Annotated in this window: 50 protein-coding genes, 1 tRNA gene and 1 pseudogene; 7 read left to right on the top strand and 45 right to left on the bottom strand. The window is 71.0% G+C overall.

Features of this window, described 5'->3' with window-relative positions; genetic code table 11:
• Positions 1–30 precede the first annotated feature (30 nt).
• From ACFHWE_RS17090 to polA, 9 genes are all read right to left on the bottom strand, one after another.
• A complete protein-coding gene (locus ACFHWE_RS17090; RefSeq protein ID WP_416602647.1) occupies positions 31–933 on the bottom strand; it encodes a hydroxymethylglutaryl-CoA lyase in 903 nt (300 codons plus the stop codon).
• 24 nt (positions 934–957) lie between these two features.
• Positions 958–1,953: a GNAT family N-acetyltransferase gene (locus tag ACFHWE_RS17085; protein WP_416602646.1), complete on the bottom strand. Its 996-nt coding sequence runs from the start codon at positions 1,951–1,953 to the stop codon at positions 958–960.
• A gap of 288 nt (positions 1,954–2,241) precedes the next feature.
• Entirely contained in the window at positions 2,242–2,676 is a 435-nt protein-coding gene (locus tag ACFHWE_RS17080) for a DUF3060 domain-containing protein (protein WP_416602645.1), read from the bottom strand.
• Positions 2,677–2,839: 163 nt separating this feature from the next.
• On the bottom strand, positions 2,840–4,933 hold the full coding sequence (gene uvrB, locus ACFHWE_RS17075; RefSeq protein WP_416602644.1) for an excinuclease ABC subunit UvrB: 2,094 nt from the start codon (positions 4,931–4,933) through the stop codon (positions 2,840–2,842).
• A gap of 80 nt (positions 4,934–5,013) precedes the next feature.
• A complete protein-coding gene (gene coaE / locus ACFHWE_RS17070; protein ID WP_416602643.1) occupies positions 5,014–5,613 on the bottom strand; it encodes a dephospho-CoA kinase in 600 nt (199 codons plus the stop codon).
• A 49-nt stretch (positions 5,614–5,662) separates the two neighbouring features.
• Positions 5,663–6,160, bottom strand: a complete 498-nt coding sequence (locus ACFHWE_RS17065; protein ID WP_416602642.1) for a GNAT family N-acetyltransferase — start codon at positions 6,158–6,160, stop codon at positions 5,663–5,665.
• 141 nt (positions 6,161–6,301) lie between these two features.
• Positions 6,302–7,789, bottom strand: coding sequence for a 30S ribosomal protein S1 (rpsA, locus tag ACFHWE_RS17060; protein WP_416602641.1), 1,488 nt, complete (start codon positions 7,787–7,789; stop codon positions 6,302–6,304).
• Positions 7,790–8,187: 398 nt separating this feature from the next.
• Positions 8,188–8,622: an alternative ribosome rescue aminoacyl-tRNA hydrolase ArfB gene (gene arfB / locus ACFHWE_RS17055; RefSeq protein ID WP_416602640.1), complete on the bottom strand. Its 435-nt coding sequence runs from the start codon at positions 8,620–8,622 to the stop codon at positions 8,188–8,190.
• Positions 8,623–8,683: 61 nt separating this feature from the next.
• Positions 8,684–11,407, bottom strand: coding sequence for a DNA polymerase I (gene polA, locus ACFHWE_RS17050; protein WP_416602639.1), 2,724 nt, complete (start codon positions 11,405–11,407; stop codon positions 8,684–8,686).
• Between the two features lie 70 nt (positions 11,408–11,477).
• Here polA and ACFHWE_RS17045 point away from each other — a divergent pair, with 70 nt between their 5' ends.
• Entirely contained in the window at positions 11,478–11,906 is a 429-nt protein-coding gene (locus ACFHWE_RS17045; protein ID WP_416602638.1) for a PaaI family thioesterase, read from the top strand.
• 274 nt (positions 11,907–12,180) lie between these two features.
• Positions 12,181–13,434: an ABC transporter substrate-binding protein gene (locus ACFHWE_RS17040; protein ID WP_416602637.1), complete on the top strand. Its 1,254-nt coding sequence runs from the start codon at positions 12,181–12,183 to the stop codon at positions 13,432–13,434.
• Between the two features lie 166 nt (positions 13,435–13,600).
• Here the strand turns inward: ACFHWE_RS17040 and ACFHWE_RS17035 are convergent, their stop codons facing one another.
• The 5 genes from ACFHWE_RS17035 to ACFHWE_RS17015 form a co-directional block, all read right to left on the bottom strand.
• Entirely contained in the window at positions 13,601–14,413 is an 813-nt protein-coding gene (locus ACFHWE_RS17035) for an ABC transporter ATP-binding protein (RefSeq protein WP_416602636.1), read from the bottom strand.
• A gap of 2 nt (positions 14,414–14,415) precedes the next feature.
• On the bottom strand, positions 14,416–15,249 hold the full coding sequence (locus ACFHWE_RS17030; protein WP_416602635.1) for an ABC transporter ATP-binding protein: 834 nt from the start codon (positions 15,247–15,249) through the stop codon (positions 14,416–14,418).
• A complete protein-coding gene (locus ACFHWE_RS17025; protein WP_416602634.1) occupies positions 15,239–16,228 on the bottom strand; it encodes a branched-chain amino acid ABC transporter permease in 990 nt (329 codons plus the stop codon). Before ACFHWE_RS17025 ends, ACFHWE_RS17030 begins: the two co-directional genes overlap by 11 nt.
• Before the next feature lie 12 nt (positions 16,229–16,240).
• Positions 16,241–17,809 carry a branched-chain amino acid ABC transporter permease gene (locus tag ACFHWE_RS17020; protein WP_416602633.1) on the bottom strand — a complete coding sequence of 523 codons (1,569 nt, stop codon included), beginning with the start codon at positions 17,807–17,809 and terminating at the stop codon, positions 16,241–16,243.
• A gap of 317 nt (positions 17,810–18,126) precedes the next feature.
• Entirely contained in the window at positions 18,127–18,696 is a 570-nt protein-coding gene (locus tag ACFHWE_RS17015; RefSeq protein WP_416602659.1) for an ANTAR domain-containing response regulator, read from the bottom strand.
• A gap of 162 nt (positions 18,697–18,858) precedes the next feature.
• On the opposite strand from ACFHWE_RS17015, the gene ACFHWE_RS17010 reads away from it, so the two are divergent.
• A tRNA-Leu gene (locus ACFHWE_RS17010) sits at positions 18,859–18,941 on the top strand.
• A 680-nt stretch (positions 18,942–19,621) separates the two neighbouring features.
• The gene (locus tag ACFHWE_RS17005) at positions 19,622–20,623 is read left to right on the top strand and encodes a DUF1266 domain-containing protein (RefSeq protein ID WP_416602632.1); all 1,002 of its coding nucleotides are present in this window, start codon (positions 19,622–19,624) and stop codon (positions 20,621–20,623) included.
• A 152-nt stretch (positions 20,624–20,775) separates the two neighbouring features.
• Here ACFHWE_RS17005 and pyk read toward each other — a convergent pair whose 3' ends face one another.
• From pyk to gltB, 6 genes are all read right to left on the bottom strand, one after another.
• Positions 20,776–22,209 (bottom strand): pyruvate kinase, encoded by a 1,434-nt coding sequence (gene pyk, locus ACFHWE_RS17000; protein ID WP_416602631.1) that lies wholly within the window; start codon positions 22,207–22,209, stop codon positions 20,776–20,778.
• 103 nt (positions 22,210–22,312) lie between these two features.
• Entirely contained in the window at positions 22,313–23,206 is an 894-nt protein-coding gene (locus tag ACFHWE_RS16995; protein WP_416602658.1) for a prenyltransferase, read from the bottom strand.
• A 73-nt stretch (positions 23,207–23,279) separates the two neighbouring features.
• Positions 23,280–23,657: a DUF2784 domain-containing protein gene (locus ACFHWE_RS16990; RefSeq protein ID WP_416602630.1), complete on the bottom strand. Its 378-nt coding sequence runs from the start codon at positions 23,655–23,657 to the stop codon at positions 23,280–23,282.
• 65 nt (positions 23,658–23,722) lie between these two features.
• Positions 23,723–24,124, bottom strand: coding sequence for a DUF2784 domain-containing protein (locus ACFHWE_RS16985; protein ID WP_416602629.1), 402 nt, complete (start codon positions 24,122–24,124; stop codon positions 23,723–23,725).
• 215 nt (positions 24,125–24,339) lie between these two features.
• Entirely contained in the window at positions 24,340–25,794 is a 1,455-nt protein-coding gene (locus ACFHWE_RS16980) for a glutamate synthase subunit beta (RefSeq protein WP_416602628.1), read from the bottom strand.
• A 33-nt stretch (positions 25,795–25,827) separates the two neighbouring features.
• Positions 25,828–30,384: a glutamate synthase large subunit gene (gene gltB, locus ACFHWE_RS16975; protein WP_416602627.1), complete on the bottom strand. Its 4,557-nt coding sequence runs from the start codon at positions 30,382–30,384 to the stop codon at positions 25,828–25,830.
• 580 nt (positions 30,385–30,964) lie between these two features.
• Between gltB and ACFHWE_RS16970 the strand changes: the two genes are divergently transcribed.
• A complete protein-coding gene (locus tag ACFHWE_RS16970) occupies positions 30,965–32,722 on the top strand; it encodes a bis-aminopropyl spermidine synthase family protein (RefSeq protein ID WP_416602626.1) in 1,758 nt (585 codons plus the stop codon).
• Between the two features lie 37 nt (positions 32,723–32,759).
• Here the strand turns inward: ACFHWE_RS16970 and ACFHWE_RS16965 are convergent, their stop codons facing one another.
• The 15 genes from ACFHWE_RS16965 to hisI form a co-directional block, all read right to left on the bottom strand.
• Positions 32,760–33,521, bottom strand: coding sequence for a hypothetical protein (locus ACFHWE_RS16965; protein WP_416602625.1), 762 nt, complete (start codon positions 33,519–33,521; stop codon positions 32,760–32,762).
• Between the two features lie 414 nt (positions 33,522–33,935).
• Positions 33,936–35,006 carry a hypothetical protein gene (locus tag ACFHWE_RS16960; RefSeq protein ID WP_416602624.1) on the bottom strand — a complete coding sequence of 357 codons (1,071 nt, stop codon included), beginning with the start codon at positions 35,004–35,006 and terminating at the stop codon, positions 33,936–33,938.
• Between the two features lie 127 nt (positions 35,007–35,133).
• Positions 35,134–36,273: a prolipoprotein diacylglyceryl transferase gene (gene lgt / locus ACFHWE_RS16955; RefSeq protein WP_416602623.1), complete on the bottom strand. Its 1,140-nt coding sequence runs from the start codon at positions 36,271–36,273 to the stop codon at positions 35,134–35,136.
• 49 nt (positions 36,274–36,322) lie between these two features.
• Entirely contained in the window at positions 36,323–37,303 is a 981-nt protein-coding gene (locus ACFHWE_RS16950; protein WP_416602622.1) for a DsbA family protein, read from the bottom strand.
• 32 nt (positions 37,304–37,335) lie between these two features.
• The gene (locus ACFHWE_RS16945) at positions 37,336–37,857 is read right to left on the bottom strand and encodes a MauE/DoxX family redox-associated membrane protein (protein WP_416602657.1); all 522 of its coding nucleotides are present in this window, start codon (positions 37,855–37,857) and stop codon (positions 37,336–37,338) included.
• Positions 37,858–38,072: 215 nt separating this feature from the next.
• A complete protein-coding gene (gene trpA / locus ACFHWE_RS16940) occupies positions 38,073–38,882 on the bottom strand; it encodes a tryptophan synthase subunit alpha (RefSeq protein WP_416602621.1) in 810 nt (269 codons plus the stop codon).
• Positions 38,879–40,090 (bottom strand): tryptophan synthase subunit beta, encoded by a 1,212-nt coding sequence (gene trpB, locus ACFHWE_RS16935; protein ID WP_416602620.1) that lies wholly within the window; start codon positions 40,088–40,090, stop codon positions 38,879–38,881. The genes trpA and trpB overlap by 4 nt, the downstream gene beginning before the upstream one ends.
• Positions 40,091–40,499: 409 nt before the next feature.
• Entirely contained in the window at positions 40,500–41,306 is an 807-nt protein-coding gene (gene trpC / locus ACFHWE_RS16930; protein ID WP_416602619.1) for an indole-3-glycerol phosphate synthase TrpC, read from the bottom strand.
• A 176-nt stretch (positions 41,307–41,482) separates the two neighbouring features.
• Complete coding sequence (locus tag ACFHWE_RS16925; RefSeq protein ID WP_416602618.1) at positions 41,483–41,830, bottom strand: CD225/dispanin family protein; 348 nt, start codon at positions 41,828–41,830, stop codon at positions 41,483–41,485.
• Positions 41,831–41,969: 139 nt separating this feature from the next.
• Positions 41,970–42,362, bottom strand: coding sequence for a CD225/dispanin family protein (locus ACFHWE_RS16920; protein WP_416602617.1), 393 nt, complete (start codon positions 42,360–42,362; stop codon positions 41,970–41,972).
• Between the two features lie 47 nt (positions 42,363–42,409).
• The gene (locus ACFHWE_RS16915; protein ID WP_416602616.1) at positions 42,410–42,919 is read right to left on the bottom strand and encodes a DUF2752 domain-containing protein; all 510 of its coding nucleotides are present in this window, start codon (positions 42,917–42,919) and stop codon (positions 42,410–42,412) included.
• An 80-nt stretch (positions 42,920–42,999) separates the two neighbouring features.
• Complete coding sequence (locus ACFHWE_RS16910; RefSeq protein ID WP_416602615.1) at positions 43,000–43,356, bottom strand: CD225/dispanin family protein; 357 nt, start codon at positions 43,354–43,356, stop codon at positions 43,000–43,002.
• A gap of 254 nt (positions 43,357–43,610) precedes the next feature.
• On the bottom strand, positions 43,611–43,937 hold the full coding sequence (locus ACFHWE_RS16905) for an HGxxPAAW family protein (RefSeq protein WP_416602614.1): 327 nt from the start codon (positions 43,935–43,937) through the stop codon (positions 43,611–43,613).
• Complete coding sequence (locus tag ACFHWE_RS16900) at positions 43,937–44,641, bottom strand: Trp biosynthesis-associated membrane protein (RefSeq protein ID WP_416602613.1); 705 nt, start codon at positions 44,639–44,641, stop codon at positions 43,937–43,939. The genes ACFHWE_RS16905 and ACFHWE_RS16900 overlap by 1 nt, the downstream gene beginning before the upstream one ends.
• On the bottom strand, positions 44,638–44,982 hold the full coding sequence (gene hisI / locus ACFHWE_RS16895) for a phosphoribosyl-AMP cyclohydrolase (protein ID WP_028647794.1): 345 nt from the start codon (positions 44,980–44,982) through the stop codon (positions 44,638–44,640). Before hisI ends, ACFHWE_RS16900 begins: the two co-directional genes overlap by 4 nt.
• A 141-nt stretch (positions 44,983–45,123) precedes the next feature.
• Here hisI and ACFHWE_RS16890 point away from each other — a divergent pair, with 141 nt between their 5' ends.
• The gene (locus ACFHWE_RS16890) at positions 45,124–46,122 is read left to right on the top strand and encodes an SIS domain-containing protein (RefSeq protein ID WP_416602612.1); all 999 of its coding nucleotides are present in this window, start codon (positions 45,124–45,126) and stop codon (positions 46,120–46,122) included.
• 26 nt (positions 46,123–46,148) lie between these two features.
• Here ACFHWE_RS16890 and ACFHWE_RS16885 read toward each other — a convergent pair whose 3' ends face one another.
• The 10 genes and pseudogenes from ACFHWE_RS16885 to hisD form a co-directional block, all read right to left on the bottom strand.
• Positions 46,149–47,951, bottom strand: coding sequence for an ABC transporter ATP-binding protein (locus tag ACFHWE_RS16885; RefSeq protein ID WP_416602656.1), 1,803 nt, complete (start codon positions 47,949–47,951; stop codon positions 46,149–46,151).
• A 4-nt stretch (positions 47,952–47,955) separates the two neighbouring features.
• Positions 47,956–49,819 (bottom strand): annotated as a pseudogene (locus ACFHWE_RS16880) (ABC transporter ATP-binding protein); the annotation flags it as partial.
• A gap of 433 nt (positions 49,820–50,252) precedes the next feature.
• Entirely contained in the window at positions 50,253–50,843 is a 591-nt protein-coding gene (locus ACFHWE_RS16875) for a peptidoglycan-binding protein (protein WP_416602611.1), read from the bottom strand.
• Positions 50,844–51,250: 407 nt separating this feature from the next.
• Positions 51,251–52,024 (bottom strand): imidazole glycerol phosphate synthase subunit HisF, encoded by a 774-nt coding sequence (gene hisF / locus ACFHWE_RS16870; protein WP_416602610.1) that lies wholly within the window; start codon positions 52,022–52,024, stop codon positions 51,251–51,253.
• On the bottom strand, positions 52,021–52,773 hold the full coding sequence (gene priA, locus ACFHWE_RS16865) for a bifunctional 1-(5-phosphoribosyl)-5-((5-phosphoribosylamino)methylideneamino)imidazole-4-carboxamide isomerase/phosphoribosylanthranilate isomerase PriA (protein ID WP_416602609.1): 753 nt from the start codon (positions 52,771–52,773) through the stop codon (positions 52,021–52,023). Before priA ends, hisF begins: the two co-directional genes overlap by 4 nt.
• 38 nt (positions 52,774–52,811) lie before the next feature.
• Positions 52,812–53,465 carry an imidazole glycerol phosphate synthase subunit HisH gene (gene hisH, locus ACFHWE_RS16860; RefSeq protein ID WP_416602608.1) on the bottom strand — a complete coding sequence of 218 codons (654 nt, stop codon included), beginning with the start codon at positions 53,463–53,465 and terminating at the stop codon, positions 52,812–52,814.
• Positions 53,466–53,484: 19 nt separating this feature from the next.
• Positions 53,485–53,646: a hypothetical protein gene (locus ACFHWE_RS16855; protein ID WP_416602607.1), complete on the bottom strand. Its 162-nt coding sequence runs from the start codon at positions 53,644–53,646 to the stop codon at positions 53,485–53,487.
• Positions 53,647–54,240 carry an imidazoleglycerol-phosphate dehydratase HisB gene (gene hisB, locus ACFHWE_RS16850; RefSeq protein WP_416602606.1) on the bottom strand — a complete coding sequence of 198 codons (594 nt, stop codon included), beginning with the start codon at positions 54,238–54,240 and terminating at the stop codon, positions 53,647–53,649.
• A 47-nt stretch (positions 54,241–54,287) separates the two neighbouring features.
• Positions 54,288–55,370 (bottom strand): histidinol-phosphate transaminase, encoded by a 1,083-nt coding sequence (locus tag ACFHWE_RS16845; RefSeq protein ID WP_416602605.1) that lies wholly within the window; start codon positions 55,368–55,370, stop codon positions 54,288–54,290.
• Between the two features lie 46 nt (positions 55,371–55,416).
• Positions 55,417–56,724: a histidinol dehydrogenase gene (gene hisD / locus ACFHWE_RS16840; protein WP_416602604.1), complete on the bottom strand. Its 1,308-nt coding sequence runs from the start codon at positions 56,722–56,724 to the stop codon at positions 55,417–55,419.
• A gap of 309 nt (positions 56,725–57,033) precedes the next feature.
• On the opposite strand from hisD, the gene ACFHWE_RS16835 reads away from it, so the two are divergent.
• A complete protein-coding gene (locus tag ACFHWE_RS16835) occupies positions 57,034–57,600 on the top strand; it encodes a ferritin (RefSeq protein WP_416602603.1) in 567 nt (188 codons plus the stop codon).
• Positions 57,601–57,671 lie beyond the last annotated feature (71 nt).

Raw genomic sequence — 57,671 nt, 5'->3', positions numbered from 1 at the left:
CTCTACCGGGAACGGCCGGACGCGCCCCGGTCAGGAGGCCGGGAAGCCCCCCGCACGCCCCAGATAGGCGGGTGGCCGACGGCCCAGGCGCCCGCCCATCCACTCGCCCAGCGCCGCGGCCGCCGAGAGGTCCACCCCCGTCTCGAACCCGCTGCGGTGCAGCAGGTACAGCAGGTCCTCGGTGGCGATGTTGCCGGTCGCCGCGGGCGCGAACGGGCAGCCGCCGAAACCGCCCAGGCTGGAGTCGAGCACACCCACGCCCTCCTCCACCGCCGCGAGCGCGTTCGCGTAACCGGTGTTGCGGGTGTTGTGGAAATGACAGCGCAGCGCCCGACCGCCCGCCACCTCCGCCACCCGGCGGACCAGGTCCCGCACCTGGCGGGGCACCCCCACACCGATGGTGTCGGCCAGCGCGATCTCCACCGCACCGGTCCCGGTGATGCGCCGGACCACCTCCACCACCCGCTCCGGGTCCACCTCGCCCTCGAAGGGACAGCCGAACGCCGTCGAGACGGTCACGCTCAACGGGATGCCCGTCCCCGCCAGTTCGGCGTCGATACCGGCCAGCGCGTCCAGCATCTCCCCGACGGTACGCCCCTGGTTACGGGTACAGAACCCGTCCGTGGCGGGCACCGCGACGTTGACCTCGCCAACCCCGGCCGCCACCGCGCGCTCCAGACCTCGGCGGTTGAGCACGAGGCCGATGTGGCGGACCCCCGGCACACGGCGCACACCCGCCATGACCTCCTCCGCGCCCGCCATCTGCGGAACCCGCGCCGGATCGACGAAGCTGACCGCCTCGATCCGCCGCACACCCGCCTCGACCGCGCGGTCGACCAGCTCGATCCGGTCCCGAACCGACAGGACGCGGTCCTCGTTCTGGAGGCCGTCACGCGGCCCCACCTCGACGATCTCCACCCGATCGGAGCCCATCGGCCCTCCCTCGCACGGCCCGCGTCAGCGCAGGGCCAGCGCCGGACGGACTTCCCAGGTCGTCCACACCGGGCGGTACCCCATCCGGTGCCAGAACGGCCCCGACAACGGGTTCATCGCCGCGTAGTTCAGCACCGAAACCCCCACACCGTGACTGTCCAGGGCCTGGTGCGCCTGCCCCACCAGGGCGGTACCGATCCCGTTGCCCCGCTCGGCGGCGATCACCACCCCGTAGCCGATGTGGGCGATCGGGCGCGCGTTGACCAGCGACTTGGCCCAGCGGGAGCGCTCCGGCGGGGACACCCACATCAGCCCGACGGCCCGGCCGCGCCGCTCGGCCAGCCAGATCCACGAACGCGAGCGGTTCAGCGCCCGCGCGGCGACCTCGCGCGTCTGCTCCGCGGTGTCCTCCTGGAGGAACACCCCGCCGAAGTGCTCCTCGTAGCGGTGCTCCTCCATCAGCAGGCCCACGACCTGGGTGAGGTCGCTGCGGTCGGCCAGCCGGATGGTCACGTCGCGCGGCGGCAGGGACGGCGGCACCCCCCGGCGGCGCTGGCGGGCCGCCAGCACGGTGTAGGGCTGGAGGCCGTGCCGCTGCAGCGGGATGATCCCGCACACGTCCCGGGCGGGCCAGCTCACCAGGGCGGCCGATTCCGAGCCGGTGCCGGTCGGCAGGTCCTCCAACTGGTCGCGCCAACTGGTGAGGAGGGAGTCCAGCGCGCGGGCCGGCTCGGGTCCGCCGACGACCGGGGTGAGCCAGTGCTGATCGGGAACGCCCCAGATACGGCCGACCTCGCCGGGCTGGTACCACGTGTAGTGCATGCTCCCGGCCGCGACGGTGTTGCCCGACTCGTCGCTGACCGTCACGAGCGGATAGCTGTCGGGGGCGAAACCGGTGGGCTGTGGGAGCAGCGGGTCGGACTCGGCCCAGCGCTGCGCGGCGGACCGCACCAGCGGGTCCAGTCCGAGGTCGCCTCCGGGCGACTCGTCGTGCCGCACCCGCGCGACATAACCGCTCATCCACCCCTCCCCTGGCGGGCCCTCACCTTCAGCGCACGTCCTCGATCCGACGGCCGGGCGGCTCCTCGTGCCTTCTCAAGCGAGACTGCTCGACCGTACCGTTTCGGTTGCAGACCGGAGAACGTCCTCACCGAACGGACGGCGAGAGTTCACCCTCCATGGGCCGAACCCTCTGTTCCCCGCCCGACCCCGTCGTCGGCACGGCTCCCCACCAAGGTAACGGATGCACGGTCGCTCCGGGGTGTCGGGGAGATCAACCCGAAGACACGACCGGTGCGCCCTCCGGTCTCACACGCCGGCGACGCCGCCCTCGACCACCGAGGTGCCCCTGCCATGGTTGATCACCTCCGGGTCGCCCGAAGCGTAGGAGACGACGTTGTCCACCCCCACCAGGACGATCCGATCGGCCGACCCCACGTCCACGGTCGTCCCCCGGCCGGTGGCCCTGACCGAGCCGCACGCACCGTCCAGGACCACCTCGGCGTCGTCGGCCGTGACCACCACCTCCCGGCCGTCGCACGGTTCGCGCAGTTCAACGCCGTCGTCGGAGACCACCAGGGTGTCCTCGTCCGCCACCGGCTCGGACGCGGTCCCCGCCGTCTGGGGCATGCTCGGGGAAGGGGCGTCGTCGACGCCCTCCCCTCCACCGACCAGGGCGCACCCGGCCACGGACACCGTCCCGACCAACAGTGCCCCCGACCTCACCAGCAGCCGAACCCTCATGAACTCCCCCGCGACCGGATACCCGGCATGTCCGACACAGTTATCGAGCAAACCCAAGGGTATGTCACACGAAGGTAAACACGCGACACAACCGTTGCCCGAACGTACCTGATCCGATATCGCCCCGGGGCTCCCCCGACCGCACCCGCGGACGGGCCCCGGCTCACTCCAGCCCGACCTCGTCCATACCGCGCAGCTCACGCTTGAGCTCACCGATCTCGTCCCGAAGCCGCGCCGCCACCTCGAACTGCAGATCGGCCGCGGCCTGATGCATCCGCTCGGTCAGCTCACCGATGAGCCCCGCCAACTCCGCGCGGGGCATGGCCGACACCTCCGCCCCCCGGCCCAGCGCGGGCACCGGAGCGCTCTCCCCCCGCCCTGCCCTGCGGTACCCGGTCGCCATGAGCTCCTCGGTGTCCACGTCCTCCCGGCTGAGGGAGTCGAGGATGTCGGCGATCTCCTTGCGCAGCGGGGTCGGATCGATCCCGTGCTCGGTGTTGTAGGCCACCTGCTTGTCCCGGCGCCGGTTGGTCTCGTCGATCGCCGCGCGCATCGAGTCGGTGACGTTGTCGGCGTACATGTGGACCTGCCCGGCCACGTTGCGCGCCGCACGGCCGATCGTCTGGATCAGGGAGGTCTCCGACCGCAGGAACCCCTCCTTGTCCGCGTCCAGGATCGCCACCAGCGACACCTCGGGAAGGTCCAGCCCCTCGCGCAGCAGGTTGATGCCCACCAGCACGTCGAACTCACCCACCCGCAACTCCCGCAGCAGCTCCACCCGGCGCAGCGTGTCCACCTCGCTGTGCAGGTACCGCACCCGGATGCCCAGCTCGGCGAAGTAGTCGGTCAGGTCCTCGGCCATCTTCTTGGTGAGCGTGGTGACCAGCACCCGCTCGGAACGCTCGGCCCGCTCCCGGATCTGGTGCACCAGGTCGTCGATCTGCCCGTCCGTCGGCTTGACCAGGACCTCCGGGTCCACCAGGCCCGTGGGACGGATCACCTGCTCCACCACATCCCCGCCCGACCGGCCCAGCTCGTACCTGCCGGGCGTGGCCGACAGGTACACCGACTGGCCGATCCGCTCGGTGAACTCCCCCCACTTGAGCGGCCGGTTGTCCATCGCCGACGGCAGCCGGAACCCGTGCTCCACCAGGGTCCGCTTGCGCGAGGCGTCGCCCTCGTACATCGCCCCGATCTGCGGCACCGTCACGTGCGACTCGTCCAGCACCAGCAGGAAGTCGTCGGGGAAGTAGTCCAGGAGCGTGTTGGGCGCGCTGCCCGCCTCCCGCTCGTCGAAGTGCCGAGAATAGTTCTCGATCCCCGAACAGCTCCCCAACTGCCGGATCATCTCCAGGTCGTGGGTGGTACGCATCCGCAGCCGCTGCGCCTCCAGCAGCTTCCCCTGCCCCTCCAGCTCCGCCAGGCGCTCGGCCAGCTCGGCCTCGATCGAGGCCACCGCCCGGTCGGTGCGCTCCTGCCCCGCGACATAGTGCGACGCCGGGAAGAGGAACACCTCCTCGCTCTCCTCCAGCACCTCCCCCGTGAGCGGGTGCAGCGTCATCAGCCGCTCCACCTCGTCACCGAACATCTCGATGCGGACCGCCAGCTCCTCGTACACCGGGATGATCTCCACGGTGTCGCCGCGCACCCGGAACGTGCCCCGCGAGAAGTCCACGTCGTTGCGCGCGTACTGCATCTCCACCAGCCGCCGCAGCAGCTCGTCGCGGTCCACCTCCATGCCCACCGACAGCCGCGCCATCCGGTCCACGTACTCCTGCGGCGTGCCCAGGCCGTAGATGCACGACACCGACGCCACCACGATCGTGTCGCGCCGCGTGATCAGGGAGTTGGTCGCCGAGTGCCGCAACCGCTCCACCTCGTCGTTGATCGACGAGTCCTTCTCGATGAAGGTGTCGCTCTGCGGGACGTAGGCCTCGGGCTGGTAGTAGTCGTAGTAGGAGACGAAGTACTCCACCGCGTTGTGCGGCAGCATCCGCCGCAGCTCGTTGGCGAACTGCGCCGCCAGCGTCTTGTTCGGCTGCATCACCAGCGTGGGCCGCTGGAGGCGCTCCACCGTCCACGCCACGGTCGCCGTCTTGCCGGTGCCCGTCGCACCCAGCAGGACCGTGTGCGCCTCACCCGCCTCCACCCGCCGGGCGATCTCGGCGATGGCCGCCGGCTGGTCCCCCGCCGGGGTCATGTCCGAGACCACCCTGAACGGTGCCTCACTGCGCTCGATGTCGGTGACCGGTCGCACGTCGCCCCTCCTCGCCTCGCGGACCGCGCGGCACCCGCGCCCGTCCACTCCCACGCTACCGAGCGCCAACGACACCCCGGCTACGCCCGCGCGAGCAGCGCCTCCCACAGCTCCCCGACCCCGGCCGCGAGCTGCTCACGGGTACCGGAGTTGTCCACCACCAGGTCGGCGGCGGCCAGCCGCTCCTCCCGGCCCGCCTGCGCCCGGATCCGCGCCCACACCTGCTCGCGCGCCATCCCCCGGTCGGCGGCCACCCGCTCCACCCGCACCTCGTCGGGGGTGTCGACGACCACCACCACGTCGTAGAGCCCGCCCAAACCGTTCTCCACCAGCAGCGGAACGTCGTAGACCACCACCTCCGCCCCCGACTCCCGCGCCTGCTCCATCAGCTCCGCGCTGCGCTCGGCCACCCGCGGATGCACGATCGCGTTCAGCCGGGCGAGCCGCTCCCCGTCGGAGAAGACGATCTCCCCGAGCCGCGCCCGGTCCAGCCCCCCGCCGGGGGCCAGCACGCCCTCGCCGAACTCGGCGACGACCTCCGCCAGACCCTCCGTCCCCGGCTCGACCACCTCGCGCGCGATCGCGTCGGCGTCGACGACCACCGCGCCCCGGCGCGCCAACTCCGCCGACACCGCGCTCTTGCCGGAACCGATACCTCCGGTGAGTCCCACTCTCAGCATGCGAGAAACACTAGACCACCACCACCGCCGCCGTGTCCGCCCCGGGCCCTCACCGCGGCTCGGCGGACACCGCCGCCAGCTCCTTGCGCATGTGCACCATCACCAGGTGGTCGGCGACCCTCTCCCGGTGCGTGACCGCGAACCCGCGGCCACGGTACAGCCGCTGCTCCTCGGCGCTCTGCGCCCCGGTGAACAGCGTCAGCGACGCCACCTCGGGACGGCGGGCCCGCACCTCCTCCTCCACCCGGGTGAGCAGCGCCGTCGCGATCCCCCGCCGACGCCGGTCCGGAACCACCGCCAGCCTGCTCACGATCCCGTTGGCCCCGGACGCGCCCACCCGCACCGCACCCACGATCCGGCCGCCCTCGACCGCCTTGAGCACCAGCACGTCCCGCTGGCGCAGGAGGCCCCCGATACGCTCCAACCCCTCCGTGAGGGGCAGGACGAACGGGTCGCCGCAGGCCTGCGCCTCGTCGACGAACGCCGCGCGCTGCACGGTCAGGATCTCCCCCGCGTCCTCGGGGACCGCCGGCCGGATGTCGAACACACCGCCTCCTCGCTGGGTCCAGCACCGCGAGTCTTCCACACGCACCGGCCCTGGCGGGAGCACCCGCCCCCGCTCTCAAGACGAAGGGGCCGCCCCCGAACCGGGGACGGCCCCTCCAGCCGTACTAGCGCCTCAGCGCGATCAGGCGTCGCCGCCCGCGAGCTTCTCGCGCAGGGCGGCCAGCGCCTCGTCGGAGGCCAGCGCGCCGCTGCTGGCGGTCTCGGAGGCCGGAGCGGCCTGGCCGCCACCGGTGTACTCCTCCTCGACCTCCTCGGCCGGGGCGTTGGCGGCGTCGGCCTCGGCCGCACGCGCCTCCTCGACCTGCTTGCGGTGCGCCTCGAAGCGGGCCTGCGCCTCGGCGTAGCTGCGCTCCCACTCGTCCCGCTGCGCCTCGAAGCCCTCGAGCCACTCGCCGCTCTCGGGGTCGAAGCCCTCCGGGTACTTGTAGTTGCCCTGCTCGTCGTAGTCGGCGGCCATGCCGTACAGGGTGGGGTCGAAGTCCACCTGGTCGGGCGAGACGGCCTCGTTGGCCTGCTTCAGCGACAGGCTGATGCGGCGGCGCTCAAGGTCGATGTCGATGATCTTGACGAAGATCTCAGTGCCGACCTGGACGACCTGCTCGGGCACCTCGACGTGGCGCTCGGCCAGCTCGGAGATGTGGACCAGGCCCTCGATGCCCTCCTCCACGCGCACGAACGCACCGAAGGGCACCAGCTTGGTGACCTTGCCGGGAACGACCTGGCCGATCTGGTGCGTACGGGCGAACTGCTGCCAGGGGTCCTCCTGCGTCGCCTTGAGCGACAGGGAGACGCGCTCGCGCTCCATGTCCACGTCGAGGACCTCGACGGTGACCTCCTGGCCGACCTCGACGACCTCGCTCGGGTGGTCGATGTGCTTCCAGGACAGCTCCGAGACGTGCACCAGGCCGTCGACGCCGCCCAGGTCCACGAAGGCGCCGAAGTTGACGATCGAGGACACGACGCCCTTGCGGATCTGGCCCTTCTGGAGGGTGTTGAGGAACGTCTGGCGCACCTCGGACTGCGTCTGCTCCAGCCAGGCGCGGCGGGACAGGACCACGTTGTTGCGGTTCTTGTCCAGCTCGATGATCTTCGCTTCGAGCTCACGGCCGACGTAGGGCTGCAGGTCGCGGACGCGGCGCATCTCGACCAGGGAGGCGGGCAGGAAGCCGCGCAGGCCGATGTCGAGGATGAGTCCGCCCTTGACGACCTCGATGACGGTGCCGGTGACGACGCCGTCCTCCTCCTTGATCTTCTCGATCGTGCCCCAGGCGCGCTCGTACTGGGCGCGCTTCTTGGACAGGATCAGGCGGCCCTCCTTGTCCTCCTTCTGGAGGACCAGGGCCTCGACCTGGTCGCCGACGGCCACGACCTCGCCGGGGTCGACGTCGTGCTTGATCGACAGCTCCCGGGAGGGGATGACACCCTCGGTCTTGTAGCCGATGTCGAGCAAGACCTCGTCTCGATCGACCTTCACGATGGTGCCCTCGACAATGTCACCATCGTTGAAGTACTTGATGGTCTCGTCGATCGCTGCGAGGAAGGCTTCCTCGGACCCGATGTCGTCGACCGCTACCTGGGGTGTCGAGGTGGCCTCGGTGCTGCTCGTCATTTGTGGGTGGACTCCGGATACGGACAGGTTCAGGAAATGGGCACGCCGCGAGTTCGAGCCCGCCGATCGCCATCCAGATGAAGAGAACCAGGGACACCGGGACGAGAGAACCGTCCGAGACCGCCGGGTTCCAGAGTGCTGACCGAAGCGGTACGATCACCGATCCCTCACGGGAGACGGCACACGACCGCACGAACCCACAACGCTCCAGCCAGAATATGAGACATGGGCGTCCCGGTCAATCCGAACCCAGGCCAAAAAAGCCCGCCAAGGCCACGTTGGCGGCAATTTACCCGAGCATAGGGGTCAAGATCAACCATGCGCCGGCCCACGTCCGCGCGGGTGCCGAGCCGCGGAGCCGCCCCCGCACGGGCTCCGGGCGAGAGCGCGGGAAAAAATCAGTCCGTCGGCGGACGCGAGCGGGACCGCTTGAGATCGCCCCGCCGACGCTTGTCCTCCACCCGCCGGCGGCGCGCCGCCCGGCCCGGCCGCGTGGGCCGCCGCCGGGGCCCCGGCGGCGCCATCGCCTCCGCCAGGAGCTCCGCCAACCGCTCCCGCGCCTCGGCCCGGTTTCGCGCCTGCGACCGGTACTCCTGCACCGTCACCGTCAGCACCCCGCCGACCAGCCGCCCCGACAACCGCTCCAGGGCACGCCGCCGACGCGTCTCCCCCAGCCCCCGGCACGAGGCCACGTCCAACGACAGCGACACCCGGGTGTCGGAGGTGTTCACGTGCTGCCCGCCCGGCCCCGAGGACCGGGAGAACCGCCACACGAGGTCGGCTGAGGGCACCGTGACCGAGCCGACGCTGAGATCATCCGCCACCGTGCACACCTCCCTCTCCGCCGCCCCGAAGCCCCAACCGCGCGCCCCGCCACCGGGGTTCGCGAGGGCGCTAGTGGGCGGCCTCGTACCAGTTCTGCCCGCTGCCGACCGACACCGCCAGCGGCACACGCAGATCATAGGCCGACCCCATCTCGTGGGCCACCAGGTTTTCCACCCGCTCGCGCTCCCCCGGGGCGATCTCCACCACGAGCTCGTCGTGCACCTGCAACAGCACCCGCGAGGCGAACCCTCCCTCGGACAGCGCCGCGTCCACCTGGAGCATCGCCACCTTGATGATGTCGGCCGCCGACCCCTGGATCGGGGCGTTGAGCGCCATCCGCTCCGCCATCTCACGGCGCTGGCGCTGGTCGCTGGTCAGGTCCGGCAGGTAGCGCCGCCGACCCAGGATCGTCTCGGTGTACCCGGCCCGGCGCGCCTCCTCCACCACCTCGTGCAGGTAGTCGCGCACCCCGCCGAACACCGCGAAGTAGTCCTCCATCAGCTTCTTCGCCTCGTCCGGGGCGATCCCGAGCTGCTGGGACAGGCCGTAGGCGCTCAACCCGTAGGCCAAGCCGTAGCTCATCGCCTTGATCCTGGACCGGGCCTGGCCGTCCACCTCCTCCACCGGCACACCGAACACCTGCGACGCCATCTGCGCGTGGAAGTCGTAGCCGCTGTTGAACGCGTCGATGAGAGCCTTCTCCCCCGACAGGTGCGCCATGATCCGCAGCTCGATCTGGCTGTAGTCCGCGGTCAGCAGCTCCTCGAAGCCCTCACCCACCACGAACGCCCGCCTGATCCTGCGACCCACGTCCGTCCGCACCGGGATGTTCTGCAGGTTCGGGTCCGTGGAGCTCAGCCGACCCGTCGCAGCCACCGTCTGGTTGAAGGTCGTGTGGATACGGCCGTCGTCGCCGACCGTCTTGATCAGGCCCTCCACCGTCGTCCGCAGCTTCGTCTGGTCCCGGTGGCGCAGCAGCACCCCCGGCAGCTCGTTGTCCGTCTGCGCCGCCAGCCACGCCAGCGCGTCGGCGTCGGTGGTGTAGCCCGTCTTGATCTTCTTGGTCCGGGGCAGCCCCAACTCCTCGAAGAGCACCTGCTGCAACTGCTTGGGGCTGCCCAGGTTGAACTCCCGGCCCACGACCTCGTGCGCCCGCTCCACCGCGGCGCGCGCCTGCGCCGCGAACTCCCCCTGGAGCCCCTCCAGGTACTCCAGGTCCGCCGCGATCCCCGCACGCTCCATCCGGGCCAGCACACCGACCAGCGGAAGCTCCACGCCGCGCAGCAGATGGCCCCCGCCGCGCTCCTCCAGCCTCGCCGCCAGCACCCCCGCCAGGTCCCGCACGGCCGCCGCCCGCACCGCCAGCGCACCCTGGTCCCCGCCGTCGTCCAGGTCCAGCGCCATCTGGCCGCCGCCCTCGGACTCCTCCAGCTCCCGGCCCAGATACCTGCGGACCAGGTCGGCCAGGTCGAACCTGCGCTGACCGGGCTGCACCAGGTACGCCGCCAGCGCGGTGTCGCTGACCACCCCGCCCAGCTCCCAGCCGTGCGCGCCCAGCGCCAGCGCGGCGCCCTTGGCCCCGTGCACCGCCTTCGGCACGTCCCCGTCGGCCAGGAACGCCGCCAGCGCCTTCTCGTCCTCGGGCCCCAGGAGCCGCGGGTCCACGTACACGGCGGCGCCGTCGGGCACCGCCACCGCCAGGGCGTCGACCCGGCCGGTCCCCCCGCCCCAAGCGCCGTCGAACGCCACACCGGCGGGCGCCGCCCCGGACAGGTCCCGCCCCGCGTGCCCGGCCAGCCAGGCTGCCAGGTCACCGGTGCCCGCGACCGTCAACTCGACCTCGAAGCCCTCCTCGCCCCCGGCAGGCTCCTCCTCCCTCCCGGTGCGGATCACCGCGTACAGCCGCTCCCGCAGGTTGGAGGCGAACTCCAGGTTGTCGAAGAGCGCGTCCACACCGGCCCGGTCGGCCTCGCCCACCGCCAGGTCCGCCACGTCCACACCCAGGTCCACATCGGTCACCAGCCGGTTCAGCCGGTGGTTGCGCAGCACGTCGTCCAGGTGGTCCCGCAGGTTCTGCCCCGCCTTGCCGGTCACCTCGTCGGCCCGCGCCACCAGCTCCTCCAGCGACCCGTACTTGGCGATCCACTTCGCCGCGGTCTTGGGCCCCACTCCCGGCACGCCCGGCAGGTTGTCGGCCTTCTCCCCCACCAGGGCGGCCAGGTCCCGGTACCGCTCCGGCGGCACCGCGTACTTCTCCTCGACCGCCTCCGGCGTCATCCGCCGCAGGTCCGACAGGCTCTTGCCCGGATACAGCACCGTGCAGTCGCCGGTCACCAACTGGAAGGCGTCCCGGTCACCGGAGGCGATGAGCACCTCCATCCCCGCCTCGCCGCCCCGGCGGGCCAGCGTCGCGATGACGTCGTCCGCCTCGAACCCCGGAGCCGAGAGGTTGGCCACACCCACCAGCCGCATCAGGTCCTGGGTGAGCGGCACCTGCGAGGGGAATTCGGGAGGGGTCTCCGAGCGTCCACCCTTGTAGCCGTCGTACTCCTCGTCCCGGAACGTGGGACCCGACAGGTCCCACGCCACCGCCACGTGCGTGGGCTCCTCATCCCGCAACAGCTTGACCAGCATCGACGCGAACCCGTAGATCGCGTTCGTCGACTGCCCGGTACTGGTCCCGAACTTGTCCGCAGGCAGCGCGAAGAACGCGCGGAAGGCCATCGAATGGCCGTCCAGCAGCAGGAGCCGGGGGCGCTTGGTCTGGTCGGGGGTCTCTCGCTTGGTCACCACAGGTGAATCCTAGGATGCGGAACCGACAGTCCGCAGCCGAGCGGGCGCGCCACCCACCGAAAGGCACCGTATGACCACCGAATCCCAGGCCCTGTCCCTCGGCTCCATGGCCGAAGCGCTCGCGGGCAGCCTCAGCGAGACCATGGGCATCGAGGTCACCGAGGCCTCCGCCGAACGCGTGGTCGGCCGGATGCCCGTCAAGGGCAACCACCAGCCCTTCGGCCTCCTGCACGGCGGCGCCTCCTGCGTACTCGCCGAATCCCTCGGCTCCGTCGGCTCCACCCTGCACGCCGCGAAGTTCGGGCGCGTCGCCGTGGGCATCGAGATCAACGCCACCCACCACCGCTCCGCCACCGAGGGCCACGTGACCGGAACCGCCACCCCCGTCCACCTGGGCCGCACCCTCGCCACCTGGGACATCACCATCACCGACGACCAGGGCCGGAAGGTGTGCACCTCCCGGCTCACCTGCATGCTGATCGAACCGCCCCAGCAGTGACCACCACAACCACCACAAGCCCGGCCATTGGACGGCCGGGCTTTGTCATGGCCGAAACCCGCGACACATCGTCACGTTACCGCCGCATAACACAGACGCCCGTTCACCAGCGATGACTACAGAGGCATAACGTCCTGACAGCGAGTCGGCACCAACGGGTGAACGTCGCTTCCACGTCCGGAACATTCGTGATTAAGCTCCGCTAACGTCCCTCGGCAAGCAATGCCATACACCGCGGGCATACAGGACGCAGTTGAACGGAGTGACCACGAACATGGCAAGAGAGAAGCTCCTGGGCTTCACCGCCGCAGCCGCCGCCCTGGTTCTCGGGCTGACGGCATGCGCCAACGGCAGCGACGAAGGCGGCGACGACACCGCCTCCGGCAGCGGCGAGGAATTCAACTTCGGCATCCTCTACCCGCAGAGCGGCAGCCTCGCCTTCCTCGGCCCGCCCCAGGTGAGCGGCGCCCAGTACGCCATCTCCCAGATCAACGAGGCCGGCGGCATCCTCGGCACCGAGGTCCCCGCCCTCCTCGAAGGCGACGAGGCCGGCGACGCCGCCCAGGCCAACGAGGCCGCCAACTCCCTGGTCGCCGACGGTGCCGACGCCGTCATCGGCGCCGCCGCCACCGGCATGACCCAGGCGACCTACGACACCATCACCGGGTCCGAGATCGTCCAGTGCTCCGGCTCCAACACCGGCGCCGTCCTCAGCGAGATCGACGACGGCGGCTACTACTACCGCACCGCCCCCAGCGACCTGCTCTCCGCGGTCGTCATGGCCCGCAAGATCGTCGAGGCCGGACACGTCTCCGTCGGCATCGTCGCCCGCGCCGACGACTACGGCGCCGGCTACGCCGAGACCCTCCAGGGCGAACTGGAGAACCTGGGCGCCGAGGTCTCCGTCAACGAGACCTACGACCCCGACGCCACCACCTTCGACTCGGTCGTCGACGCCGTCTCCGACGGTGAGCCCGACGCCGTCGCGCTCATCGCCTTCGAGGAGGGCGCCCAGGTCATCGGCGGCCTCCTGGAGGGCGGCCTCGAAGGCGAACAGCTCTTCATCACCGACGGCCTCAACGACACCGAACTCGGCTCGAAGGTCAACGCCGACGACCCGCAGATCGTCAACGGCATCACCGGCCTCGCGCCCAGCGCCGAGAACGAGGAGTTCGCCAACGGTCTGGCCGAGTTCAACCCCGACCTGGAGAACTTCCAGTTCGCCCCGCAGGTCTTCGACTGCGTCACCGTGATCGCCCTGGCCGCCGAGGCCGCCGGCAGCACCGACCCCTCGGTCTACGTCGAGGAGCTGGCCAACGTCAGCCGCCCCGAGGGCACCGAGTGCACCAGCTTCGCCGAGTGCCGCGACCTCATCGCCGAGGGCGAGGAGATCGACTACCAGGGCGTCAGCGGCAACATCGACTTCGACGACAACGGCGACCCCGCCGCCGCCACCTTCGAGATCTTCCACTTCGGAGACGACGGCCACGAGGTGCTCGCCTACGAGGAGCACTCCCTCAACGACTGACCACCCACTGATCACACCCTGAGAGAGGCGCCCCGGGACACCGTCCGTCCCGGGGCGCCCCCCTGTGCACCATGCCCCAGGGCCCGTGCGAGGGCACCGACCGCGCCACGCACACACGAAGGGGGGCGGAGCCCCACGGGCCCCGCCCCCTTCGCAAGAAGCCGGATCAGTCCCTGGCCAGCGTCCCCAGGTACAGCTCGATCACGTTCGGATCGTTCAACAGCTCGCCGCCGGTTCCCGTGTAGGCGTTGCGCCCCTGGTCCAACACGTACCCGCGGTCGCAGATCTGCAGGCAGCGGCGGGCGTTCTGCTCCACCATCACCACCGACACACCCGTGGAGTTGACCTCCTTGACCCGCTGGAAGACCTCCTCCTGGTAGATCGGCGACAGCCCCGCCGTCGGCTCGTCCAGCAACAGCACCGACGGATCCATCATCAGCGCCCGGCCCATCGCCACCATCTGGCGCTCACCGCCCGACAGCGACCCCGCCTTGGCCTTGCGCCGCTCCCCCAACAGCGGGAACAGCTCCGAGACCACCGCGAACCGCTTGCCGAACGTCCTCGGCCGCAGGTACACCCCCATCTGGAGGTTCTCCTCGATCGTCAGCGACGGGAACACGTTCTGCGTCTGCGGAACGTAGCCCACCCCCCGCTCCACCAGGCTGTGCGCCGCCAGGCCCGCGATCGACGACCCCCGCAGCGTCAGAGCGCCCTCGCGCACCGGGATCAGACCGAACACCGTCTTGATCAGCGTCGACTTGCCCGCACCGTTGGGGCCGATGATCGCCACGACCTCGCCCTCGGACAGGGTCAGGGTGCACCCGTTGAGGATGTTCACCCCCGGCACGTACCCCGCCACCAGGTCCTTCGCCAGCAGCAGGTAGTCCTCCGGACCACCGACGGCCTCCGCCGACCGCTCGGCCCTCACCGCGTCGACGGCCTCGTCGGCCCCCGGCGTCGGGTCCCCGTTGCCACTCATCGTCAGCCCTCCTCAGGGGAGCCCAGATAGGCGTCGATCACCTGCTGGTTCGAACGGATGTCGGACGGGCGCCCCTCGGCGATCACCTGTCCCTGCGCCAGGACCACGATCCAGTCGCTGATCCCCATGATCACGTCCATGTCGTGCTCCACGAACAGCACCGTCTTGCCCTCGTCGCGCAACGACGTGATGTGCCCCAGCAGCGACTGCACCAGCGCCGGGTTCACCCCCGCCATCGGCTCGTCCAGCATGATCATGTCCGGATCGGTCATCAGCGCACGCGCCATCTCCAGCAGCTTGCGCTGCCCCCCCGACAGGGAGCCCGCCATGTCGTCGCGCTTGTCGATCAGCTTGAACCGCTCCAGCAGCTCCAGCGCCCACAGGGTGTTGGCCCGCTCCTGCCGCTGCCAGACCGGACGCAGGAACGCACCGGCGATACCCTCACCGAACTGGCCCGTGGCGCCCAACAGCATGTTGTCGAGCACCGACAGGCGCGTCAGGGCCTTCGTCAACTGGAACGTGCGCACCATCCCGGCCCGCGCCACCTGGTGGCCCCGCTTGCCGCTGATCCTGCGCCCGTTGAACGACCACGTCCCCTGATCCACCCGGTCGAACCCGGTGAGCAGGTTGAACAGCGTTGACTTACCCGCACCGTTGGGACCGATCAGCGCCGTGATCGTACCGCGCTGCACCTCCAGGTGCTCCACGTCCACAGCCGTCAGGCCACCGAACGAACGCCGCACACCGTCGGCCACCAGGATCGGATCGGCCTTCACCGCGCCAGGCACGGCCTCCGCACCCGCCATCGGGTCGACCACCGTCTCGTCACTTGACATTGATCAGCATCTCCTTGCGGTCGCCGATGAGGCCCTGCGGACGGAACACGATCAGCAGCACCAGCATCAGACCCGCGAAGGCCAACTGGAGCGCACCGTAGTCCGGACTGTCCAGGAAGGGCAGCCAGCCCATCGAACCCATGCCCCGCAGCACACCGTCGGTGAAGTCCATCAGGAACCAGAACGCCATCGCGCCCAGCACCGGCCCGAACACCCGGCCCGCACCGCCCAGCAGCAGAATCACCCACAGGAAGAACGTCACCTGCGGCTTGAACTGGTCCGGCTGGATCGCCGCCTGGTGCATCGCCATCATGCAGCCCGCCAGCGCACCGATCAGACCGCCCAGCACCAGCACCTGCATCTTGTAGGTGAAGACGTCCTTGCCGAGGCTGCGCACCGCCTCCTCGTCCTCGCGGATGCCCTTGATGACACGCCCCCACGGGCTGTGCATCAGCAGCCACACCACGCCGACCATCACCAGCACCAGCGACCACGTCACCACCATCGTCCACAGGTGCGTCCCCGTGTACGTGATGTCGCCGAACCCGTAACGGGCACTCGGCTCGAACGGGTTGAACCGCCGGAACCCGTTGGCCAGGTTCTGCATACCGAACACGCCGCCGGTCAGCGGCTCCACGAAATCCGCCCGATACAGCAGCCGGATGACCTCACCCGCCGCGATCGTCGTGATCGCCAGGTAGTCCGCCCGCAACCGCAGCGTCGGGATACCCAGCAGCAGCGCCAGCACCAGAGCGCACAGCAGACCGACACCGAAACCCACCAGCACCGGCAACTGGAACACCGACACGCTGATACCGACACCGTAGGCGCCCACCAGCATGAACCCGACCTGCCCGAAGTTCAGCAGACCCGTGTAACCGAAGTGCAGATTGAGGCCGATCGCCGCGAGCGCGTACACCGCCGCCACCGGACCGAACGCCGAACGCGTGGAATCGGCGAGGATCGAAAGAATATCCATCGTCTGTCTCTCCTAGCCGACCCGCTCGCGCCGACCGAGCAGACCCTGGGGCCTGAACAGCAGCATGAGGATCATCAGCGCCAGAGCCCATGCCTGCATGAGCTGCGACGGGAACCACAAAGTGGACAGCATGGCCACCAGGCCGACCGCCAGACCGCCGACCATCGCGCCGTAGGCCGTCCCAAGACCGCCCAGGATCACCGCCGCGAACATCAGCAGCAGCAGCCGGAAGCCCATCTCGTACTCCACGATCTCGCTCAGGCCGTAGAGCACACCGCCCAGCGCCGCCAGACCGCCGCCGAGTCCCCACACGTACAGGGTCACCCGGTCCACGTCGATACCCGACGACTCCGACAGGTCCCGGTTGTCCGACACCGCACGCATCGCCTTGCCGATCCGGGTGAACTGCAGCATGCACGCCACCGCCACCAGGACCAGCACCGACAGCCCCATGATCACCAGGTCGCGCGGCGGCAGCGAGATCGGCCCCAGATCGATCAGATCCTGGATCTGGTAACCCGCGTACTGGCTGCGCCCGACCCCGAAGACCACCAGGATCACGTGCCGCAGCACCAGCGCCAGCCCGATCGAGACGATGAACATCTGGATCAGCGCCACGTTGCGGTGCCGCAGCGGACGCCAGATGTAGCGCTCCATCCCGGCACCCAGCACCGCGCCCAGCAGGACGGCGATCACCGCCGCCCCCCACAGGGGCACCTGCCAGCCCACCGCGTCGCCCATCAGGCCCAGCGCCGTCGCCGCCACGACACCGAGAAGGATGGCCGACCACTGCCCGAGCAGCAGCGCCGTGCGCCCGATCCGGGTCTCGAAGAAGGCCCCCAGGGCCACGGCGACGGCCAGCCCCAGGAAGAGCGCCACCAGGGCGTTGCCCGTCCCCGACGCTCCCGTGCTGAACAGCAGGGCGACCATCGCACCGAAGGTGACCATGTCGCCGTGGGCGAAGTTGATCATCTTCGTGGTACCGAAGATCAGGGAGAGCCCGATCGCGGAGATCGCGATGACCAGGCCGTAGATGAGGCCCTTCACCCCGAGTTGGGCGAACCGCTCGCCGAAGCCGCCCTCGACCGACTCGGCCGCGAGCGACTCGCCCTCGACAGCGGTCTCCCCGCCGCTCTCGGAGGGCTCCGCCTCCCCGCTCTCGGAGGGCGAGGGGGAGCCCGACCCGGCGGCCTCGTCCGCCGGAACCAGGGCGACGATCAGGGGCCGCCGGTCACCGGCGTCGACCACGACCGTCGCCTCACCGTCGACCACGAGCGCGGTCTCCCGCACGGCGAACTCGCTGGGGATGGACTCCTGGTCCACCACGACGCGGTACTCCCCGGGTTCGGGCAGTTCCACTTCCCACATTCCATCAGGGCCGGTCTCGGCCGCCGCGATCTCGTCACCCCCCTGAAAGACGGAGATCACGATGCCCTCGACACCGTGATCCCTGTCCTCCGGCCGGGTGATCTGACCGTGCAGCCCCTCACCGCCCTGTTCGTCTGCCGTCGCCGCCTGCCCGGGGATCACCAGGATCGCGGTGATCAGGGCGAGCAGCACGGTCACGAGACGTGTGCGCACGCGCGCTCCTTGCGCATCGGAGGGTTGATCGGTACCGAATGCATGCGGCACCGTTGTCCAAAGCTGTTCGGTTGGGTGAGTTTAGCCCGATTTAGCCTGGCCGTTCAGCCCCACTCAGGCCACGTGATCCAACCGTCACCCCATCGTGCGCAAACGAGACCGAACCGGTACATATGCCGCATTGACCTGAACACACGTCAACCCGAAACGCGCAATACGGACGTCATCGTCAGTTTTCACCCCCGCCTCACAGAGGCGACGGACACGGGGCCGCACCCTACCGGGTGCGGCCCCGTGTCCGTCGGGGGTCTGGCGGTTCAGCCCTGCTGGCCGCCGAGCGTCTCGACCACCGTCTCGGCGACCTTGCGCATGGTCAGCCGACGGTCCATGGAGTTCTTCTGGATCCACCGGAAGGCCTCGGGCTCGCTCATGCCGTGGCGGCTCTGGAGCAGCCCCTTGGCCTGCTCGACGAGCTTGCGCGTCTCCAGGCGCTCCTGGAGGCTGCCCACCTCCGCCTCCAGGGCGGACAGCTCCGCGTAGCGCGAGACGGCCATCTCGATCGCCGGAACCAGGTCCGGCTTGGTGAAGGGCTTGACCAGGTAGGCCATGGCCCCCGCCTCACGCGCCCGCTCCACCAGCTCGCGCTGGGAGAAGGCGGTGAGGATCACCACGGGAGCGATCCGCTCCCCGGCGATGCGCTCGGCGGCGGAGAGGCCGTCGAGCACCGGCATCTTGATGTCGGTGATCACCAGGTCGGGCTTGAGCTCCTGGGCGAGACGGATCGCCGTCTCGCCGTCACCGGCCTCGCCGACGACGGCATAGCCGTCCTCTTCCAACATCTCCTTGAGGTCCAGGCGGATCAGGGCCTCGTCTTCCGCGATCACCACGCGGCTCTGCGTCGTCGTCACGTACACGAGGTTACCGAGATCCGCTACGATGTTGGACGTCGGGTTCGGCAAACCTCGTCAATCGTGACGCCAACGTTGACGGGCCACACCAACCCGACGGGGAACCCACCCCACACGAGTTCGGCCAAAACGGACAAATAGGCCGGAATGGCGGAAAGGCATACGCAGAGGTCTCAAACACCTCCGCCCGAAAGGGATTGTGGGTTCGAATCCCACTTCCGGCACTTCCTCGAACGAGCCGCCCACGGGCGGCTCTTCGTGTGCGAGAAGCACATCACCCAGGGCCACGGTTTGTCGTATGCGTGATCGATGCTTCACACCATGTATGCACGCGAGATCGTTGACGAGACCTTCCGGCTCAAAGCCCAAGGTCTGACCGACAAAGCCATCGCCGCCCAGTGCGGCGTCTCCGTCCAGGCCATCCGACACTGGCGCTACGGCAACCGCCGCAGCCCAGCAACCGAAGGCCCCCGCTCCGACCGCACAACCTACTGCCCGGAGTGCTCTGGTGGATCACTGCACCACGAGGCCTACGCCTATCTGCTGGGCGCCTACCTCGGCGACGGCCACATCACACAGAACAAGAACAGGCGTGGAATCCACGTGCTGTGGATCTTCTACGACCCCTCTCGCCTGACTCCTGACGGGTCCGCCCTCTCGATCCCCTGCCCACCACGCGCGGGCCCGCAGCCCCCGTTTCGGAACACTCCGCCCAGAACCGCTGTATCCACCCGGCCAGTTCCACCCCGATTGGACCCTTTGTCAGTTTCTGACGGGACGAGTGGGCTGAACCGGTCACATCCCGGCCACAACCTGGGTACAACCCGCGGGTTCGGGCTTCCCGCCCCCATTCCGTCGCCCATCCTGGTGGTGCAGACAGGACACCCATGGAGAGGAGCGACGGGTGCTGACCGCGATCGCCGGGGTGATCGGCGCGTTCGTCATCGGTACCTGGGTCGTCGTGGCCTGGGGCTCCCGACGCCGCCAGCCCTGGCTGCTGGCGCCCCTCGCCCTCCTCACGGTCGTGCTCGTCGCCCTCGACCAGCCGTTCTGGTCGTTCCTCCCGGCCGCGGCCCTGGCCGCCGGCTCCTTCGCCGAGCTGGTCATCGGCTCCCGTGAGGCCCCCACGCTCCGGACCAAGGACCCCGACGGTCCGTTGAGCACCGAACGCTGGGCCGCCGCCGTGGCCGCCCCTTACCGTGTGGCGGTCGCCGAACCCTGGGACGTGCTGGTGCGCCCCTCGCTGCGCCGCGGCTACCGGCGCATGCTGGAGTTGGAGTGGCGGGTGACCGACCGGGCGTCCCTGCTGGCCGCCGTGGAGTCGCTCCAGGAGGAGCTGCGCACGACGCCCACCCTGGACATGGTCATCGACCTGGATGCGGGGCAGGCGCGGCCGCGCCTGCCCCGGGAGCGGGGCGGCGGGGACGCCGGCCGGAGTGTGCGGCTCTCGGCGGAGCAGGTGGAGCGGCTGCGGACGGTCACGGCGGTTCCAGGCGGAGAGACCGAGCCGGGTGACGGTGCGGGTGTCTCCGGGGGCGGGGGCCGGACCGTGGTGGTGGGTGCCTACCAGTGGTGGAAGTCGGTGCACGTCATCCGGATGGTGTGTGCGGGTGCGACGCTGGACTGGCTGAGTCCGGGTGAGGCGCAGTCGCTGCTGCGGCGGGTGGCGTCGGACCTCCAGCGGCGGTACTCGTCGTGGCGGCAGTTGTGTGTGGCGTTCCACGCGGGGTATCTGCTGTGGCCGGACAAGGGTGTGGTGGACGACAGGAGCGGCACGGACCGGGTGTGGACGGCGCTGGGGCTGTTGACGGAGGATCCGCGGAGTCCGTGGAACCTGTTGCCGTGGGACATGCCGTTGGAGCGGGTGGTCTCGGAGGGCGGCGTGCCCTCGGGGCAGGAGAAGTAGGTCCGGGTGCGCGTCGGCCGCATCGGTTCCGGTGCGGGGCCGGGGGCGCGGCTCATACGCCCTGTTCGACCTCTCGCGACCGGACCTGATGCGGCCTCTTCATGATCCGGGTGCGCGGGGCGCCCGGGTCCTTCCGTGCGGCTGTGGTGTGTCTACTGGCTGTTCAGTGCGACGGCGTCGCCGAGTTTGTGGACGCGCAGGGAGTTGGTGGATCCCACGGTTCCGGGCGGGCTGCCGGCGACGATGACGACCTTGTCGCCCTTGGCGTACTCGCCCAGGCGCAGGAGTTCGTGTTCGACCTGGCGGACCATGTCGTCGGTGTTGTCGACCCAGGGGACGAGGCTGGTCTGGACGCCCCAGGTGAGGGAGAGCAGGCCGCGGGTGGTGTGCTCGGTGCTGAAGGCTAGGAGCGGGATGGGTGAGCGGTAGCGGGCCAGGCGCCGGGCGGTCTCGCCGGACATGGTGAAGGCGACGAGGGCCTTGGCTCCGACGGTGGCGCCGATCTCGGCGGCGGCGCGGGCGATGGCTCCGCCGGTGGTCTCGGGCACGCGGTTGAGGATGTGCGAGGCGCGCAGGGATTCCTGTTCGGCGGCGCCGACGATGCGGGCCATGGTCTGGACGGTTTCGACAGGGTACTTTCCGACGCTGGTCTCGCCGGAGAGCATGACGGCGTCGGCGCCGTCGAGGACGGCGTTGGCGACGTCGGAGGCCTCGGCGCGGGTGGGCCGGGGGGCGCTGATCATCGATTCGAGCATCTGGGTGGCGACGATGACGGGTTTGGCCTTGTCGCGGCAGCGTTCGATGGCGCGTTTCTGCACCATGGGGACGTTTTCGAGGGGGAGTTCGACGCCGAGGTCGCCGCGGGCGACCATGACGCCGTCGAAGACCTCGATGATGTCGTGGAGGCGTTCGACGGCTTGGGGTTTCTCGATCTTGGCGATGAGGGGGACGGTGATGCCCTCTTCGTCCATGATGCGGTGGCACTCTTCGGCGTCGGCGGGGCTGCGGACGAAGGAGAGGGCGACCATGTCGACGCCTTCGTGCAGGGCCCAGCGGAGGTCTTTCTCGTCCTTGTCGGTGAGTGCTGGGACGCTGACGGCGACGCCGGGGAGGTTGAGTCCCTTGTGGTTGGAGACGGGGCCGCCGTGGATGACGCGGGTGTGGACGTCGGTGGCGGTGGTCTTGGTGCATTCGAGGGCGATGCGGCCGTCGTCGATGAGGACGCGGTCTCCGGGGCGGACGTCGCCGGGGAGGTTCTTGTAGGTGGTGGAGACGCGGTCGGCGTTTCCGGGGGTGTCGTCGGTGGTGATGGTGAATTCGTCGCCGGGGGAGAGTTCGGCGGAGCCGTCGGCGAAGGTGCCGAGGCGGATCTTGGGGCCTTGGAGGTCGGCGAGGACGCCGACGGCGCGTCCGGCGGCTTCGGAGGCCTCGCGTAGCCGGGCGAGGTTGGCCCGGTGGTCGTCGTGGGTTCCGTGGCTGAGGTTGAGTCGCGCTACGTCCAGGCCGGCTTCGACGAGCGCGCGGAGGGTGTCCGGGCTCGAGGTGGCGGGGCCGAGGGTCGCGACGATCTTTGCTCGACGTGTCACGGGACTCACTCTAGAGCTTTTGTGGGATGGATTGGTCTAAACCAGGTTGCGATGGGCCGTCTGTCGGGCTTCACGGCGGCGAACGCGGTGGTGCGGTGGGGTGTCACTGGTCGGTTCGGGGGGTGGGCAGGCGGGTGCCGATGCGGCCGTAGGCGCGCAGGACGCGCAGGCGTTGGATGGTGAGCATGCCTTCGCGTTCGAGGGTAGCGGCGGGGTCCCAGGTGTCGTGGTGGCTGTCCCATCCGCCGTCGGGGCGCTGCTGCCGCTGGAATGTGTCGAGGTTGTGGGCGATGACGGTCTGGGTGAAGAGTGGTCGGGCGATGTGGTCGGGGCTGGGTGCGAGGTCGAGGGGGGTGTGGGTGCGGCTGTCGGGTGTGGGGTGTTCGTCGAATTCGGCGCGGATGATGGCGGAGAGGCGGTTGATGGCTTGGAGGGCGCGGGGCCGGTTGGGTGCGTACTGGAGGAAGTGGCAGATGCGGATGGCCTCTTCGGGGTGGGTCCAGCCCATGGAGTCGATGTGTTTCCAGCAGTAGGCGGTGGCGAGGTCGCGCCAGGGGTGGGTGATGCGGTGTTTGTGCAGGTAGGCGGTGATGGCGGCGGTGGCGCCGAGTGAGCTGATGTAGGGTTCGCCGGTTTGGAGCCAGGGAGCGGCCTCGGTGTTGCGGATGGTGGGTAGGACGTGGGGGATGTTGCCTTCGGGTCCGCTGATGCTGGTGAGGTAGCGGCAGATGCCGGAGCCGATGTTGTGCGGGATGGGGCCGAGTTCGTCGAGGTGGGCGAGGGCGAGTTCGGTGGCTGCGGGTTGGCTGGCGTGGCCGCGCATGTCGGGGTCGAGTCCGTTGCCGTAGCCGCCGTCGAGGTTGCGGTAGGCGGCGAGGGCGGAGCGGATGGGTGCCGCCGGGCCGTTCTGGAAGTGGTAGGCGAAGCGGTGGCGGTCGATGAGTCTGGCGCTGCGCATGGTGAAGTGTTCGGCGGCACGGAAGGCGTCCCAGGTCACGACGGTCATGGTGTTCACGGTACGGCGGCGGGCCCGGTTGGGTGAATGCTTCGGCGGGCAATATCCACGATCTTTACCCGGGCGGGCGGTGTGCCCGTCGGTGCAGTGTGATGGCGGCGAGTCCGATCCAGGAGAGGGCGACGAGGAGCGCTGTGGCGGCTTTGACGGTGATGAGGTGTTCGTCGGGGTAGAGGACACCGGTGAGGTAGTGGTCGATGAACCCGGCGGGGGCGAGGGGTTCGCGTCCGGAGCGGAGGCGGCCCCAGTTCTCCACGTGTGTGAGGGGGCAGGGCCAGCCGATGAGGGTGATGGCGAGGGCGTAGAGGGCGACGCACAGGTGGGGCCAGAAGGTGTGCGGCCACTTCCAGGCGAGGAAGCCGCCGAGGGCCACGTAGGCCAGGAACGCGAAGTGCAGGAGCATCGCGCTCTGGGCGAGCACGTGGTAGGCCATGCCTCCAGGTTAGGCAGTGTTCCTTTGGGCCTCCGCTCCGCTCCGGCCCGCCGCCCTCGCCGGTCCTAGGCGGGGGTGTGGTCCGGTTCCCGGTCCTGTGCGGCGGCTCGGCGTCGGCGGAGGACGAGGACGGCGAGGCCGGCCCAGGAGAGGGCGACGACGGCTCCGACGCCGACCTGGACGGCGACGAGTTGGTCTTCGGGGTAGATGACGCCGGTGAGGTAGTGGGCGATGAAGCCCTCTTGGTCGAGGCCTTCCTGGCCGGCGCGGAGGCGGCCCCAGTTCTCGACGTAGGTGAGCGGGCAGATCCAGCCGACGATGCTGATGGCGAGGCCGTAGAGGGCGACGCACAGGTGGAGCCAGAAGGTGCGCGGCCACTTCCAGGCGAGGAAGCCGCCGAGGGCCACGTAGAGGATGAAGGCCATGTGGAGCGCCATGGCCGCTTCGCCGACGATGTGGTAGATCATGTGTCCGTCCTGGGGGAGGGGGGTGGCTTGGGGGCCCAGGGGCAGCGGGGTGTGTGCTATGTCACGCCTGAACGAATTCTATGCCTTTATTGAATTTCTTCCCTTTTCGGGGTGGCGGTCCGGCACGGCCGCGCCACGTCACGGCAACGGTCGGGGAAGACGGCGGCGCCGGGCCCGGAGGGATCCCGGACCCGGCGCCACGGGTGCCGCGTGGGTCAGACGAGCGGGCGTTCGGTCGGCGGGATGGCGACCGGGAGCCTGCTGTCGTGTCCGAGGTAGCGGTCGACGCTCGCGGCGGCGGAGCGGCCCTCGGCGATCGCCCAGACGATGAGGGACTGGCCGCGGCCCATGTCGCCGGCGCAGAAGACGCCGTCGACGCTGGTGTGGTAGTCCCCGTCGCGGACGACGTTGCCCCGGTTGTCGAGGTCGACGCCGAGCTGGTCGATCATGCCCTCCTTCTGGGGGCCGACGAAGCCCATGGCGAGGGTGACGAGGTCGGCGGGGATCTCGCGCTCGGTGCCCTCGACGGGCTCGAAGCCCTTGTCGGTGCGCTTGACCTCGACGAGCTTGAGGGCGCGGACGCTGCCGTCGTCGTCCCCGATGAACTCCAGGGTGTTGACGGAGTAGATCCGCTTGCCGCCCTCCTCGTGGGCGCTGGTGACCTTGTACAGCATCGGCATGGTGGGCCAGGGCTGGTGGTCGGGGCGCTTGGCGGGGGGCTTGGGCATGATTTCGAGCTGGGTGACGGAGGCGGCGCCCTGGCGGTGGGCGGTGCCCACGCAGTCGGCACCGGTGTCGCCGCCGCCGATGACGATGACGTGCTTGCCCTCGGCGCTGATGGGCGGCTGCTCGTAGTCGCCCTCCTGCACCCGGTTGGCCAGGGGCAGGTACTCCATGGCCTGGTGGATGCCCTTGAGTTCGCGACCGGTGGCGGGCAGGTCGCGCCAGGCGGTGGCACCGCCGGTGAGGACGACGGCGTCGTTCTCGGCGCGCAGCTGCTCGGTGGTGATGTCGACGCCCACGTCGACGCCGGTGCGGAAGACGGTGCCCTCGGCGCTCATCTGGGCGAGGCGGCGATCGATGTGCCGCTTCTCCATCTTGAACTCGGGGATGCCGTAGCGGAGCAGGCCGCCGATGCGGTCGGCGCGCTCGTAGACGGTGACGTCGTGGCCGGCTCGGGTGAGCTGCTGGGCGGCGGCGAGTCCGGCGGGGCCGGAGCCGACGACGGCGACCTTCTTGCCGGTGCGGATGGCGGGGGGCAGGGGCTTGACCCAGCCCTCCTCCCACGCGCGGTCGATGATGGAGACCTCGACGTTCTTGATGGTGACGGCGGGCTGGTTGATGCCGAGCACGCACGCCGACTCGCACGGCGCGGGGCAGAGCCGCCCGGTGAACTCGGGGAAGTTGTTGGTGGCGTGCAGTCGCTCGATCGCCTCGGCCCAGTCGTGGGTGTAGACGAGGTTGTTCCACTCGGGGATGAGGTTGCCGAGCGGGCAGCCGTTGTGGCAGAAGGGGATGCCGCAGTCCATGCAGCGTGAGGCCTGCTTGGTGACGGTCCCCCGGTCGAAGTCCTCGTAGACCTCGCGCCAGTCCTGGATACGCACGTCCACGGGGCGGTGGGCGGGCAGTTCGCGTTCGGTGATCTTCAGGAAACCCTTGGGGTCAGCCATGGTGGTCGTTCCTCCTTTCGTGTTCGCTGACGCTCAGGACTGCGCGGAGGCCATGACGGCCTCGTTGACGTCGCGGCCCTCTCGTTCGGCCTCGGCCTGGGCGAGCAGGACCCTCTTGTAGTCGCGCGGCATGACCTTGGCGATGCGGGCGAGTCCGGCGGGGCCGGCGTCGAGGAGCCGTTCGGCGACGGCCGATCCGGTCTCGGCGCGGTGGCGGGTGAGGACGTCGGTGAGGAACGCGCGGTCGGTGTCGGTGAGTTCCTCGATGTCGACCATCTCGCCGTTGACGCGCTCGGCGTCGAGGTCGAGGACGTAGGCGACGCCTCCGGACATGCCGGCGGCGAAGTTGCGGCCGGTGCGTCCGAGGATGACGGCGCGTCCGCCGGTCATGTACTCGCATCCGTGGTCGCCGATGCCCTCGACGACGGCGGTGGCACCGGAGTTGCGGACGCAGAAGCGTTCGCCGGCGATGCCGCGGAGGAAGATCTCTCCGGAGGTGGCGCCGTAGCCGATGACGTTTCCGGCGATGATGTGGTCCTCGGCGACCAGGCGCGAGGCGGCGTCGGGGCGGACGGTGATGCGTCCGCCGGACAGGCCCTTGCCGACGTAGTCGTTGGCGTCGCCGTGGAGCCGGAGGGTGACGCCCCTGGGCACGAAGGCGCCGAAGGACTGTCCGGCCGATCCGGTGAAGGTGATGTCGATGGTGTTGTCGGGGAGGCCCTCGGCGCCGTGGCGCTTGGTGACCTCGTGGCCGAGCATGGTGCCGACGGTGCGGTTGACGTTGCGTACCGGCAGTTCCAGCGTGACGGGCTGGGCGTAGTCCAGGGCGCCCTCGGCGAGCTGGATGAGGGTGTTGTCCAGGGCCTTCTCCAGGCCGTGGTCCTGGTCGCGGGTGCGCAGGCGGTGGTCGCCGGCCCACGGTTCGACCTCGTGGAGGATGGGCTGCAGGTCCAGGCCCTGGGCCTTCCAGTGGTCGACGGCCTCGGTGGTGTCGAGGAGGTCGACGGCGCCGATGGCCTCGTCGAGGCTGCGGAAGCCGAGCTGGGCGAGGTACTCGCGGACCTCCTGGGCGATGAACTCGAAGAAGTTCACGACGTAGTCGGCCTTGCCGGAGAAGCGTTCGCGCAGGGTCGGGTTCTGCGTGGCGACGCCGACGGGGCAGGTGTCGAGGTGGCAGACGCGCATCATGACGCAGCCGGAGACGACGAGGGGCGCGGTGGCGAAGCCGTACTCCTCGGCGCCGAGCAGGGCGGCGACGATGACGTCGCGGCCGGTCTTCATCTGGCCGTCGGTCTGGACGACGATGCGGTCGCGCAGGCCGTTGAGCAGCAAGGTCTGCTGGGTCTCGGCGAGGCCGAGCTCCCAGGGCGTGCCGGCGTGCTTGAGGGAGTTCAGCGGCGAGGCGCCGGTGCCGCCGTCGTGGCCGGAGATGAGGACGACGTCGGCGTGGGCCTTGGACACGCCGGTGGCGACGGTTCCCACGCCCGCTTCGGAGACCAGCTTGACGTGGATCCGCGCGGAGGGGTTCGCGTTCTTGAGGTCGTGGATGAGCTGGGCGAGGTCCTCGATGGAGTAGATGTCGTGGTGGGGCGGCGGCGAGATGAGGCCGACGCCGGGGGTGGAGTGCCGGGTGCGGGCCACCCACGGGTAGACCTTGTGGCCGGGGAGCTGGCCGCCCTCGCCGGGCTTGGCGCCCTGGGCCATCTTGATCTGGATGTCGTCGGCGTTGGACAGGTAGTGCGAGGTGACGCCGAAGCGGCCGGAGGCGACCTGCTTGATGGCGCTGCGGCGCAGGTCGCCGTTGGCGTCGCGGGTGAAGCGGTCGGGGTCCTCGCCGCCCTCGCCGGTGTTGGACTTGCCGCCGAGGCGGTTCATCGCGATGGCGAGGGTCTCGTGGGCCTCGGCGGAGATGGAGCCGTAGGACATGGCTCCGGTGGAGAAGCGCTTGACGATCTCGGAGACGGGCTCGACCTCGTCGATGGGGACGGGTTCGCGCACGCCCTCCTTGAGGCGGAAGAGGCCGCGCAGGGTCATGAGCTTCTCGGCCTGGTCGTCGACCTTGGAGGTGTACTCCTTGAAGATCTCGTACTTGCGGGTACGGGTGGAGTGCTGGAGCTTGAAGACGGTCTCGGGGCTGAACAGGTGCGGTTCGCCCTCGCGGCGCCACTGGTACTCGCCGCCGACCTCCAGGCGCCGGTGGGCGCTGGGGTTGGCGTTGTGGGCGCGGCGGTGGCGGATGGCGACCTCTTCGGCGAGGACGTCGAAGCCGACGCCGCCCAGGCGGGACGTGGTGCCGGTGAAGCAGCGGTCGATGACGTCCGCGCCGAGGCCGAGGGCCTCGAAGATCTGGGCTCCGGTGTAGGAGCTGACGGTGGACACGCCGATCTTGGACATGATCTTCAGGACGCTCTTGCCGAACGCCTTGACGATGTTGGCCACGGCCTTGTCGGTGTCGATGCCGCCGATGACGCCGCGCTCGACGAGGTCGGCGACGGTGGCCAGCGTGAGGTAGGGGTTGACGGCGGAGGCCCCGTAGCCGATGAGCAGCGCCACGTGGTGGGGCTCGCGTACGTCGGCGGCCTCGACGAGCAGGCCGACCTCGGTGCGGGTCTTCTCGCGGACGAGGTGGTGGTGGACGGAGCCGGTGAGCAGCAGGGACGGGACGGGGGCACGCTGGGCGTCCGTTCCGCGGTCGCTGAGCACGAGGATGCGGGCGCCGTCGGCGATGGCCGCCGACACCTCGGCGTTGATCTCGTCGAGGCGGGCGGAGAGCGCGTCGCCGCCGCCGTCGACGGGGTAGGTGCCGTCGACGGTGAAGGTCTTCAGGGCGGGGTTGTCCCGGCCCGCGGCGATGATGGCGGCAAGCTGCGCCTGGTCGGCGACGGGTGTGGGCAGGACGAGGCGGCGGGTGTCGTCGGCCTCGGCCTGGAGGAGGTTGCCCTCGGCGCCCAGGAGGGTGGACAGGCTGGTGACCATCTCCTCGCGGATGGCGTCGAGCGGCGGGTTGGTGACCTGCGCGAAGTTCTGCGAGAAGTAGTCGAAGAGCTGGCGCGAGCGCTCGGAGAGGGCGGCGACGGGTGTGTCGGTGCCCATGGAGCCGATGGGCTCGGCGCCGGTACGGGCCATGGGGGTGAGGAGGATGCGCAGTTCCTCCTCGGTGTAGCCGAAGACCTGCTGGTGGAGCTTGAGGTCGGTGACGGGGGCGGGGTCGGCTGCGGGCAGGTCGTCGACGCGGACGAGGCCGTTGTCGATCCACTCCTGGTAGGGGTGCTGCGCGGCGAGTTCGGCCTTGAGCTCCTCGTCCTCGATGATGCGGCCCTGGGCGGTGTCGACGACGAAGATGCGGCCGGGCTGGAGGCGGCCCTTGCGGACGACGGTGGACTGCTCGATGTCGAGGACGCCGGCCTCGCTGGCCAGGACGACGAAGCCGTCGTCGGTGACCCAGTAGCGGCCGGGGCGCAGGCCGTTGCGGTCCAGGACGGCGCCGACGACGGTGCCGTCGGTGAAGGAGACGGAGGCGGGCCCGTCCCAGGGCTCCATGAGGGTGGAGTGGAACTCGTAGAACGCCCGGACGGCCGGGTCCATCTCGGTGTGGTTCTCCCACGGCTCGGGGATCATCATGAGCACCGAGTGGGGCAGGGAGCGGCCGCCGAGGTGGAGCAGTTCCAAGGCGTCGTCGAAGGACGCGGTGTCGGAGTCGTCGGGGTCGACGATGGGGAAGATGCGTTCGAGGTCGCCGGGGATGAGGTCGGTGGCGAGCTTGGCCTCGCGTGCGCGCATCATGTTCCGGTTGCCCTTGACGGTGTTGATCTCACCGTTGTGGGCGACGTAGCGGAACGGGTGGGCGAGCGGCCAGGACGGGAAGGTGTTGGTGGAGAAGCGGGAGTGGACCAGTGCCAGGCCGGAGGTGTAGCGCCGGTCGGACAGGTCGGGGAAGAACGGCTCCAGCTGCGGGGTGGTGAGCATGCCCTTGTAGGCGATGGTGCGCGGGGACAGGCTCGGGAAGTAGACGTCGGCCTCGTGCTCGGAGCGCTTGCGGACGCAGTAGGCGTAGCGCTCCAGGTCGATGCCGGTGAGGCCCTCGGTGGGGGTGCCCTCGGTGCCGCTGAGGAACAGTTGCTGGAAGGAGGGCATGACCTGGCGGGCGGCGGGGCCGCAGTACTGGGGTTCGAAGGGCACCTCGCGCCAGCCGAGAACGGTGAGGCCCTCCTCGGCGGCGATGCTGTTGATGCGCTTGACGGCGTCGGCGCGCTCGGCGGCGTCGGCGGGAAGGAAGCCGATGCCGGTGGCGTAGGCGCCGGCGTCGGGGAGCGGGAAGTCGCAGACCTCGGTGTAGAGGTCGTGGGGGACCTGGGTGAGGATGCCCGCGCCGTCACCGTCGTCGGGGTCCGCACCGGCCGCACCTCGGTGGTCGAGGTTGCGCAGGACGGTGAGCGCCTTCTGGACGGTGTCGTGGCTGCGGCGGCCGTTGAGGTCGGCGACGAAGCCCACACCGCAGGCGTCGTGCTCGAAGGCGGGGTCGTACAGGCCCTGGGACGGGTTTTCCGGGTTCGTTCGGACGGACGAACGCCGCACCTGAGCAGCAGGCATCTACCCTCCAGTCGTCTTGCGTCGGCTTCGTAAAGCGCATCCGGGACGACGTTGGCCCTGCTGCGTGAGTCTTCGTTCGTGGCCGCTGCGGGGCGGCCTCCCGCTGCCGGGGTGCCGTTTCTCCGCTTCCGGGCTCGTGGCCACGTCCTCGTGGCGCCGGTGGCGGGCGGTTCCCGTGTGCGGGCAGGTTCTCTTATACAGGCTGGTCCGAATGCGAGCGAATCGCAGGTCTAGACCATGTGACGCTGTGGTGCGCGGTCTTGTTCCCGGGGTGTGCCCCCGCGGTGGGGGCGGCACCCGTGTCCCTCTCGGAGCGTGTTCTTCCGATGAGAGCTGGCCTAGCCGGTTTTTCCACTAGGAAACCCTGCTAAACCTAACAAAGCGGGTAAAAACCCAACCCAGCGCCGGATTCATACACACGGAACGTGAGCACGACGTGCCGCATGTCCACATTACCCGGGTGTTAACGCCGCCTCCAAGCGGCCCCCCGCCCAGCGCCGAGTGATATCTCCCTCATCGGACCGAACCGCCCTGACCTGCGCCTTACGGTCCGGGGCCGCACACGTGGGACGATCGGTGTATGCCAGGACACCCGACATCCCCCGGCCCGGAGGACCCAGGAGCCGTGAACCAGCGCACCAAGGCCCACAGCCCACCACGGGCGGTCCGCGACAGCGGCGTCGGCCTGCTTCCCGAGGCGGCACGGCGTGTGCTGCTGGGCTACGGCGTGGACGCTCCGCGTGTCCGCCGTATCCTGGCCCTGCTCTCCGACGGCCGGTGGTGGAGCGCCGACGACCTCGTCCGAGCCTGTTCCGTCGCCCACTCCGTGGTCACCGCCGTGCTGCGGGATCTGCGCGAGGCCGAGGAGCTGGACGCGGAGACGGGTGACGGCCGCCGCAGGGTGCGGCTGCTGCGCCCCGCCGACTACCACGGTGCCGCGGGCGACGAACTCGCCGACCCGGTGGCGCACCTGCTCCCGCTCTACGCCCGCGCGGCGACCGTCCTGACACGGGCGGTGCGCCAGGCTCCCGCCTCCGACCTGGACCTGGATCACGTGGCGGCGACCGCGCACACCGCGCTGCGGCGCGCGCTGCTGCTCAACACCCGGTTCGACCTGAGCGACCGCACCCTCCTGTGCGTGGGCGACCACGACCTGACCTCGATCGCCGTGGCGCTGGTGTCGCCGGGGACGCGGGTGGAGGTGGTGGACGTGGACGAGCGCGTCCTGGCCCACATCGACGCCGTGGCGGCCGAGGAGGGGCTCATCGTGCGCACCCACTTCGCGGACCTGCGGCTGGGGCTGCCCTCCACGCTGCACGGCTGTGCCGACGTGGTCTTCACCGACCCGCCCTACACCCCGGACGGGGTGGAGCTGTTCGTGCGGCGCGGTCTGGAAGGGATGGCCGATCCGCGCCGGGGCAGGGTCCTGGTGGCCTACGGGGCCAGTGAGACCACACCGCGTCTGGCGGCCACGACGCAGGCGCGGATGGTGCGCATGGACCTGCTGGTGGAGGCGGTGTGGCCAGACTTCAACCAGTACCACGGGGCGGAGTCGATCGGGGCCGCCTCCGACCTATACGTCCTGCGACCCCTGACGCGGGTCCCGGCCCGTGCCTCTTCCGACTCGGCGCGCGTGTACAGCCAGGGCGCCAACGCCAAGGAGTCGCGCGGCGGTATGGACGCCGACCTGGCGCGGGGCGTGCTCGACGCGGTGTCGGCGGACCTGGGCGGCGGGGCGGGCCGGCGCGATGTGACGCTGGTCGGCGACTGGCCGCAGGAGGAGGCCGCCGGGCGGGTCCGGCTGTCCACGTGGCTGGCCTCCCCCGTCTCCGCTTCGGAGCACGCGGTGATCAACCTCGTGGGCGGGTGGGAGCGCCTGCTGTCTCGGGCCGCCCTGGCGTCGTCCTCCGACACGGTGTACGCCGTCGTGCCCTCCTCCGCGGAGGCGGTGCGGGACCAGGCCGGGCAGCGGGCCCTGCGCGCCCTGGTCGAACCGCGCTTCGAGGTGCGCTTCCTGCGGGGGTTCGGCGGCCGCCACCTGACGGCGGTACGCCTGACGCGGCACCCGGATCCGGATACGCCCGTCGAGCGGCTGCTGGTCCACGTGCAGGAGCGCGCCCACGGGATGGTGCGGGCGACGCTGCGCGGCGGGCTGGCGGAGGTCGCGGCGTGGACGGGGCGACCGATCAACAAGCGCTCCTCCCGGCACGCGGTGGCCTCCGCTCCGCCGTGGCTGTCCGGGCACACACTGCTGGACCTGCCCGGGCACCGGTTGGCGGCGCTTCCGGGCGTGGCGGAGGAGCTGGTGCTGCGGTTGGAGGCCGACGACCAGTGGTGAGGGCGGCCGGGCCGTACACGGCCCAGCTGTGCGGGGCCTACTGCCCCAGGCCTGTGCCGTCCGTGGCGGCGTCCTCACCGGTTCCGGTCCCGCCGGTGTCGGTGGTCCCCTCGTCGAGGGTGACCATCCGCCGGTAGAGCGGGTCGCGGACGTTGGCCAGGGCCACGAGCGGTCCGGCCAGACTCACCCGCTCCTCCACGGATTCGGAGTCGGTGGGCTGGACCCAGACCACGACGAGGTAGTGGCCGCTGACGATCGCGTCGGCCGCACTGTAGCCCTGGCCGAGGCGGTCGAAGGGGGCCTCCCCGGAGGGCGGGAGCACGAAGCCGCGGGCGGCCGCCGCCTGGGTCTCGTCCTCGGGGTCGGCCATCGCGGCGGCCAGGTCGCGGCTGCCCTCGGTGTCGGCGAGGTTGAACACCGCGGTGACGCCGAAGTAGTCGTCGGAGACGTAGGTGGCGCGAGCGGCCTGGCTGCATCCAGCGGAGGCCAGGACGTCGGCGATCTGCTGCCCCCACACCGCCGACTCGCAGGCCTCGGTGAGGTCGGAGTCGCGCAGGATGAAGTCGATGTCCTGGCTGGAGATCTCGGCGTTGTGCCGCTCGAACAGCTCAGACTCGTTGAGGGGGCGGTTGTCGGTCTCCCGGGAGGCCAGCACCTCGTTCATGCGCCCGGTGTCCACCGTCCGGTACACCTCGGGACGGGTCTGCACGGGTTCGCCGTCGGAGGCGCCCTCGTCGAAGGGTCCGAAGTAGACCACGGCGCCCGCGGCGGCCAGGGCCAGGACCAGCAGTCCGCACACGAGGGCGATGACGGGCCCGCGGCGGCTCCGCTGCTTCCTCCGTCCCCCAGCCCGGCGGCGTCCGCCCGGACGCGTGCTCTCGGGGGACCCGTCGGGGGCGTCGTCCCCCCTCCGCCGCCCCGAGGGCCGGGGCGCCGACGGTTCGGCTGGTTCCTGCGCGGAACCCTGCGGGAGGGACCGCCTGTTTTCCGGGTACATCGAGCCTCGAATGTGTGGACGTCGGTCGGGTCGCGCGCGGCGCACGGACCGGGGCGGCCCGCGAGTGCCTCCCCCACTGGGAGGATACGGGGGTGCGGGCGGCGCCCCGTCACGGGTCCGGGCCGGCCACACGGTGTGACCGGCCCGGAGGCGCTCAGGGCGATCTGTCCGGAATCTTACCGGGACGCCCGGGGCGGAGGTAGAGCGTCCGAGCGGCTACTCCTCCCGGCCGGCGGCCACGACCTCCTCGTAGGGCAGCAGCACGGTGTTCATGGCCGCCACGCTCAGGGTGGCCATGTCGGTGTCGTCACCGGGCGCCGACCCGTCGGTCTGCGCGACCCAGTACACGGCGAGGTAGTGGCCCATCACCTGGGTGGAGGCCTGGCTGTAGCCCTCCTCCAGACCGGGGGCGTCGCCGGTGTCGGGGAGCACGAACCCGGCGCCGGACTCGGCGTTGCCCGGGTCCAGTGCCTCGGCCACCCGCTGGGCGCTCTCGGTGTCGACGAGGTCGAACAGCGTCACCTGGGCGACGTAGCGGTCCTCGGAGTCGGTGTAGACGCCGGTGGCGGCGCTGGAGCAGTTAGCGTCGATCAGGCTCTGGCCGACGCCCTCGCCCCACACCAGGGAGGTGCAGGAGTCGGTGACCCGTCCCTCGTCGAGCTGGAGCGCCATCCCGTTGACCTCGACGTCCTCGACGCCGCCGAAGACGGCGTCCTCGGTCATCGGCTCGGCGCCCTCGGGGCGCTCGGCGATGGGGCCGAAGGTGTCCTCGCTGTTGGGTTCAGCGCGGAACTGCTGCGGGGTGAGGGTGCTGTGGCCCTCGGGCGGGGCGGCGACGGCGTCCTCGCCGTCGACCAGGGCGCCCCCCGACCCGCTGAAGAGCTGGTAGACCAGCAGGCCCAGGAGGATGAGCAGGGCGACCCCGAAGGCTCCGAAGAGGGTGGTCAGGACGGCGGTGCCGCGCTTGCGCCGGTTCTGCTCGGCGAGCGTGTACACGATCTGGTTGGGCCGGTCCTTGAGCACGGAGACGCGCTTGATGGCCGAGGCGGAGAAGGCCGAGGCCCTGTCCGTTCCGGCGCGGGCGGCCTTGGCGGCCCTTGCGGGGCCGGAACTCTTGCGGCGGGACCCCCGGGACCTGCGGCGCCCTCCGGCGGCGGAGGTGCCCTCCTGCGCGGAGCGGCGCCGCGATCCGGCACCCGTGCGGGTGTGGCCGTAGTCGGCGGAGAAGTCCTCGTTGGGGTCGTAGTCGGAGGCCTCGTCGGCGCGGTGGGCTCGTCGGTCTGACACGGACTCAGCTCTGCTCACGGTTCTTCTCAATCGTCAACCCGTGGTCTGCTCGGTAGGTACAGGAGACACTCCGCGGCGGACCGGACACGGGCCCGGCCGGCCGGATGGGATGTTCGGGTGGCCCTGGTTACTCGGGCTTCGACCTGGAGTCGTCTTCCGTGCCTGTGTCGGAGGCGCCTTCGTCGGCGCCCTGCTCCGTCGAGCCCTGGCTACTAGATCGCTCAGGGGTCGGGTGATATTCCGTTCCGGCCTCGGCGGGGTCGCCGCCGTCGGTGCCGGATCCCGTCTCCTCCGCGTCCACGGCGCTGTAGACGGTGCCGTCGTCGGCTGTCTCACCCCCGCCTGTGGCGCCGAACACCTGGGTTCCGGCGTCGTGGCCGTGCGGGACGACGGCGGTGGAGAAGGAGTCCAGGCGGCGTCCGGCCCAGAGGAAGTAGGCGAGGGCGCCGAGGAAGACCGCGATGGAGGTCCAGTTGTTCAGGCGCAGTCCGAGGAAGTCGTTGGCCGGGTCCACGCGCAGGTACTCGATCCAGAACCGGCCGGCGCAGTAGCCCATGATGTAGAGGGCGAAGAGGCGTCCGCCGCCGAGCCGGTGCTCGAAGCGGCGTCCCAGGTAGGCGAGGAGGACGGCCAGGCCCAGACACCACAGGGACTCGTAGAGGAACGTGGGGTGGTAGGTGAACTCACCGGGGGTCATGCCCGGCCGCAGTCCGCCGTCGGGGTAGGGGTCGATGCGCAGGGCCCAGGGCAGGTCGGTGGGGGCACCGAACAGTTCCTGGTTGAAGTAGTTGCCCCAGCGGCCCAGGGCCTGGGCGAGCGGGATGGTGGGGGCGATGGCGAAGGAGAGCTTGGACATGGACAGCCCGCGCCTGCGGGCGACCAGCCAGACGCCGAGGGCGCCCATGGGGATGGCGCCCCAGATGCCGAGCCCGCCGTTCCACACGTACAGGGCCTGGACGGGGTCGCGGCCGGGGCCGAAGTAGAGCTGGGCGTCGCTGATGACGTGGTAGAGCCGTCCGCCGATGAGGCCGAGGATGACGGCCCACACTGCCATGTCCAGGATGGTGCCCTTCTCACCCCCCATGGCGGCCCAGCGGCGTTCACTCCAGAACACGGCGGTGATGACGCCGGCCAGGATGCACAGGGCGTAGAAGTGGATCTCGAAGGGGCCGAAGAGGTGGATCGAGTTCACCTGGGGGCTGGGGATGGCCGCGAGGGCACGGCCGTACTCGGCCGTGCCCTCAGGGGCTGTCGACAACGGTGTCACTGCTCTGCTCTCGGGTTCGCCCCGGGTTCGGGGGTGTCGTCAGGGAGGGCTAGTCGGTGCCACCCCCGTCGGTCAACGGCTCGGTCCCGACCTCGCCGGGGGCCGCGTCGTCGATCGCGCCGCGGAGCCCGCGGACCGTCATGGTCGTGGTGTTGTCGAGCAGCTCACCGTTGATGTAGACGGAGGGTGTGGCGCGGAAGGCGTTCTCTCCGCTGTAGCGAGTGTAGGCGTTCCCGGTGGCCTCGATGATCTCGCCGGTGTAGGTCCCCTCCAGGAAGGACGGGTCGTGCCCGTTGTCGGCACCCCAGTCGAGCAGGTCGGTGAGGGGCATGGCGGCGACCTCGTCCTGGCCGAGCTGTTCGACGGCGTCGGCGGTGAGGGCGGGCAGGAACTCGCCGGTGAAGCGGTCGACGGTCCCGGCCTCGGCGTCGACGCGCTCGCCGAACTCGGCGGCCGCCCCCTCGGGGGCGTCGGTCTCGGCGAACAGCTCCTTGAGCTGCTGGGGGGTGAACCCCTCGGAGCCCTCGGTGGGCTGGTTCTCGAAGAGCAGGTCGTTGTACTGGACGAAGACGCCCTGGTCGGCGGCGGCCCGGGCGGCGGCAGCGGCGCGCAGGGAGTTGCCGCTGATGGGTTCGGGCTGCTGGGCGAAGATGCTCACGGGCCGGAAGTGGACGATGGCCTCGCCCAGGGCGGCCTTCTCCTGGAGGAGGTCGCCGTTGAGCAGTTCGAACTGGCGGCAGGCGGGGCACTGGTAGTCGGCGTAGACCTCGACGACGGGCGCTTCGGCGCCGGGTTCGGCCATGACGACGCTGCCGTCGGCCTGGAGGGTCTGCGGGGCGAGGCCGCCGTCGTAGTCGGCGCCGCTGCTGTCGAGGTTGAGGATGACGTAGCCGACCCCGACGACGAGGGCGACGACACCGGCGGCGATCAGGGCGACGGTGAGGCCGCGCTTGCGTGCGGCAGCGCGCTGGTCCTTCTCCCGCTGCTGCCTGAGCCGCTCGCGTGAGCGTCGGCGCGCTTCACTGCCCATGCTTTCTTCCCTCTTCTGCGTCTGGTCGTGCGTCACCGGAAAACTCCAAGGGCTCGGTCGAGTGCGAAGGGCGATCGCGGCCAGAGGGCTATGAAGGCACCCATGGCCATGAAGGCGATGTCGCGGGCGATGTCCAGGCCGTACCGGGTGTCCTCGGGAGCGACCTGGCCGCCGCCGCCGAAGCAGCCGCAGTCGATGTTGAGTCCCCTGGCCATGGCCGAGACGATCCCGGCGATGAAGACGAGCATGAGCAGGGCGCTGGCGGCTCCGACGTAGCGCGTGGCGAGCCCGGCGAGGAGGAGCAGGGCCAGCGCGAGTTCGAAGAGGGGGAGGGTGTAGCCGATGAGGCGGGCGATGTCGGTGGGGAAGAGGTCGTAGGCCTCCACGGCCTGGACCGACATCGCGGGCGGGTACTTGGTGACGGCGGCGAGGATGAGGACGGCGGCGAGGCCCACCCGGCATGCGAGGGTGAGCCAGGGCTGGACCGTCTCCCAGCGGGACGGGGGCGGGGTGTCCTCGTGGCGGTCCTCGGCGTGGGTGTCGCCTGTGTCCATCATTGGTATGGCCTTCGGGAAGCGGGATGACCGGGCGGTTGCGTCACTCGCAGTGAGAGAACACTCTCCCGGAGTGACACATCGATCCTACTGGCCGCGGCGGATGCGGCGAACCGGGTCGGGTGCCGCGCCGTGACCCTACCCGCCCGTTGCGGGCACGCGCCTCCGGGTCCCCCGTGGGCGGCGGGCCGCACCGGGCGGCCCGCCGCACGGCCTCAGCCCCGCGAGCGCACCCCGGCGGCGAGCTCCTCGGCGAAGGAGCGGACCGCGGTGAGGCCGGTCTCCAGGTCGGGGGCGTCCAGCACCCGCTGGCAGAACCCGGCGCCGACGATCACGCCGTCGGCGTAGGCGGCGACCTCCGCGGCCTGGGCCCCGGTGGAGATGCCCAGGCCCACGCACACCGGCAGCCCGGATGCGCGGGTCACCTCGCGGGTGCGCCGTACCAGCGCCTCGGCGGTGTCGGCGACCTGGGTGCGGGTGCCGGTGACGCCCATGAGGGAGGCGGCGTAGACGAACCCGCTGCACGCCCCGGTGGTGAGCGCGAGCCGCTCGTCGGTGGAGGAGGGCGCGACGAGGAAGATCCGGTCGAGTCCGGACCGCTCGGAGGCGGCCGTCCAGGCGTCGGCCTCCTCGGGGATGAGGTCGGGGGTGATCACCCCGGCCCCGCCCGCCTTGGCGAGCCGCTCGGCGAAGCGCTCCACGCCGTAGCGCTCGATCGGGTTCCAGTAGGACATGACGACGGCCGCGGCGCCGGTGGCGGCGGTCGCCTCGACCACGCGGAACACCTCCTCGGTGGTGGTCCCGGCGGCCAGGGCGCGGTCGGCGGCCCTCTGGATGGTGGGCCCGTCCATCATGGGGTCGGAGTAGGGCAGGCCGACCTCGATGACGTCGCAGCCGCCCTCGACCATGGCCTCGATGACCCTGATGGAGGAGGCCGTGTCGGGGAAGCCCGCGGGCAGGTAGCCGATCAGGGCCGCGCGGTTCTCGGACCGGGTCTGTGCCAGTGTGCTCTGTAGGGTGCTCACGCCTGTCCCTCCACGAGGCCGAAGTAGGCCGCCGCCGTGTCCACGTCCTTGTCGCCGCGCCCGGAGAGGTTGACCAGGATGACGGCCTCCGGGCCGAGCCGCTCACCGAGCTTGCGCGCCCCGGCCAGGGCGTGTGCGCTCTCGATGGCGGGGATGATGCCCTCGGTGCGGCACAGCAGCCGGAAGGCCTCCATGGCCTCGGCGTCGGTGACCGGTTCGTAGGAGGCGCGTCCGGTGTCGGCCAGGTGGGCGTGCTCCGGGCCGACCGCCGGGTAGTCGAGTCCGGCGGAGATGGAGTGGCTGGGCAGGGTCTGCCCGAACTCGTCCTGGAGGACGTAGGTGCGGGCGCCGTGGAACACGCCGGGGGCCCCGGCGGTGATGGAGGCCGCGGTCCTGGAGGTGTGCGCGCCCTCTCCCCCGGCCTCGAAGCCGTACAGGGCGACGTCCTCGTCGGGGATGAAGGCGGCGAAGATCGCGATGGCGTTGGAGCCGCCGCCCACACAGGCGGCGACGGCGTCGGGCAGCTTCCCGGTCAGCTCCAGGACCTGCGCGCGCGCCTCCTCGCCGACGACGAAGTGCAGGTCGCGCACCAGCTTCGGGAAGGGGTGCGGCCCGGCGACGGTGCCGAAGAGGTAGTGGGTGGTCTCGACGTTGGCCACCCAGTCGCGGAAGGCCTCGTTGATGGCGTCCTTGAGGGTGCGGCTGCCGATGGTGACGGGGACCACCTCGGCGCCGAGCATGCGCATGCGGGCGACGTTGAGGGCCTGGCGGCGAGTGTCCTCCTCCCCCATGTAGATGACGCAGTCGAGGCCGAGGAGGGCGCAGGCGGTGGCGGTGGCCACGCCGTGTTGTCCGGCTCCGGTCTCGGCGATGACGCGGGTCTTACCCATGCGCTTGGTGAGCAGGGCCTGGCCGAGCACGTTGTTGATCTTGTGGGAGCCGGTGTGGTTGAGGTCCTCGCGTTTGAGGAGGATCCGTGCCCCGCCGCAGTGCTCGGAGAAGTTGCGCGCGTCGGTGAGCGGGCTGGGCCTTCCGGTGTAGCTGCGCAGGAGTTCGTCGAGTTCGGCGAGGTAGTCGGGGTCCTGGCGGGCCTTGTCCCACTCGGCGGCGACCTCGTCGAGGGCGGCGATGAGTGCTTCGGGGGCGAAGCGGCCCCCGAAGCGGCCGTAGTGCCCGCGTGCGTCGGGCACGGGGTCAGCGTGGCTCATGGGTGAGTCTCCTGTGACTGGGCCGACCGGGGTGCGCGCCCTGCGGCCGTGGGCCGCGGGGCGGGCGCGCCGACCGGCCGTGCGCCGCCTGTGGCGGCGCGGTCGGATGGGTCAACGCGGTGTCGGGAACCCGCCGCTCACGCGTGCGGCGCGGAGTGCGGGTTCCCTAGGCTGTGCTTCTCTGAACCTCCGCTCCACTTCGGCCCGCCCGTCGCCCGCCACCGCCCTCAACGGACGCCTGACGGCGCGGTTCCCTCTCTCGGACGCCCGGGGAACGGGAACCTTCGGCACCTACGGCGTGTTCACTCGTTCCTCGCGAACACGCCTCCGGATGCCTCCAGAACCCCGTGGGCACCCGAGCCATCGCCATCGGCGGGCCGGATGCTGCACGGTCGTCATGTCCCCGACCCTAGCCGCGGTCGCGCAGGGCGGGGTGGGCTCCTGCGGTCACCAGGTCGGCGACGGCCTCGCGGGGGTTGCCCCCGCGGACGAGGCTCTCGCCGACCAGGACGGCCCCGGCCCCTGCCCCGGCGTAGGCCAGCAGGTCGTGCGGGCCGCGCACCCCGGATTCGGCGATCCTGACGCGGTCGGCCGGGATGCGGGGGGCGAGCCGGGCAAAGGTGTCCCGGTCGACCTCCAGGGTCTTGAGGTTGCGGGCGTTGACGCCGATGACGGTCGCTCCGGCCTCCAGCGCGCGTTCGACCTCCTCCTCGTCGTGGACCTCGACCAGGGGGGTGAGGTCGAGGCTGCGCGCCCGCTCGACCAAGGAGACCAGGGCCTCCTGGGGCAGGGCGGCGACGATGAGCAGGATGGCGGAGGCTCCGTAGGCGCGGGCCTCCCAGAGCTGGTAGGAGCTGACCACGAAGTCCTTGCGCAGCAGCGGGGTGTCGACCGCCTTGTGGACGGCCTCCAGGTCGGCGAGGCTGCCCTTGAACCGGCGCTCCTCGGTGAGGACGCTGATGAGGGCGGCGCCGCCGGCCTCGTACTCGCGGGCCAGGGCGGCGGGGTCGGTGATGGGGGCGAGGGGGCCCTTGGAGGGGCTGGCGCGTTTGACCTCGGCGATCACCTGGACCCCGGGGCGGCGCAGGGCGGCCTCGGCGTCGCGCGGAGTGGGCACCGACTCGGCACGGGCCTTGAGGCGGTCCAGGGGAAGGGCCTCCTGCCGCTGCGCCAGGTCAGCGCGTACTCCGTCGAGGATCTCGTCGAGCACGCTCACCAGTTACCGCTCCCTCGTGATGTGGCCGTTGGAGGGGTCGCACGCGCGCACGGGGCGGGCGCGACTGTGCTGCGGGGACGGCCCTATGACGCCCGCGCACCATGTCGCTGGTCATCGTATCGACCTCCGGGGCCCCAGGGGGCGCCGCCCCCGGTATCAGCGCGTCGGGAGCGGGGTCAGTAGGTGGCCGACGACGTGGCCGCCATACCGAAGACGAGCACGAAGACGAGGAAGTAGACGACGAGGAACGCGATCAGGAGGATGAAGCCGACGAGCCCGATGATCCCCATGATCTTGGCGGTCTTGGCGGCCTCCTCCGCGCCGATGTAGTCGCCCATGCGCCACTTGCTGTCGACCTGGAGTGCGAAGATCAGGCCGATGATGTTCAGCACCGAGAGGCACCCGAAGAGACCCAGGATGTTGTACACCAGGTAGTTCTTGGGCGGCTCGCCGGAGTAGGGCTGCTGGCTGGGGTAGCCGCCGGTGCCGTAGCCACCGGGGGGCGGAGGGGGACCGTAGCTCATGTGGGGAACCTTCCGGTAGGGCCGTGTCCGGGCCGTGTCCCGGGGCACGGAGCGGACGTGCACCGTCTAGGACTCCGGTGGACACCGAACGGTTCCGCCGGTTGTCGTACGAACCTGTTCAGAACCCGGATCGCGGTACTCACTCAAGGACACCGGTGGCCGCGAGGACGAACATGACGACGATGAAAAGTATGTAGAGCACCAGTGGCACGAGCCCGACGATGCCGAGGATGCCCATGATCTTGGCGGTCTTGGCGGAGTCCTGGGCACCCTGGTAGTCGCCCATACGCCACTTGCCGCTGACTTGGAGGCCGAAGACCAGGCCGATGATGCTCAGCACCGAGAGACACCCGAAGATACCGACGATGTTGTGCGGCACGTAGGTCTTGGGCGGCTCGCCGATGGGGGCGGGCTGCATGGCGTAGGGCTGCACGCCGTAGCCGGCCTCAGGGACACCGTATCCGCCGGTGCCGTAGCCGCCGGGGGGTGGCGGGGGGCCGTAGCCGCCGGGGGGAGGGGGTCCGTAGCTCACTGTTCCTGCTTTCCGCTGGGGGTGGGTGATTGGGTGTGCGGAGGACGTCACCAGCCGGGGAAGAGGGGGGCTCCCGGTGCCAGGAAGGCGAACCAGGGCAGGTTCCGCAGGATCCAGTGGGCGAAGACGGCGACGACCACCGCCCACAGGAACCAGGTGGGGGTCGGTTCGGGCACCGCCTGGGACGGTCTCACGGCCCTCGCGAACCAACCGGCGTAGGTCCATACGAGAAAGGGCGCCAGCAGGAAGAGTAGGGGGTTCATGCTGATCGCGGCGGTGATGTCCAGGTGTGTGAGGAGCGCGACGGCGCGCATGGAACCGCAGCCGGGGCAGTAGGTCCCGGTGAGCGCCAGCCACGGGCAGGTGGGGTAGTTGCCGGGCTCGCCCGGGTCGACGAAGTGGAGCAGCGCGGCACCGGCCAGGCCCAGAGCGCCGACACCCGTGGGGAGCACGACCGGGTGCAGGCGTGCGAGCAGCCGGGTCACGGCCTGTTCGGCTCGCCCGAAGGGGCCGGGCAGTGCCGGGTCGGCGACGCGGGGCGGGGGTGTGGCGTCCATGCGCACCAGCATAGGTAGTCCCCGGGCGGACCGAGCCCCGAGAGGATGTTCCCGGGGCTCGGCACTCACGCCTGAGCTGATCAGTAGCCGTACGTGGTGGTTGTGGCAGTGCTTCCCAGGAGCACCACGAAGAAGATGATGTAGGCGATCCAGAAGATCACAGCGATGATGAAGGAGACCAGGCTGATGATGCCGAGGATCTTGGCGGTGCCCGCAGCGGACTGGGCGCCGGCGTAGTCGCCGGAGTCCCACTTGCTGTTGACCTGGAGCGAGAAGACCAGGCCGATGATGCCGACGATGGTGCAGCCGAAGATACCCAGGATGTTGTGCACCAGGTAGTTCTTCGGGCGCTCACCGACGGGGCCGCCTGCGGGAGGGCCGTAGCCGCCGCCGGGGGGCGGGCCGGGGTTGCCTGGGGGCGGGGGACCGTAGCTCATGATCGGTACAACTTTCCTGAGTAGGGGTCATCGCGGCGCACACGAGGTGCGCGCCAACCCAACTGGGGGCATGGTCGGGAAACCGGTACACATGCGACCGAAGGCAAAGATCATGCCATATCGGTACGAATCGCGCAGACGGAACCCGACACAACGCGACGGACCGGCGGAAAGAATCTACCCCTCCCACCGGCCCCGCGTCCATGCCCCGCTCCGCACTCGCTGCGAGCTGGGGGTTTCCTGTCCCGCTCCGTTCAGGCCCGGCCCGCGGAAGCGGCGACCTCGCGCACCTCGTCCGTGCCCTTGGTGCCCTCGGAGGTCCGGGCCGCCTCCCACTGCTCGCGCGTGGGCGGAACCGGGCGCGGCTCCTTGCGGCCCAGGCCGGCCCGCTTCAGGAGACCGGCGATGACCGCGAACACCACGCTGGCGCCGAGGGCGAGGACGGTCCACAGGACCAGCCCGCCGCCCATGATGATCGCGACCCCGGCGACGGACCAGGCGACGATCCAGGAGACGGTGAGGAACCAGGCGGAGACGGTGTTGCCGTGGTCCTCGTGTTCTTCGTGGTGTGCGTCGGCCATCAGTGGTTCTCCTTCGGTTCGGCTGGCCCTGACGCCAGCGGTGCTGGGGTGGTGCCGCCCTCGGCTGCGGAGCGCTCGGGCTCGGTCACGCCACCGCGGGCGTCGAGAGTGGGGTCGTCGCCCACGTCCAGGGAACGCCACAGGTCGGCGGGTGTGTCCGCCCTGGTCGAACGCGGTGCGGCGTCCCGATCGTACCTGCTGCCCATGCCGGGCCAGAGGGTCGCCCTGATCACAGCGGCGGCTCCGGCTGCCGTGACGGCAGCGGCTCCGGCCGCGGCCATGGCCGGCCCGGCGGCGTGCAGCGCCGGCTCCCCCACTGCCCGTGCCGCGCCGGCGGCGCCGCCGACCGCTTCGGCCAGGGCGGCGGCGAGGGCGCCGGGGCGGGTGGCGCTTCCCACCTGGACCAGCGCGAACACCCCGCCGAGGGCGAGGAGCGCCCCCACCAGGCGGCGCGCCGGTCCGCGCGCGGCGTACAGTCCCGCGGTCCCGGCCAGCGCGGCCCAGCCGACACCGGCCATGGCGCCGCTGAGGTCGCCACCGGTGACGTCCACGGCCATGGCGGCGACCGGTCCGGACACCCCGGCCTCACCGGTCGCCCAGGTCCGTCCGGCCGAGGCGAGCAGGAGCCCGCCCCCCGCCACCAGGGCCAGCATCACGGCGCCGAACTCGCGGCCCGCGTACTTTCCGACTGCGGTGGGACTCACAGGAGCCGCCCCGCGTCGAAGCACGTGGGGTCGCCGGTGTGGCAGGCGGCTCCGGTCTGGTCGACCCGGACCAGGAGGGTGTCGCCGTCGCAGTCGAGGGCGACCGAGACCACGCGCTGGGTGTGTCCGGAGGTGGCGCCCTTGACCCAGTACTCGCCCCGACTGCGCGACCAGTAGGTGGCGGCCTTGGTGGTGAGGGTGCGGTGCAAGGCCTCGTCGTCCATCCAGGCGAGCATGAGGACCGCGCCGGTGTCGTGCTGCTGCACTATGGCGGGGACGAGTCCGTCCGGGGTCCGCTTCAGGCGTGCGGCGATACCCGGGTCGAGGCTGGAGACGCTCATGCCCCCAGATTATGGCCGCCGCGCGGTGGCCTTGCACCGGGGTGCGGCCGGGTGGCGGGCGCGTGTCCGGCCTGCGCCGACATCCTCGGTAGAGTTCGTGGGTCCGCCACCGATCCGCCGGTCCCGCACACTGGGAGCCCTGTGACCGCCGACCTCCTGCTCTCCGACCTCGCGGGCAAACCCGCGTCCCTGACCGCCCTCGCCGACCGGTTCCCGCGCTGGAACCCGTACGCGGCACTGCCCGCGCTGCTGGACGACGAGCCCGCCGCCGTGCGCCTGCTGGGCCTGGGTGCGGCGCGGCACGTGTGCGCCACGGTCGCGGCGCGGCTGCGGCGGGCCGGGATCGCGGCGAGCGCCGAGCACTCCTCGTCCGCCGAGACTCCGCCCGCCGGCCCCGAGACCCTGGTGGTCGGGGTGAGCCTGGGCGGCGGACAGCGGGAGCTGGCCACCGTGCTGGACCGGTACGTGGCGCGCTCCCCCGTCATCGTGCTCACCCCCGACCCGGGGGCGGTGGTGGCGCGGATCGCCGACCTGGTGGTGCCGCTGCACGCCGGTGAGGAGTCCGCGGGGCTGGGATGCCGCGCCTACCAGCACGCGATGGCGCTGGGCCTGCTGCTGGGGCACCGTCTGGGCGCCCCGGCGGGGGGCGGCGGCAACTTCCCGGGGCTGCTGCACCGGGCGGCCCACGCCACGGCGACACTGCTGCGGGAGGCCGAGGCGTGGGTGCCGGAGGTGGCCCGGGTGCTGGACTCGCCGCACGGCGTGCACATGGTCGCCCCGGCCGAGCGGCTGGCGTCGGCGGCCCAGGGGGTCCGGGTGGTGCGCGGCGGCCCGGTGCGGGTGGCGCACGCCCGCGAGACCGGGGAGTGGTCGCACACCGACCGCTACCTGGCGGCGGTGACGGACTACCGCGCGCTGCTGTTCGCGGGCTCGGCCTACGACGAGCGCTTCGCCGAGCACCTGGGGCAGTTGCGGGGGCGCTTCGCGGCCGTGGGCTCCGCCCCCGGGCGCGAGAGCGTTCCGGGGGCGGAGCTGACCGTGCGCTATCCCGGCGACACGGACCCCGACGTGAGCCTGCTGGTGGAGCCCCTGGCGGCGGAACTGGTGGCCGCCCACTGGTGGCGCTCCTCCGGCCGCTGACCACGGGCGGCCCGGAGAGAGCCCGGTCAGGCTGAGGAGCTCACCCAGGAGGCGTACAGGTCGGAGTAGACGCCGGGGCGGGACACGAGTTCGTCGTGGGTACCGCTCTGGACGATGCGGCCCCGGTCGAAGACCAGGACCCGGTCGGCGGCCTCCGCGGTGGACAGCCGGTGGGCGATGGCCACGGAGGTGCGTCCGCGGGTGAGATGGTCCAGGGCGCGCTGGATGCGCACCTCGGTGTGCGGGTCGACGGCCGAGGTGGCCTCGTCGAGCACCAGCAGGTCGGGGTCGGCGACGTAGGCGCGGATGAGCGCGACGAGCTGGCGCTCCCCCGCCGACAGGGACTCCCCGCGCTGGCCCACGGGTGTGTCCAGGCCGTGGGCGAGGCCGACGAGCCAGTCGGCCAGGCCGAGGTCGGCGACGGCGGCCTCCAGTTCGGTGTCGGTGCTTCCCGGACGGGCGAAGCGGATGTTGTCGCCCAGGGAGCCGTCGAAGAGGAAGCCCTCCTGCGGCACCATGACCACGCGGCTGCGCAGGGAGGAGAAGGCCACCTCGCGCAGGTCGGCGCCGTCGAGGAGGACCCGCCCCTCGGCGGGGTCCATGAGGCGGGTGAGGAGTTTGACGAAGGTGGTCTTGCCCGATCCGGTCTCCCCGACCACGGCCAGGCGGGTACCCGGGGTGATCTCGGTGTCGATCCCGTCCAGGACCACGGGGCCTTCCGGGTAGGCGTAGGTGACGCCGTCGAAGCGGACGCCGACGGGGCCGCGCGGCAGGACGCGGCCGTCCTCGCCGGGGTCGGCGATGTCGGGGACGGTGTCGAGGACGCCCAGGACGCGGCGCCATCCGGCGATGGCGTTCTGCGCCTCGTTGAAGATCTCGGTGGCCATCATCATCGGCTGGATGAACAGGGTCAGCAGGAAGAGGAAGGCGACGAGCTGTCCGGCGGTGATGTCGCCGCCGATGCCCAGCCACACGCCGACGAGGACGACGGCGGTGTTGCCGAGGGCGGCGACGATCTCGGCGAACGGGGACACGGCCATGGACAGGCGCTGTGCCCTGACCTGGGCGCTACGGGTGGCCAGGACGGTGGTGTCGATGCGCCCGGCGGTGCGCTCCTCGGTGCCGTGCGCGCGGATGACGGCGGCGCCCATGACGGCCTCGCCGAAGACGGCGAGCATGTCGCCGGTGCGTTCGCGGACGGTGAGGTAGGCACGGGAGAGCAGCCTCTGGAGCCAGCGGACGCCCAGCAGCAGCGGCAGGAAGCAGAGCCACACCACGAGGGTGAGCTGCCAGGAGTAGACCGCCATGAGCACGGTGGCCACGAGCAGTTGGCCGCTGCTGACGATGATGAGCAGGCCGCCCCACTGCATGAAGGTGCTGATCTGGTCGACGTCGCTGGTGACGCGGGAGACCAGGGCGCCCTTGCGTTCGCTGTTCTGGGTGAGCACGGACAGGTCGTGCACGTGGCGGAAGGCCTTGCGGCGCAGGGTGGCCAGGCCGGACTCGGTGGCCCGGTACAGCCGCAGGTTCATCAGGTAGGAGCAGACCATGGTGACCACGAGCAGGGCGGCGCACAGGGCCACCATGCGGGTGACGAACTCCAGGTCGGGGCCGCCCGTGCCGGTGAGTCCGTTGTCGATGATCTGCTGGACGGCGACGGGCACGACGATCTTGCCGGCGGTGGCGACGACGGCGAAGGCCAGGGTCAGCCATAGGCCGCGGGCGAACTCCGGGGAGAGCCGGAGCCCGCTGCGCAGGGTGTCGATCGCCGAGTCGCGGGAGCGGCTGAGGCCGGGCGCGGCGGCCGGGGCGGCGGGCTGGGGGCCGATGGGGGTCTCGTGCCGTGGAGCGGTGCGGGCGGGTGCGCTCATCGGGCGGCCTCCTCGGTGGTGCGGGTGGCGCGCGCGGCGGTGTTCTCGGCCGAGGCGCGCTCGTAGGCGGTGACGAGCCTGGTGTAGCCGGGTGAGGTGTCCAGCAGTTCCTTGTGGGTGCCGCGGGCCAGGACGCGGCCGCGTTCCATGTAGACCACCTCATCGGCGAGTTCGATGGTGGCGCGGCGGTAGGCGACCACGACGACGGTCGCGGCGTCGTCGCGGGAGCGCAGTCCGGCGAGGATCTGCGCCTCGATCTGGGGGTCGACGGCCGAGGTGGCGTCGTCCAGGATGAGCAGCCGGGGGCGGCGGACCACGGCGCGGGCCAGGGCCAGGCGCTGGCGCTGCCCGCCGGAGAGGGTGGTGCCCTTCTCCCCCAGCCGGGCGTCGAGTCCGCCGTCGAGCTCCTTGACGAACCCGTCGGCGCGGGCCAGTTCCAGGGCGGCCCAGACCTGCGCGTCGTCGATGTCGGCCGAGCCGAGGGCGATGTTGTCGCGGACGGTGTCCTCGAAGATGAAGGTGCTCTGCGGGACGAGTGCGGCGTGGCTGGGGATCTGGCCGCGGGCGAGGTCGCGGGCGTCGACGCCGTCGAGGGTGACGGTGCCGCTGTCGGGGTCCACCAGGCGGGTGAGGAGGGTGGTCAGGGTGGACTTGCCCGAGCCGGTGGGGCCGACCAGGGCAACGGTGCGGCCGGGGACGATGTCCAGGTCCACGCCGTCGAGGACGGTGGTGCGGGGGCCGGTGCGATCGCCGTCCATGAGGTCGTTTCCGGTGCCGTGCGCGTCGTGGGAGTCGGCGTAGGAGAAGGTGAGGCCGCGGGTGGCGAGGGCGAGGCCGGTGGGGGCCGGTTCGAGGGTGCGGCGGCCGTGATCCATGGACCCTTCCGAGCGCAGGACCGACTGGACGCGTTCCCATCCCACGACGCTGCGCGGCAGGTCGCCGAGGAGGAAGCCGAAGGCGCGGATGGGCTGGGCCATGAGGGTGAACAGGTAGGCGGTCTGGACGAGTTCGCCGGGGTCGATCGCGCCGGTGGACAGGCGCCACGTGCCCAGGAGGAGGACGGCGAGCACACCGAAGTTGGGCAGGGACTCCATGACCGGGTCGAACACGGCGCGCATGCGGCCGACGCGGATGAGGGCGTCGCGCAGGCGGTTGGCGGATTCGGTGAAGCGCTCGGTCTCGGTGTCCTCGCGGCCGAGGGTCTTGACCACGAGCGCGCCGTCGAAGGACTCGTGGGCGACGCCGCTGACCTCGGCGCGCAGGGCCTGGGCGTGGGCGGCCATCGGGGAGACCTTGCGCTGGAAGACGGCGTTGGCGGCGATCAGGACGGGGAAGACGACGAAGGCGACCAGGGCCAGGACCGGGTCGGTGACGATCATGGCGACGGCGGCGATGAGGAGCATGAACACCGCTCCGACGGCCATGGGCAGGGGTGCCAGGGGCTGCCAGGAGGCTTCGACGTCGGCGTTGGCGTTGGAGAGCAGGCGGCCCGTCGGGTGGCGGTGGTGCCAGGCCAGGGGCAGTTCGAGGTATTTGCGGGCGACGGCGCGGCGGTAGCGGGCCTGCATGCGGAACTGCATGAGTCCGGCGAAGAGGCGGCGCAGGGCGAGCCCGACCGCTTTGCCGAGGCCGACGGCCATGAGGAGGGCGGCCGCGCCGAGGAGCGCCGCGGTGGTGGTGGAGCCGCTGTCGATGGCGGGGAGGATGGTGGTCTCGGTGAGGTGTCCGAGGACGGAGGCGGCGCCGACGGTGACGGCGGCGTGGAGTACGGCACCGGTGAAGGCGATGAGGAACACCCAGGGTTCGGTGCGGATGGCGGTCCACATGACGCCGACGCCGCGTGAGAAGACACGGGTGGGGCTGCGGGGTGAGGCGGCCTCCCGTACCGGGGTGTCCGGGGTGTCCTCCTCCGTGTCCCGGTCGCCGGTGGTGGTTCCCTGCGCCATGCGCCCCCCGTTCGTGTTGTCGGCCGGACCCGGGGTCCGGAGGTACGCGACCCGGGGCGTTGCCGGGCACGGCGGGAGCGTCCGGGGCGCGTGTGGTTTCTCGGGTGCCGACACGGGCACCGAAGATGTTCAGCGCCGGACGGGGCGGGGCTATTCCGTCCGGGGCGGAGGGATTGGCCGCACGGCGGCCCGCCGGACAGCCGGGGCGCGGCTGCGGTATCGGCGGGCGGGGCCGGGGCCGTAGGCCCACCTTTGAGGGCGGTGGAGGGCGACGGGCGGGCGGCCGTCCTGTTGAACCTGGCCGGTCCCGAGTCTAGCGGTCGTAGTCCTGGTAGGTGATGAGCGCGCGGAAGGTGACCGGTCCGGCGATGCCGTCGACGCCGATGCCCAGGTCGTTCTGGGCGGAGCGGACCGCGGCCTCGGTGTTCGGCCCGTAGATGCCGTCGGTCAACAGGTGGAGGGCGTACTTGGCGTTGAGCAGGCGCTGTATGGCCTCGACGGCCTCGCCCGTGGAGCCGCGCCGGTACAGGCCGAAGGTGTCGTCGCTGAGGGCCTCCCAGGTGTCGGCGTCCAGTCGGGAGGTCTCGGGGATGCCCGCGTACTCCTGGTAGGCGCGGACGGAGTGGCTCATGTGGCCGTCGAAGTAGATCGGGCGGTCGTAGTCCATGTGCGGGTCGAACCCGATCTGGATGAGCAGCAGTTTGGCGGCCGCGATGTCGACGTCGGCGTCCCCGTCGCCGTAGTCGGGCCAGGCCTCGCCGCCGGAGGCGGGGACGGGCGTGGCGGGCTGCGGCGCGGCCGAGGCCGAGGACAGGCCGACCATGGTGGCGGCCAAAGCGAGGAGTGCGGCGGTGACCAGTGCGGCCAGGCGCCCGGGGAGGCGGGTGCGTGTTCGGGTGGACATGGGGGCCTTCCTTTCCCGAGGAGTGTTGCTCCGTCGCTCTGTGGGATGGGTGAGACGGCCCTGTCGTTCACACCGAGACCCGCGGGGGAAGGGAAATGTATCCCCGCCGACAGTGGACGAACCTAGAGAAAACCGGGGCATCTACGCGGTGTTCTCGGCGTCCAGAGGTCCGATCGACTCGGAGAGCGCGACCAGCCCGGACCGGAGGTCGGCAAGGGCCTCGGCCTTGGTGTCGCCTTCCCCGTAAGCCACACCGCCGCCGACGGCTTCCGCTCTGGCACACCATGCGCCGTCCTCGTCGGTGGTCGCGGAGACAGCGGCATCCCTGTGTTCGACCGTGGCGGCCCCTTCCGTCCCCCGGGAACCACGTCTCCGTTCCAGCCCGGCCGGGGCCGGGCCGGAAGCGGTCACCGCACGGCGTACCCGGCCTCGCTCAGGCTCTTCTTGACGTCGGCGATGGTGAACTCGCCGAAGTGGAAGACGGTCGCCGCCAGGACCGCGTCGGCGCCCGCCTCGACGGCCGGGGCGAAGTGCTCCACCTTCCCGGCGCCGCCGGAGGCGATGAGCGGGACGCGGACACGGGCGCGCACGGCCCGGATGAGTTCCAGGTCGAAGCCCTCCTTGGTGCCGTCGGCGTCCATGGAGTTGAGCAGGATCTCGCCCGCGCCCAGGTCGGCGGCGCGCTCGCACCATTCCAGGGCGTCGATGCCGGTGCCGGTGCGCCCGCCGTGGGTGGTGACCTCGAACCCGCTGGGGGTGGGCTCTCCGTCCTGGCGCACCCGCCGCACGTCGGCCGAGAGCACCAGGACCTGGCGGCCGAAGCGCTCGGCGATCTCCCCGATGAGTTCGGGACGAGCGATGGCGGCGGTGTTGACCCCGACCTTGTCTGCGCCGGCGCGCAGGAGTCGGTCGACGTCGTCGGCGGTGCGCACCCCTCCCCCGACGGTCAGCGGGATGAACACCTGGTCCGCGGTGCGGCGCACCACGTCGTAGGTGGTCTCGCGGTTGCCGCTGGAGGCGGTGACGTCGAGGAAGGTGAGTTCGTCGGCGCCCCCGGCGTCGTAGGAGGCCGCGAGTTCGACGGGGTCGCCGGCGTCGCGCAGGTTCTCGAAGTTGACGCCCTTGACCACCCGTCCGGCGTCGACGTCCAGGCAGGGGATGACACGGACCGCGAGGCTCACCGGTACTCCCCCCGGACCAGGGCCAGGGCGTCCTCCAGGGTGAAGGCCCCCTCGTACAGGGCGGTGCCCATGATGGCGCCCTCCACGCCCTCGGGGACGAGGGTGGCGATGGCCCTGAGGTCGTCGAGGCTGGAGACGCCGCCACTGGCCACGACAGGCTTGTCGGTGCGCTCGCACACGGTGCGCAGCAGGTCCAGGTTGGGGCCCTTGAGGGTGCCGTCCTTGTTGACGTCGGTGACGACGTAGCGGGCGCAGCCCTCCGACTCCAGGCGGTCGAGGGTGGCGAACAGGTCGCCGCCGTCGCGGGTCCAGCCCCGGGCGGCCAGGGTGGTGCCGCGCACGTCGAGGCCGATGGCGACCCTGTCCCCGTGTTCGGCGATGATCTTGGCGCACCACTCGGGGTTCTCCAGGGCGGCGGTGCCGATGTTGACGCGGGTGCACCCGGTGGCCAGGGCGGCGGCCAGGGACTCGTCGTCGCGGATGCCGCCGGACATCTCGACCTTGATGTCGAGGCGGCCGACGATGTCGCGCAGCAGGTCGCGGTTGTGGCCCCGCCCGAACGCGGCGTCCAGGTCCACGAGGTGGATCCACTCGGCGCCGGCCCGCTGCCAGTTCATGGCCGCCTCGTGGGGGTCTCCGTACTGGCCGCCGGAGCCGGCCCTGCCTTGGACGAGCTGGACGGCCTGGCCGCCCGCCACGTCCACGGCGGGCAGGAGTTCGAGTGCGGGTGTCGACGTGGTGCCGGTCATGTGTGCCTTTTCGTGTTCGGTGGTGTGGGTCCGCGTGTCTACAGGGTGGCGACCCAGTTGGCCAGGAGGCGTGCGCCCGCCTCCCCGGACTTCTCGGGGTGGAACTGGGTGGCGCACAGGGGGCCGTTCTCGACGGCGGCGACGAACGGCTCTCCGTGCTCGGCCCAGGTCACCAGGGGCGGGGCGATGCGCTGGTCGCCGGCCTCGAACTCCCAGGTGCGCACGGCGTAGGAGTGCACGAAGTAGAACCGCTCGTCGGCGCCGATCCCGGCGAAGAGCCACGAGCCCTCGGGGGGGCGGACGGTGTTCCAGCCCATGTGCGGGAGGACGGGGGCGCGCAGGCGCTCCACGGTTCCGGGCCATTCGCCGCAGCCCTTGGTGGCCACCTCCTCGGCGCTGGTGTCGGCCTGCTCCACGCCCTGTTCGAAGAGGACCTGGAGGCCGACGCAGATACCCAGGACGGGGCGGCCGCCGGCCAGGCGCCTGCCGATGACGCGGTCCCCGCCCGCGGCGAGCAGGCTGGACATGCAGGCGCTGAAGGCGCCCACACCGGGGACGACGAGGCCGTCGGCTTCCAGCGCGACACGGGGGTCGGAGGTGACGGTCACATCGGCGCCGGTGCGCTCCATCGCGCGCTGGGCCGAGCGCAGGTTGCCCGATCCGTAGTCGAAGACGACCACACGTGAGGGCATGTTCCTTCCTTTCCTAGTCCTAGAGGTAGCCGAGCCGGAGCACACCGGAGGCCACGGCCAGGACCGCGCACGCGGCCAGCGCGACGGCGAGCACCCGGCTGGCCTTCCACAGTGAGTACGCCCCTCCGGCCAGGAACCCGGCCAGCACGATGAGGAACAGCCCCCAGAGGTCGGCGTCCATCTACAGTGCGCCCTTGGTGGAGGGGACGCCGCTGACGCGCGGGTCCCGCTCCGTGGCGGAGCGCAGCGCCCGCGCCAGGGCCTTGAACTGGCACTCGACGATGTGGTGGGCGTTGCGGCCGTAGGGCACGTGGACGTGCAGGGCCACGCGCGCCTGGGCGACGAAGGATTCGAGGATGTGGCGGGTCATGGTGGTGTCGTAGTCGCGTCCGATGACCGGGGCCATGCCCTGGGGTTCGCTGTGCACCAGGTAGGGGCGGCCGGAGACGTCGACGGTCACCTCGGCCAGGGCCTCGTCCAGGGGCACCTTGGCGTCGGCGAAGCGGCGGATGCCGCTCTTGTCGCCGAGGGCCTCCCGGAAGGCGGCGCCCAGGGCCAGGGCGGTGTCCTCCATGGTGTGGTGGGAGTCGATGTGCAGGTCGCCCTCGGTGCGCACGGTGAGGTCGAACAGGCCGTGCTTGGCGAGCTGGTCGAGCATGTGGTCGTAGAAGCCGACGCCGGTGGAGACGTCGGCGACGCCGGTGCCGTCGAGGTCGATCTCGACCAGGACCTTGGTTTCCTTGGTGGCGCGTTCCACGCGGCCGGTGCGGCTCATGGTGTCTCTACTCCCTCGGTGTGGGGCGGGTCGGGTCCGGCGCCGGGTCAGCGTCCAGTGGCGGCGAGGAGGGCCTCGCGGAAGGCGGCCGTCTCGGTGGGGGTGCCGACGGTGACGCGCAGCCATCCGGGCGGGCCGACCTCGCGGATGAGCACCTGGCGTTCGAGCATCGCCTCCCACACGCGGGTGCGGTCCTCGAACTCGCCGAACATGATGAAGTTGGCGTCGGACTCGGCCACGGAGAAGCCGTGGTCTCGGAGCCAGGCGACCAGGCCGTCGCGTTCGGCGCGCAGGTCGTCGACGGCGGCGAGGAGCTCGCCAGCGTACTCCAGCGCGGTGGAGGCGACGGCCTGGGTGACGGCGGACAGGTGGTAGGGCAGGCGGACCAGTTGGAGGGCGTCGACCACCGCGGGGTGGGCGGCGAGGTAGCCCACACGCGCCCCGGCCAGGGCGAAGGCCTTGGACATGGTCCGCGAGACGATCAGGCGCGGGTACTCCGACAGGAGGGTGAGGGCGCTGGGGGTATCGGCTCGCCGGAACTCGGCGTAGGCCTCGTCCACCACGACGACGCCGGGTGCGGCGTCGGCGATGCGCCGGACGTCGGCGAGGTCGATGGCGGTGCCGGTGGGGTTGTTGGGCGAGGTGAGGAAGACGACGCTGGGCCGGTGCTCGGCGATCGCGGCCAGTGCGGTGTCGACGCCGACGCGGAAGTCGGCCTCGCGCGGGACGGACACCCAGGAGGTGTTGGTGCCCCGGGTGATGATGGGGTGCATCGAGTAGGAGGGCTCGAAGCCCATCGCGGTGCGGCCGGGCCCGCCGAAGGCCTGGAGGATCTGTTGCAGGACCTCGTTGGAGCCGTTGGCGGCCCAGACCTGCGCGCCGGTCAGCCCGTGTCCGAGGTAGGCGGCCAGGCCCTCGCGCAGGCGGACGGCGTCGCGGTCGGGGTAGCGATTGAGCCCCAGGGCCGTCCCAGCGACGGCGCCGGACATGGCCTCGGCCAGTTCCGGCGAGGGGGCGTAGGGGTTCTCGTTGGTGTTGAGCACGACCGGTACGTCCAGTTGCGGCGCGCCGTAGGGCGACTGACCGCGCAGGTCGTCGCGCAGGGGCAGGTCGTTCAGTGTGAAGCTCACGGTCTCACGCTCTTGTGGTGTGTGGTGTCCGGGTGGCCGCGTCGGTTCAGGCCGGGCCGGGGTCCTCTCCGGTGCGCGCGGTGACGGCCTCGCCGTGCGCGGGCAGGTCCTCGGCTCCGGCCAGGGTGACGACGTGGTGGGCGACCCCGGCCAGGGCGTCGCGGTCGTAGTTGACGACGTGCACGCCGCGCAGGAAGGTCTGCACGCTCAGCCCGCCGCTGTGGCAGGCGCAGCCGCCGGTGGGCAGGACGTGGTTGGAGCCGGCGGCGTAGTCGCCGAGCGAGACCGGGGAGAAGTCCCCGACGAAGACCGCCCCGGCGTTGCGCACGCGGTCGGCGACGGCCGCGGCGTCGGCGGTCATGATCTCCAGGTGCTCGGCCGCGTAGGCGTCGACGACGGCCAGGCCGTGGTCGAGGTCGTCGACCAGGACGATGCCGGACTGGGGTCCGGCGAGGGCCTCGCGAACGCGCTCGGTGTGCTTGGTGGCGGGGACGCGCACGGCGAGGCGTTCGGTGACCGCCTCGGCGAGGGCTTCGTCGGGGGTGACCAGGACGGAGGCGGCGACGACGTCGTGCTCGGCCTGGCTGATGAGGTCGGCGGCGACGTAGTCGGGGTCGGCGGTGGAGTCGGCCAGGATCGCGATCTCGGTGGGGCCGGCCTCGGCGTCGATGCCGATGACGCCCTTGAGCAGGCGTTTGGCGGCGGCCACCCAGATGTTGCCAGGACCGGTGACCATGTCGACGCGCTCGCAGTCGTCGGTGCCGTGGGCGAACATGGCCACGGCCTGGGCGCCGCCGACGGCGTAGACCTCGTCGACGCCGAGCAGGGCGCAGGCGGCGAGGATGGTGGGGTGCGGCAGGCCGCCGAACTCCGCCTGGGGCGGCGAGGTGACGGCGAGGGAGCCGACCCCGGCCTCCTGGGCGGGGACCACGTTCATGATGACGCTGGAGGGGTAGACGGCGCGGCCGCCGGGGACGTAGAGACCGACGCGGCCGACGGGGATCCACTTCTCGGTGACGGTGCCGCCGGGGACGACCTGGGTGGTGTGGTCGGTGCGGCGCTGCTCGCGGTGGACGAGGCGGGCGCGGCGGATGGACTCCTCCAACGCGGCGCGCACGGCGGGGTCGAGTTCCTCCAGAGCGGTGTCGATGGCCTTGCGGGGGACCCGGACGTCGGTGAGCCGGACACCGTCGAAGCGCTCGGTGAGTTCGATCAGCGCCTCGGTTCCGCGATGGCGTACGTCCTCGCACAGGGGGCGTACGCGTTCGACGGCGGACGCCACGTCCAGTTCGGCGCGCGGGAGGGCTCGGCGGGGGTCGCCCTGGGTACCTCGGAGGTCGATTCGACTGATCACGGGCCCAGTCTAGGGTGCGCGTCCCACGGAGACGGGTGCCGTGTCCGGATGTTGGACAGAACACGCCGTGATCCGCCGTGGGGGCGTGTCCTGTGGAGCGGCGGCCGGGGGCGCGGCGGACGTCCGTCGGCCGCAGTCCCGGGAAAGGCGCACACCAGCGCACCGCAACTTTGGAACACCTAACCTAAAATAGCGTCGCCTAAGTTTGGAATACCTCACCTCAGCAATGTTCAGAAAGGCTTGCCTAATCATTTTCCATGCGATTTACAGAACTTCGCATAATGCCTCCGAATACGTTATGGTGGCGCCATGACTTCGAACAAGACCAAGACCGGCGACAGCACTCTTTCCAAGTTCCACCGCCTCCTGGTCGACCAGGTGAGGCACGAGTTCACCGCCTCACACCAGTACGTGGCGCTCGCCACATGGTTTGACGACCAGGATCTCCCGCAGTTGGCGCGCGTCTTCTACGAGCAATCCCTCGAAGAGCGCGACCACGCGATGATGATCGTGCGGTTCCTCATTGACAGGGACGTCGATTTCGCGCTTCCCGGCGTGGACGCGATCGAGACCGATTTCTCCGTTCCACGCGACCTCGTGGCCCTGGCCCTGCGCCAGGAGCGCGAGGTGACCGACCAGATCCTGCACCTGGCCAAGGTGGCCCGGGACGAGGACGACTACACGGGCGAGCAGTTCCTCCAGTGGTTCATCCAGGAGCAGACCGAGGAGGTCGCCACGATGTCGACCCTGCTCAACGTGGTGGACCGCTCCAACGGCAACTTCTTCGACGTGGAGACCTTCGTCGCCAGGGACATGCCGAGCGAGGACAGCGGCAGCCAGGGCGCGCCGGCCACGGCCGGACCGTCGGTGTCCTGACCCGGCGGCCGAGGGCGGTGGTGGGTGACGGGCCCGGCAGAGCTGCGGCCCACGGCCGACCGTTGAGGGCG

The organism is Nocardiopsis sp. LOL_012 (assembly GCF_048060475.1).
Lineage (GTDB): Bacteria > Actinomycetota > Actinomycetes > Streptosporangiales > Streptosporangiaceae > Nocardiopsis.
The sequence above is the reverse complement of the archived record's forward strand: the minus strand, read 5'-3'. Positions and strand labels throughout refer to the sequence as shown.

Excerpts from the sequence above, each read along its gene's own strand:
- hisB (WP_416602606.1), bottom strand. The coding sequence starts at position 54,240 with ATGAGCCGCACCGGCCGCGTGGAACGCGCCACCAAGGAAACCAAGGTC.
- ACFHWE_RS16835 (WP_416602603.1), top strand. The coding sequence starts at position 57,034 with ATGACTTCGAACAAGACCAAGACCGGCGACAGCACTCTTTCCAAGTTC.
- ACFHWE_RS16910 (WP_416602615.1), bottom strand. The coding sequence starts at position 43,356 with ATGAGCTACGGTCCCCCGCCCCCAGGCAACCCCGGCCCGCCCCCCGGC.
- ACFHWE_RS17090 (WP_416602647.1), bottom strand. The coding sequence starts at position 933 with ATGGGCTCCGATCGGGTGGAGATCGTCGAGGTGGGGCCGCGTGACGGC.
- ACFHWE_RS16945 (WP_416602657.1), bottom strand. The coding sequence starts at position 37,857 with ATGGACACAGGCGACACCCACGCCGAGGACCGCCACGAGGACACCCCG.
- ACFHWE_RS16855 (WP_416602607.1), bottom strand. The coding sequence starts at position 53,646 with ATGGACGCCGACCTCTGGGGGCTGTTCCTCATCGTGCTGGCCGGGTTC.
- ACFHWE_RS16990 (WP_416602630.1), bottom strand. The coding sequence starts at position 23,657 with ATGGCCTACCACGTGCTCGCCCAGAGCGCGATGCTCCTGCACTTCGCG.
- ACFHWE_RS16970 (WP_416602626.1), top strand. The coding sequence starts at position 30,965 with ATGCCAGGACACCCGACATCCCCCGGCCCGGAGGACCCAGGAGCCGTG.
- ACFHWE_RS17045 (WP_416602638.1), top strand. The coding sequence starts at position 11,478 with ATGACCACCGAATCCCAGGCCCTGTCCCTCGGCTCCATGGCCGAAGCG.
- gltB (WP_416602627.1), bottom strand. The coding sequence starts at position 30,384 with ATGCCTGCTGCTCAGGTGCGGCGTTCGTCCGTCCGAACGAACCCGGAA.
- coaE (WP_416602643.1), bottom strand. The coding sequence starts at position 5,613 with ATGCTGAGAGTGGGACTCACCGGAGGTATCGGTTCCGGCAAGAGCGCG.
- priA (WP_416602609.1), bottom strand. The coding sequence starts at position 52,773 with ATGACCGGCACCACGTCGACACCCGCACTCGAACTCCTGCCCGCCGTG.
- ACFHWE_RS16915 (WP_416602616.1), bottom strand. The coding sequence starts at position 42,919 with ATGGACGCCACACCCCCGCCCCGCGTCGCCGACCCGGCACTGCCCGGC.
- hisH (WP_416602608.1), bottom strand. The coding sequence starts at position 53,465 with ATGCCCTCACGTGTGGTCGTCTTCGACTACGGATCGGGCAACCTGCGC.
- ACFHWE_RS17035 (WP_416602636.1), bottom strand. The coding sequence starts at position 14,413 with ATGAGTGGCAACGGGGACCCGACGCCGGGGGCCGACGAGGCCGTCGAC.
- ACFHWE_RS17080 (WP_416602645.1), bottom strand. The coding sequence starts at position 2,676 with ATGAGGGTTCGGCTGCTGGTGAGGTCGGGGGCACTGTTGGTCGGGACG.
- ACFHWE_RS16925 (WP_416602618.1), bottom strand. The coding sequence starts at position 41,830 with ATGAGCTACGGTCCCCCTCCGCCCCCCGGTGGCTACGGCACCGGCGGC.
- ACFHWE_RS17030 (WP_416602635.1), bottom strand. The coding sequence starts at position 15,249 with ATGTCAAGTGACGAGACGGTGGTCGACCCGATGGCGGGTGCGGAGGCC.
- trpB (WP_416602620.1), bottom strand. The coding sequence starts at position 40,090 with ATGAGCCACGCTGACCCCGTGCCCGACGCACGCGGGCACTACGGCCGC.
- ACFHWE_RS16905 (WP_416602614.1), bottom strand. The coding sequence starts at position 43,937 with ATGGCCGACGCACACCACGAAGAACACGAGGACCACGGCAACACCGTC.
- ACFHWE_RS16980 (WP_416602628.1), bottom strand. The coding sequence starts at position 25,794 with ATGGCTGACCCCAAGGGTTTCCTGAAGATCACCGAACGCGAACTGCCC.
- rpsA (WP_416602641.1), bottom strand. The coding sequence starts at position 7,789 with ATGACGAGCAGCACCGAGGCCACCTCGACACCCCAGGTAGCGGTCGAC.
- ACFHWE_RS17040 (WP_416602637.1), top strand. The coding sequence starts at position 12,181 with ATGGCAAGAGAGAAGCTCCTGGGCTTCACCGCCGCAGCCGCCGCCCTG.
- ACFHWE_RS16950 (WP_416602622.1), bottom strand. The coding sequence starts at position 37,303 with ATGGGCAGTGAAGCGCGCCGACGCTCACGCGAGCGGCTCAGGCAGCAG.
- hisI (WP_028647794.1), bottom strand. The coding sequence starts at position 44,982 with ATGAGCGTCTCCAGCCTCGACCCGGGTATCGCCGCACGCCTGAAGCGG.
- ACFHWE_RS17025 (WP_416602634.1), bottom strand. The coding sequence starts at position 16,228 with ATGGATATTCTTTCGATCCTCGCCGATTCCACGCGTTCGGCGTTCGGT.
- ACFHWE_RS16985 (WP_416602629.1), bottom strand. The coding sequence starts at position 24,124 with ATGATCTACCACATCGTCGGCGAAGCGGCCATGGCGCTCCACATGGCC.
- ACFHWE_RS16875 (WP_416602611.1), bottom strand. The coding sequence starts at position 50,843 with ATGTCCACCCGAACACGCACCCGCCTCCCCGGGCGCCTGGCCGCACTG.
- ACFHWE_RS17085 (WP_416602646.1), bottom strand. The coding sequence starts at position 1,953 with ATGAGCGGTTATGTCGCGCGGGTGCGGCACGACGAGTCGCCCGGAGGC.